The sequence below is a fragment of the Brevundimonas sp. LPMIX5 genome (assembly GCF_003576505.1).
In the GTDB taxonomy this organism is placed as follows: Bacteria; Pseudomonadota; Alphaproteobacteria; order Caulobacterales; family Caulobacteraceae; genus Brevundimonas; species Brevundimonas naejangsanensis.
The window spans coordinates 561802-616929 of record NZ_QWTZ01000002.1; the positions used below are offsets into that span (position 1 = coordinate 561802).

57 protein-coding genes, 3 tRNA genes and 1 other RNA gene (2 of these 61 cut by a window edge) are annotated in these 55128 nt (G+C 66.5%); 40 read left to right on the forward strand and 21 right to left on the reverse strand.

From position 1 onward, the window contains the following. The 9 genes from D1604_RS03760 to D1604_RS03800 all read left to right on the forward strand — a co-directional run. Positions 1–369, forward strand: partial view of a TIGR02466 family protein gene (locus D1604_RS03760; protein ID WP_119412229.1) — the 3' portion only. It extends 243 nt beyond the left edge of the window; 369 of the gene's 612 nt are visible here — the last part of the coding sequence; its start codon lies beyond the left edge, outside the window; its stop codon occupies positions 367–369. An 84-nt stretch (positions 370–453) separates the two neighbouring features. Then, positions 454–1383, forward strand: a complete 930-nt coding sequence (locus D1604_RS03765) for an alpha/beta hydrolase (protein ID WP_119412230.1) — start codon at positions 454–456, stop codon at positions 1381–1383. A gap of 113 nt (positions 1384–1496) precedes the next feature. Next, the gene (gene ettA / locus D1604_RS03770) at positions 1497–3164 is read left to right on the forward strand and encodes an energy-dependent translational throttle protein EttA (RefSeq protein ID WP_119412231.1); all 1668 of its coding nucleotides are present in this window, start codon (positions 1497–1499) and stop codon (positions 3162–3164) included. 94 nt (positions 3165–3258) lie between these two features. Then, complete coding sequence (locus D1604_RS03775; RefSeq protein ID WP_119412232.1) at positions 3259–4188, forward strand: 2-hydroxyacid dehydrogenase; 930 nt, start codon at positions 3259–3261, stop codon at positions 4186–4188. A 136-nt stretch (positions 4189–4324) separates the two neighbouring features. Further along, positions 4325–5287 carry an ArsR/SmtB family transcription factor gene (locus D1604_RS03780; protein ID WP_024354139.1) on the forward strand — a complete coding sequence of 321 codons (963 nt, stop codon included), beginning with the start codon at positions 4325–4327 and terminating at the stop codon, positions 5285–5287. Next, the gene (gene metF / locus D1604_RS03785; protein WP_119412233.1) at positions 5287–6249 is read left to right on the forward strand and encodes a methylenetetrahydrofolate reductase [NAD(P)H]; all 963 of its coding nucleotides are present in this window, start codon (positions 5287–5289) and stop codon (positions 6247–6249) included. The genes D1604_RS03780 and metF overlap by 1 nt, the downstream gene beginning before the upstream one ends. Then, positions 6250–7326, forward strand: a complete 1077-nt coding sequence (locus tag D1604_RS03790) for a homocysteine S-methyltransferase family protein (protein ID WP_119412234.1) — start codon at positions 6250–6252, stop codon at positions 7324–7326. Positions 7327–7453: 127 nt separating this feature from the next. Continuing rightward, positions 7454–10120 (forward strand): methionine synthase, encoded by a 2667-nt coding sequence (gene metH / locus D1604_RS03795; RefSeq protein WP_199683661.1) that lies wholly within the window; start codon positions 7454–7456, stop codon positions 10118–10120. An 87-nt stretch (positions 10121–10207) separates the two neighbouring features. Continuing rightward, positions 10208–11359 carry an amidohydrolase gene (locus D1604_RS03800; RefSeq protein ID WP_119412236.1) on the forward strand — a complete coding sequence of 384 codons (1152 nt, stop codon included), beginning with the start codon at positions 10208–10210 and terminating at the stop codon, positions 11357–11359. Between the two features lie 22 nt (positions 11360–11381). Here D1604_RS03800 and D1604_RS03805 read toward each other — a convergent pair whose 3' ends face one another. Both D1604_RS03805 and D1604_RS03810 read right to left on the reverse strand, forming a co-directional pair. Next, positions 11382–11795 carry an ArsR/SmtB family transcription factor gene (locus D1604_RS03805; protein ID WP_119412237.1) on the reverse strand — a complete coding sequence of 138 codons (414 nt, stop codon included), beginning with the start codon at positions 11793–11795 and terminating at the stop codon, positions 11382–11384. Continuing rightward, positions 11792–12418 carry a peroxiredoxin gene (locus D1604_RS03810; RefSeq protein WP_373561204.1) on the reverse strand — a complete coding sequence of 209 codons (627 nt, stop codon included), beginning with the start codon at positions 12416–12418 and terminating at the stop codon, positions 11792–11794. Before D1604_RS03810 ends, D1604_RS03805 begins: the two co-directional genes overlap by 4 nt. A gap of 107 nt (positions 12419–12525) precedes the next feature. Here D1604_RS03810 and D1604_RS03815 point away from each other — a divergent pair, with 107 nt between their 5' ends. From D1604_RS03815 to D1604_RS03830, 4 genes are read left to right on the forward strand one after another with little or no spacing between them, the layout of a single operon-like run. After that, positions 12526–13482: an MBL fold metallo-hydrolase gene (locus tag D1604_RS03815; RefSeq protein WP_119412239.1), complete on the forward strand. Its 957-nt coding sequence runs from the start codon at positions 12526–12528 to the stop codon at positions 13480–13482. Between the two features lie 40 nt (positions 13483–13522). Next, a complete protein-coding gene (locus D1604_RS03820; protein ID WP_119412240.1) occupies positions 13523–13936 on the forward strand; it encodes a TIGR01244 family sulfur transferase in 414 nt (137 codons plus the stop codon). A 3-nt stretch (positions 13937–13939) separates the two neighbouring features. Continuing rightward, positions 13940–15223 carry an NAD(P)/FAD-dependent oxidoreductase gene (locus D1604_RS03825; protein WP_119412241.1) on the forward strand — a complete coding sequence of 428 codons (1284 nt, stop codon included), beginning with the start codon at positions 13940–13942 and terminating at the stop codon, positions 15221–15223. After that, positions 15223–16017, forward strand: coding sequence for a sulfite exporter TauE/SafE family protein (locus tag D1604_RS03830; RefSeq protein WP_119412242.1), 795 nt, complete (start codon positions 15223–15225; stop codon positions 16015–16017). Before D1604_RS03825 ends, D1604_RS03830 begins: the two co-directional genes overlap by 1 nt. A gap of 20 nt (positions 16018–16037) precedes the next feature. Here the strand turns inward: D1604_RS03830 and hemA are convergent, their stop codons facing one another. Further along, on the reverse strand, positions 16038–17285 hold the full coding sequence (hemA, locus tag D1604_RS03835; protein WP_119412243.1) for a 5-aminolevulinate synthase: 1248 nt from the start codon (positions 17283–17285) through the stop codon (positions 16038–16040). Positions 17286–17414: 129 nt separating this feature from the next. Here hemA and pdxR (D1604_RS03840) point away from each other — a divergent pair, with 129 nt between their 5' ends. The 3 genes from pdxR (D1604_RS03840) (at position 17415) to D1604_RS03850 (ending at position 20998) form a co-directional block, all read left to right on the forward strand. Further along, positions 17415–18902, forward strand: coding sequence for a MocR-like pyridoxine biosynthesis transcription factor PdxR (gene pdxR, locus D1604_RS03840; RefSeq protein WP_119412244.1), 1488 nt, complete (start codon positions 17415–17417; stop codon positions 18900–18902). A 124-nt stretch (positions 18903–19026) separates the two neighbouring features. Then, complete coding sequence (locus D1604_RS03845; protein WP_119412245.1) at positions 19027–19821, forward strand: YggS family pyridoxal phosphate-dependent enzyme; 795 nt, start codon at positions 19027–19029, stop codon at positions 19819–19821. Between the two features lie 19 nt (positions 19822–19840). Continuing rightward, positions 19841–20998, forward strand: a complete 1158-nt coding sequence (locus D1604_RS03850; RefSeq protein WP_119412246.1) for a DegT/DnrJ/EryC1/StrS family aminotransferase — start codon at positions 19841–19843, stop codon at positions 20996–20998. Positions 20999–21077: 79 nt separating this feature from the next. Here D1604_RS03850 and pdxY read toward each other — a convergent pair whose 3' ends face one another. From pdxY to D1604_RS03865, 3 genes are all read right to left on the reverse strand, one after another. Next, positions 21078–21878, reverse strand: a complete 801-nt coding sequence (gene pdxY, locus D1604_RS03855; RefSeq protein WP_119412247.1) for a pyridoxal kinase — start codon at positions 21876–21878, stop codon at positions 21078–21080. A 13-nt stretch (positions 21879–21891) separates the two neighbouring features. Next, entirely contained in the window at positions 21892–23160 is a 1269-nt protein-coding gene (gene glyA, locus D1604_RS03860; protein WP_119412248.1) for a serine hydroxymethyltransferase, read from the reverse strand. A 109-nt stretch (positions 23161–23269) separates the two neighbouring features. Beyond that, positions 23270–23506, reverse strand: a complete 237-nt coding sequence (locus tag D1604_RS03865; protein WP_119412249.1) for a thioredoxin — start codon at positions 23504–23506, stop codon at positions 23270–23272. Between the two features lie 117 nt (positions 23507–23623). On the opposite strand from D1604_RS03865, the gene pdxR (D1604_RS03870) reads away from it, so the two are divergent. After that, positions 23624–25060, forward strand: coding sequence for a MocR-like pyridoxine biosynthesis transcription factor PdxR (pdxR, locus tag D1604_RS03870; protein WP_119412250.1), 1437 nt, complete (start codon positions 23624–23626; stop codon positions 25058–25060). 12 nt (positions 25061–25072) lie between these two features. Here the strand turns inward: pdxR (D1604_RS03870) and D1604_RS03875 are convergent, their stop codons facing one another. The 3 genes from D1604_RS03875 to D1604_RS03885 all read right to left on the reverse strand — a co-directional run bounded on the left by D1604_RS03875 (position 25073) and on the right by D1604_RS03885 (position 25971). Beyond that, the gene (locus D1604_RS03875; RefSeq protein WP_119412251.1) at positions 25073–25552 is read right to left on the reverse strand and encodes a peroxiredoxin family protein; all 480 of its coding nucleotides are present in this window, start codon (positions 25550–25552) and stop codon (positions 25073–25075) included. A gap of 82 nt (positions 25553–25634) precedes the next feature. Continuing rightward, positions 25635–25708, reverse strand: a tRNA-Cys gene (locus tag D1604_RS03880). Between the two features lie 189 nt (positions 25709–25897). After that, positions 25898–25971: transfer RNA gene (locus D1604_RS03885), tRNA-Gln, on the reverse strand. A gap of 218 nt (positions 25972–26189) precedes the next feature. On the opposite strand from D1604_RS03885, the gene D1604_RS03890 reads away from it, so the two are divergent. From D1604_RS03890 to D1604_RS03930, 9 genes are all read left to right on the forward strand, one after another. Next, a tRNA-Pro gene (locus tag D1604_RS03890) sits at positions 26190–26266 on the forward strand. A 76-nt stretch (positions 26267–26342) separates the two neighbouring features. Next, complete coding sequence (locus D1604_RS03895; RefSeq protein WP_119412252.1) at positions 26343–26891, forward strand: DUF924 family protein; 549 nt, start codon at positions 26343–26345, stop codon at positions 26889–26891. Between the two features lie 67 nt (positions 26892–26958). Continuing rightward, the gene (locus D1604_RS03900; protein WP_233551846.1) at positions 26959–28275 is read left to right on the forward strand and encodes a hypothetical protein; all 1317 of its coding nucleotides are present in this window, start codon (positions 26959–26961) and stop codon (positions 28273–28275) included. Between the two features lie 102 nt (positions 28276–28377). After that, positions 28378–29322 (forward strand): CsgG/HfaB family protein, encoded by a 945-nt coding sequence (locus D1604_RS03905; protein ID WP_119412253.1) that lies wholly within the window; start codon positions 28378–28380, stop codon positions 29320–29322. Between the two features lie 114 nt (positions 29323–29436). Then, positions 29437–30294, forward strand: coding sequence for a thymidylate synthase (locus D1604_RS03910; RefSeq protein ID WP_119412254.1), 858 nt, complete (start codon positions 29437–29439; stop codon positions 30292–30294). 7 nt (positions 30295–30301) lie between these two features. After that, on the forward strand, positions 30302–30601 hold the full coding sequence (locus tag D1604_RS03915; protein ID WP_003167209.1) for a hypothetical protein: 300 nt from the start codon (positions 30302–30304) through the stop codon (positions 30599–30601). An 88-nt stretch (positions 30602–30689) separates the two neighbouring features. Then, positions 30690–31361, forward strand: coding sequence for an aquaporin (locus D1604_RS03920; RefSeq protein ID WP_029673444.1), 672 nt, complete (start codon positions 30690–30692; stop codon positions 31359–31361). Positions 31362–31416: 55 nt separating this feature from the next. Next, positions 31417–31944, forward strand: a complete 528-nt coding sequence (locus D1604_RS03925) for a dihydrofolate reductase (RefSeq protein ID WP_119412255.1) — start codon at positions 31417–31419, stop codon at positions 31942–31944. A 17-nt stretch (positions 31945–31961) separates the two neighbouring features. Then, positions 31962–32282: a YbjQ family protein gene (locus D1604_RS03930; RefSeq protein WP_119412256.1), complete on the forward strand. Its 321-nt coding sequence runs from the start codon at positions 31962–31964 to the stop codon at positions 32280–32282. A gap of 2 nt (positions 32283–32284) precedes the next feature. Here the strand turns inward: D1604_RS03930 and D1604_RS03935 are convergent, their stop codons facing one another. Together D1604_RS03935 and D1604_RS03940 are read right to left on the reverse strand one after the other, a co-directional pair. Beyond that, positions 32285–32707, reverse strand: coding sequence for a universal stress protein (locus D1604_RS03935; RefSeq protein ID WP_119412444.1), 423 nt, complete (start codon positions 32705–32707; stop codon positions 32285–32287). Positions 32708–32734: 27 nt separating this feature from the next. After that, on the reverse strand, positions 32735–33805 hold the full coding sequence (locus D1604_RS03940) for an Mrp/NBP35 family ATP-binding protein (RefSeq protein ID WP_119412257.1): 1071 nt from the start codon (positions 33803–33805) through the stop codon (positions 32735–32737). Between the two features lie 86 nt (positions 33806–33891). On the opposite strand from D1604_RS03940, the gene miaA reads away from it, so the two are divergent. The 4 genes from miaA to D1604_RS03960 all read left to right on the forward strand — a co-directional run bounded on the left by miaA (position 33892) and on the right by D1604_RS03960 (position 36332). Beyond that, positions 33892–34773 (forward strand): tRNA (adenosine(37)-N6)-dimethylallyltransferase MiaA, encoded by an 882-nt coding sequence (gene miaA / locus D1604_RS03945; protein WP_119412258.1) that lies wholly within the window; start codon positions 33892–33894, stop codon positions 34771–34773. A 13-nt stretch (positions 34774–34786) separates the two neighbouring features. Further along, positions 34787–35154: a transfer-messenger RNA gene (ssrA, locus tag D1604_RS03950) on the forward strand. 99 nt (positions 35155–35253) lie between these two features. Beyond that, the gene (locus D1604_RS03955; protein WP_119412259.1) at positions 35254–35751 is read left to right on the forward strand and encodes an SspB family protein; all 498 of its coding nucleotides are present in this window, start codon (positions 35254–35256) and stop codon (positions 35749–35751) included. A gap of 80 nt (positions 35752–35831) precedes the next feature. Beyond that, the gene (locus D1604_RS03960) at positions 35832–36332 is read left to right on the forward strand and encodes a hypothetical protein (protein ID WP_233551849.1); all 501 of its coding nucleotides are present in this window, start codon (positions 35832–35834) and stop codon (positions 36330–36332) included. A 524-nt stretch (positions 36333–36856) separates the two neighbouring features. Here the strand turns inward: D1604_RS03960 and D1604_RS03965 are convergent. Further along, a complete protein-coding gene (locus D1604_RS03965; protein ID WP_119412261.1) occupies positions 36857–37207 on the reverse strand; it encodes a RusA family crossover junction endodeoxyribonuclease in 351 nt (116 codons plus the stop codon). A 105-nt stretch (positions 37208–37312) separates the two neighbouring features. On the opposite strand from D1604_RS03965, the gene fumC reads away from it, so the two are divergent. Continuing rightward, positions 37313–38704: a class II fumarate hydratase gene (gene fumC, locus D1604_RS03970; RefSeq protein WP_024354095.1), complete on the forward strand. Its 1392-nt coding sequence runs from the start codon at positions 37313–37315 to the stop codon at positions 38702–38704. A 64-nt stretch (positions 38705–38768) separates the two neighbouring features. Here fumC and D1604_RS03975 read toward each other — a convergent pair whose 3' ends face one another. After that, a complete protein-coding gene (locus D1604_RS03975; RefSeq protein WP_024354094.1) occupies positions 38769–39164 on the reverse strand; it encodes a YccF domain-containing protein in 396 nt (131 codons plus the stop codon). A 109-nt stretch (positions 39165–39273) separates the two neighbouring features. After that, positions 39274–39507, reverse strand: coding sequence for a DUF2171 domain-containing protein (locus D1604_RS03980; protein WP_003167222.1), 234 nt, complete (start codon positions 39505–39507; stop codon positions 39274–39276). A gap of 123 nt (positions 39508–39630) precedes the next feature. On the opposite strand from D1604_RS03980, the gene D1604_RS03985 reads away from it, so the two are divergent. Next, positions 39631–39816 carry a DUF4169 family protein gene (locus D1604_RS03985; protein ID WP_119412262.1) on the forward strand — a complete coding sequence of 62 codons (186 nt, stop codon included), beginning with the start codon at positions 39631–39633 and terminating at the stop codon, positions 39814–39816. Here D1604_RS03985 and D1604_RS03990 read toward each other — a convergent pair. Further along, positions 39813–40757 carry a DMT family transporter gene (locus D1604_RS03990; RefSeq protein ID WP_233551850.1) on the reverse strand — a complete coding sequence of 315 codons (945 nt, stop codon included), beginning with the start codon at positions 40755–40757 and terminating at the stop codon, positions 39813–39815. The genes D1604_RS03985 and D1604_RS03990 overlap by 4 nt on opposite strands. Positions 40758–40886: 129 nt before the next feature. On the opposite strand from D1604_RS03990, the gene D1604_RS03995 reads away from it, so the two are divergent. From D1604_RS03995 to D1604_RS04005, 3 genes are read left to right on the forward strand one after another with little or no spacing between them, the layout of a single operon-like run. Then, positions 40887–41303: a YbaY family lipoprotein gene (locus D1604_RS03995; RefSeq protein WP_119412445.1), complete on the forward strand. Its 417-nt coding sequence runs from the start codon at positions 40887–40889 to the stop codon at positions 41301–41303. A gap of 3 nt (positions 41304–41306) precedes the next feature. Then, complete coding sequence (locus tag D1604_RS04000) at positions 41307–41546, forward strand: ribbon-helix-helix domain-containing protein (RefSeq protein WP_024354090.1); 240 nt, start codon at positions 41307–41309, stop codon at positions 41544–41546. Continuing rightward, a complete protein-coding gene (locus D1604_RS04005; protein ID WP_024354089.1) occupies positions 41543–42274 on the forward strand; it encodes an SIMPL domain-containing protein in 732 nt (243 codons plus the stop codon). Before D1604_RS04000 ends, D1604_RS04005 begins: the two co-directional genes overlap by 4 nt. A gap of 16 nt (positions 42275–42290) precedes the next feature. Here the strand turns inward: D1604_RS04005 and D1604_RS04010 are convergent, their stop codons facing one another. From D1604_RS04010 to D1604_RS04020, 3 genes are read right to left on the reverse strand one after another with little or no spacing between them, the layout of a single operon-like run. Then, positions 42291–42638: a DUF488 domain-containing protein gene (locus tag D1604_RS04010; protein WP_119412264.1), complete on the reverse strand. Its 348-nt coding sequence runs from the start codon at positions 42636–42638 to the stop codon at positions 42291–42293. A 4-nt stretch (positions 42639–42642) separates the two neighbouring features. After that, positions 42643–42951 (reverse strand): hypothetical protein, encoded by a 309-nt coding sequence (locus D1604_RS04015; RefSeq protein ID WP_119412265.1) that lies wholly within the window; start codon positions 42949–42951, stop codon positions 42643–42645. A 3-nt stretch (positions 42952–42954) separates the two neighbouring features. After that, positions 42955–43140 (reverse strand): hypothetical protein, encoded by a 186-nt coding sequence (locus tag D1604_RS04020; RefSeq protein ID WP_119412266.1) that lies wholly within the window; start codon positions 43138–43140, stop codon positions 42955–42957. 173 nt (positions 43141–43313) lie between these two features. Here D1604_RS04020 and D1604_RS04025 point away from each other — a divergent pair, with 173 nt between their 5' ends. The 5 genes from D1604_RS04025 (at position 43314) to D1604_RS04050 (ending at position 52170) form a co-directional block, all read left to right on the forward strand. Then, positions 43314–45650: an ATP-dependent helicase gene (locus D1604_RS04025; RefSeq protein WP_119412267.1), complete on the forward strand. Its 2337-nt coding sequence runs from the start codon at positions 43314–43316 to the stop codon at positions 45648–45650. Next, positions 45647–46894: an O-antigen ligase family protein gene (locus D1604_RS04030; protein WP_119412268.1), complete on the forward strand. Its 1248-nt coding sequence runs from the start codon at positions 45647–45649 to the stop codon at positions 46892–46894. The genes D1604_RS04025 and D1604_RS04030 overlap by 4 nt, the downstream gene beginning before the upstream one ends. Positions 46895–46962: 68 nt before the next feature. Beyond that, positions 46963–49077, forward strand: a complete 2115-nt coding sequence (parE, locus tag D1604_RS04035) for a DNA topoisomerase IV subunit B (protein WP_233551851.1) — start codon at positions 46963–46965, stop codon at positions 49075–49077. A gap of 91 nt (positions 49078–49168) precedes the next feature. Further along, positions 49169–50989, forward strand: a complete 1821-nt coding sequence (locus D1604_RS04040) for a copper resistance system multicopper oxidase (protein WP_119412269.1) — start codon at positions 49169–49171, stop codon at positions 50987–50989. Next, entirely contained in the window at positions 50986–52170 is a 1185-nt protein-coding gene (locus D1604_RS04050) for a copper resistance protein B (RefSeq protein ID WP_233551852.1), read from the forward strand. The genes D1604_RS04040 and D1604_RS04050 overlap by 4 nt, the downstream gene beginning before the upstream one ends. Positions 52171–52188: 18 nt before the next feature. Here the strand turns inward: D1604_RS04050 and D1604_RS04055 are convergent, their stop codons facing one another. The 3 genes from D1604_RS04055 to D1604_RS04065 form a co-directional block, all read right to left on the reverse strand. Further along, complete coding sequence (locus tag D1604_RS04055; RefSeq protein ID WP_024354079.1) at positions 52189–52767, reverse strand: helix-turn-helix transcriptional regulator; 579 nt, start codon at positions 52765–52767, stop codon at positions 52189–52191. A gap of 395 nt (positions 52768–53162) precedes the next feature. Beyond that, positions 53163–54044, reverse strand: a complete 882-nt coding sequence (locus tag D1604_RS04060) for a hypothetical protein (protein WP_119412272.1) — start codon at positions 54042–54044, stop codon at positions 53163–53165. A gap of 16 nt (positions 54045–54060) precedes the next feature. Beyond that, positions 54061–55128 carry the end of a fimbria/pilus outer membrane usher protein gene (locus D1604_RS04065; protein ID WP_119412273.1) on the reverse strand. It continues 1548 nt past the right edge of the window, so only the last 1068 of its 2616 coding nucleotides appear in the window; its start codon lies beyond the right edge, outside the window; the stop codon is at positions 54061–54063.

Here is a 55128-nt window from a genome sequence, read left to right on the forward strand (position 1 = left end):
GCGGCGCTCTTCGCCCAGAGCCTGCATTTCGATCTGGCGAAAAAGCTGCGGCTCGACAATCTGTGGGTCAATGTCCTGATGCCCGGCGGCGGGCATACAGGCCATATCCACCCACACGCCGTGCTGTCCGGCACGATTTATATCCACATCCCCGACGGCGCCTCATCGCTGAAGATCGAAGACCCGCGCCTGGCCATGATGATGGCCCGTCCCGGCCTGACCGCCGAAGCGAGCGAAGCGGAACAGCCCTTCGTCTATCTGAAGCCGGCGCCGGGCACGGTGCTGATGTGGGAAAGCTGGCTGCGTCACGAAGTGCCCGCCAACCGCGCCGAAGAACAGCGCATCTCCATCAGCTTCAACTACGCCTGAGGCCGACGAGGACCGATATACGCCCTTCCGCCGCCGCATTTCTCGCGAAACCTGCGTCAACGGCCAAGCTTTGGAGGGGAATGGATGCGGGTTTTCAACACCGCGGCGACGATCGCCATGTTTGCAACAGGCGCACTTCTGTTGGGTGCGTGCGGCGAGAAGGCGGACGCCGTGACGGCGACCTCGACCGCCTCTGCGAGCGCTGATGGCGCGCCCTATGTGTTGCAGGGCACTCAGGTCTGGAGCGTGCCGGACCCCGTATCCGGTCGGAACTATCAGGTCTTCGTCAGCTTGCCTGCCAGCTATGAGGCCGAACCGAACCGCCGCTATCCGGTCCTCTATGTCACAGACGCCGATTACGCCTTTCCCATCATTCGCCAGATCGCCCGTCGGGTTAATCTGGAGGGGCCAGTAGTGCAGGACTTCATCCTGGTCGGCCTATCCTACGCCGAGGGCGACAAGGGCGCCGAAAGCCGCCGCCGCGACTACACGCCTACGCCCAATGGGCCGAACAATTCCGCCGGATATATTCACGGCGGCGGCGCGGCCTATCAGACCTATCTGAAGTCACAGGCCCTGCCGTTTATCGAGCAGAAATTCCGCGCCGATCCCGCACAACGCGTGCTGTTGGGGCATTCCTATGGCGGCCTGTTGGGCGCCCAGATCCTGTTCAGCGATCCGGCGATGTTCAGCGGCTACGTCCTGGGGAGTCCGTCGCTGTGGTACGATAAACGTCATATGCTCGGGGTCGAAGCCGACTATGCCCGCACCCACGATGATCTGAAGGCGCAGGTCTTCATGTATGTCGGCGGCTATGAAGTTCCCGGCCCTGACCGCCGCAACACCAGCGGCGCCAATCTGGTGGCTGATATGAAGACGCTGCAGGGCAATCTGCTGTCTCGCAACTATCCGGGTCTGAAGGTCAGTTCGATCGTGCTGGAAGACGAGGATCACCTGACGGTCGCTCCGATCGGCTTCACACGCGCACTGGAAGCGGTCTTGCCAGCGCGCTGAAGACCGCCATTGAAAAGCCGCGCCCCTGTCCGAAGATTTGCCCAAAGCCTTCGGGGTCGCTACATCCTCCGGCAACTTCCCATCCGCACTGAATCAAAGGCGCGACGCGACGCATGGCGCAGCAATATATCTTCCAGATGCAGGGCCTGACCAAGGCCTATCCCGGTGGCAAGAAGGTCTTCGAGAACATCTGGCTCAGCTTCTACAACGACGCCAAGATCGGCGTCGTCGGGGTCAACGGTTCGGGTAAGTCGACCCTGCTGAAGATCATGGCCGGTCTGGACCACGAGTTCCAGGGCGAGGCCCGCGCCGCCGACGGCGTCAAGCGCGGCTATCTGGAACAGGAACCGCAGCTCGATCCTGCCCTGAACGTTCGCCAGAACGTCGAGGCCTGGTGCGAAGAGAAGCAGTGGGTCAACCGCTTCAACGAAGTCGCCAATGAGCTGGGTGAAAACTACACCGACGAACTGATGGAGGAGATGACCGCCCTCCAGGAGAAGATCGACGCTGGCGACGTCTGGGACATCGACAGCCGCATTGATCAGGCCATGGGCGCCCTGCGCTGCCCGCCGGACGACTGGGAAGTCACCAACCTGTCGGGCGGTGAAAAGCGCCGTGTGGCGCTGGCCCGCCTGCTGCTGTCCAAGCCCGACATGCTGCTGCTCGACGAACCGACCAACCACCTGGACGCCGAGTCGGTGGCCTGGCTGCAGCACCACCTGGAGAACTTCCCCGGCTGCGTCATCCTGGTGACCCACGACCGCTACTTCCTGGATCTGGTGACCAAGTGGACGCTGGAGCTGGACCGCGGCAAGGGCCACCCCCACGAGGGCAACTATTCCTCGTGGCTGGAAGCCAAGACCAAGCGCGTCGTGCAGGAGCAGTCGGAATCCGAAGCCCGCCAGCGCGCCCTCACCCGCGAGCTGGAATGGGTCCGCTCGGGCGCGAAGGCCCGTCAGGCCAAGTCCAAGGCCCGTCTGGCCGCTTATGAGAAGATGGTCGCCGAGCAGGAGAGCTCCGCCAAGGCTCAGTCCTTCGCCGCCATCCAGATCCCGCCTGGCCCGCGTCTGGGCAACGTCGTTCTGGAAGTGACCGGCCTGAAGAAGTCCTATGGCGACAAGGTTCTGTTCGACGACCTGAACTTCAAGCTGCCGCCCAACGGCATCGTCGGCGTCATCGGCCCCAACGGCGCCGGCAAGTCGACCATGTTCAAGCTGATCACCGGCCAGGAACAGCCCGACGGCGGCACGATCAAGGTCGGCGAGACAGTCAAACTGGCCTATGTCGACCAGTCGCGCGACGACCTGAAGCCGGACGACACCATCTGGCAGGCCATTTCGGGCGGCACCGACGTGATGATGGTCGGCAAGCGCGAGATCAACACCCGCGCCTATGTCGGCAGCTTCAACTTCAAGGGCGGCGACCAGCAGAAGAAGGTCGGCCAACTGTCGGGCGGTGAGCGTAACCGCGTCCACCTGGCCAAGACCCTGGCCACCGGCGGCAACCTGATCCTGCTCGACGAACCGACCAACGACCTGGACATCGAAACCCTGCAGAACCTCGAAGAGGCGCTGGAAGAATTCGCCGGCTGCGCCGTGGTCATCAGCCACGACCGCTGGTTCCTGGACCGTCTGGCCACCCACATCCTGGCCTTTGAAGGCGACGGCCACGTCGAATGGTTCGAGGGCAACTTCGAAGCCTATGAACAGGACAAGATGCGCCGCCTGGGCGCGGACAGCATCATTCCCAAGCGCATCCAGCACCAGAAGTTCGGTCGCTGATCCAGCGCACAGACTGACAAGCGGCCCTCCGAGCAATCGGGGGGCCGTTCTGCTTTGGGGTGGCGCTCCGGCGAAAGCGGGATAGTCTGCCCCCATGACCCAGCGTCCCGCCGTCCTGATCATGCAGCGGCATCTGGCCCCGCTGAGCGCCTTCCTGGAAGGCGCCTACGATATCTATCGCTTCTGGGAAGGCCCGCCGATCGAGGCGGCAGACGACATTCGCGCCCTGATCGTCGCGGGCGAGTTCGAGTTGGACAAGGCGCTGATCGAACGCCTGCCCAATCTGTCGCTGATCGCCTGCTTCACGGCTGGATATGACGGCATCGATGTCGAGTGGTGCCGCGCGCGCGGCCTGCCCGTCACCCATGCGCCCGGCGTGAACCACGAGGACGTGGCCGACCACGCCATCGGCCTGATCCTGGCCGCGCGTCGACAGATCGCCGAGGGCGACCGCACCATCCGCGCGGGCGAATGGAAGTTGTCCACGCGCAGCATCACCACTTCGCTGGGCGGTCAGCGATTGGGGATCGTCGGCCTGGGCCACATCGGCGAAGCCGTAGCGCGTCGCGCCGAGGTCATGCGCATGGACATCCGCTGGTGGGCGCCGCGCGCCAAGGAAGCCGCGTGGCCGCGCGCCGACAGCCTGATCGAACTGGCGCGCGGCTCCGACATCCTCGTCGTCGCCTGCCGGGCGGACGAGAACAACCGGGGCCTGATCTCGGCCGAGGCGATCGAGGCGCTTGGACCGACGGGCCTGCTGGTCAACGTCGCGCGCGGACAGTTGGTCGATGAAGACTCCGTCATCGCCGCGCTGAAAGACGGCCGTCTGGGCGGCGCGGCCCTCGACGTCTTCGCCGAGGAACCGACCGAGGCCGCGCGGTGGGCGGGCGTGCCCAACACCGTCCTGACGCCTCACACCGGCGGCGCCACGACCGAAGCGGTGCAGGGGATGCTGATGCTGCTTCTACAGAATCTCTCGGCCCACTTTGCGGACGAGCCGCTGAAAACGCCTGTCGCAGACTGAAATTCGGCCCTCTCGGGGCTGTCTGCCCTCCATTCCAGACGCGCAAAGAACGATCCGTGCCTGCAATGCGCGGATAGAAGACGCACGCGACCAGATTTTGCTTGCATAAGCGTATAAGGATATCTTTATACGACCTATGACACTGACTGCTGACCAGACCGTTGAAGCCCTGCGCGCCGCCGGCGAACCGACTCGCCTGCGCGTCCTGTCCCTGCTGGCTGCCGAAGAGCTCTCGGTGATGGAGTTGTCGCGCGTTCTGGACCAGAGCCAGCCGCGTGTCTCGCGCCATCTAAAGCTGATGGCCGACGCCGGTCTGATCGAGCGGTTCCCCGATGGCGCGCGCGTCTTCTACCGCCTGTCGCACGACGCCCTGTCGCGGCGCCTGGTCGACACCGTGCTGGATCTGCTGGACGACGGCGAGGGCGAGGCCGACCATCGCCGTCTGGACGAGGTGCGCAAGGAGCGCGCCATCGACGCCGCCCGCTACTTCGAGCAGATCGCGCCCCAGTGGGACCAGATGCGCAGCCTCTATGTCTGCGAAAGCGCGGTCGAGGCCGCGGTCGAGCGCGCGGCCGGGTCAGGCCCGTTCGAGCGCGTGGTCGATCTGGGCACCGGCTCGGGCCGGATGCTGACCCTGTTCGGCAAGAAGGCGAAGATGTCGGTCGGCCTCGACCTGTCGCAGAATATGCTGAACATCGCCCGCGCCAATGTCTCCAAGGCCGGGCTGGACAAGGTCGAGCTGCGCCACGGCGACATCTTCTCGACCCGCCTGCCGCACGAAAGCGCCGATCTGGTGATCGTCCATCAGGTGCTGCACTACCTCGCCGATCCGGCCGCCGCGGTGGCCGAGGCCGCGCGTCTGGTCATGCCGGGCGGCAAGCTGCTGATCGTCGACTTCGCCCCCCATAAATTCGAGCACCTGCGCGAGGCGCATCAGCACCGCCGTCTGGGCTTCCCCGACGCCGAAATCCGGGAATGGCTGACCGAGGCGGGCCTCACGCCCTCGGCGCCCATCGCCCTGCCGCCCGACACGGAAGGCCTGACCGTTCACATCTGGACCGGCGAACGCGCCGCGAGCCCCGTCCGAAAGACCGCCTGATGGCCCCCTCCTCCGCATCCTCGCTGAATCTGGCCGAAGCCCGCGCCCTGCTGTTGTCGCCGCTGGGCCCGGTCGCGCGCGCCGGTTCCAACCGCAACGCCGTCAACGTCTCCTTCGAGTTCTTCCCGCCCAAGTCCGACGCGGCCGAGGCCAATCTGTGGTCGGCCATCCGGCGGCTGGAGCCTCTGAACCCGGCCTTCGTCTCCGTCACCTACGGCGCGGGCGGCTCGACGCGCGAGCGGACCCACCGCACCGTCCAGCGCATCATCAGCGAAACGACCCTGCGGCCGGCCGCCCACCTGACCTGCGTCGAGGCCAGCCGCGCCGAGGTCGACGAGGTCATCGAAGGCTATAAGGCTATCGGCGTCGATCACATCGTCGCCCTGCGCGGCGACCCGCCCGGCGCCTCTGGCATCGGCGGCGCCTATACGCCTCGCGCCGACGGCTACGCCAACGCCACCGAACTGACCGCCGCCCTCAACCGCATCGGCGGGTTCGAGGTCACGGTCGGCGCCTATCCGGAAAAGCACCCGGAAAGCCCCTCCATCGACCACGACATCGACGTGTTGAAGGCCAAGGTGGATGCAGGCGCCACGCGCGCCGTGACCCAGTTCTTCTTCGACATCGAGGCCTTCCTGCGTTTCCGCGACCGGGTGCGGGCGGCGGGCGTGACCATTCCCCTGATCCCCGGCGTCATGCCGGTGTCCAACTTCGCGGGGCTGAAGCGGATGACGGCGGCGTGCGGCGCCGCCCTGCCCGACTGGCTCGCGGGGCACTTCGACGGGCTGGACGATGACCCGGAGACTCGCAAGCTTCTGGCCGCCTCCATCGCCGCCGAGACCTGCGCCCGCCTTCAGGAAGAGGGCTTTTCGGACTTCCACTTCTACACCCTGAATCGGGCCGAGCTGGTCTATGCGATCTGTCGCGTTCTGGGCGTGCGCGAAACCAAGGCTGTTGCGTAGATGACTTCTCCCCTGAGCCGCGCTGAACGGATCGCCGCCCTGCACGCGGCGGCGAAGGAGCGCATTCTGGTGCTGGACGGCAGCTGGGGCGTGATGATCCAGCGCCGCGACCTGACGGAAGAGGATTTCCGCGGCGAGCGCTTTCGCGACCACAGCCATCCGCAGAAGGGCAACAACGACCTGTTGATCCTGACGCGGCCCGACATCATCGCCGACCTGCACGATGTCTATTACGCCGCCGGGGCCGATATTTCGGAGACGAACACCTTCTCCTCGACCACCATCGCCCAGGCCGACTACGGTCTCGAGGATGCCGTTTATGACCTGAACTATGAAGGCGCCCGCATCGCGCGCGAGATCGCCGACCGCTGGACGCAGAAAGAGCCGCACAAGCCCCGCTTCGTCGCCGGCGCCATCGGCCCGACCAACCGCACCCTGTCGCTGAGCCCCGACGTCAACGACCCCGGCTATCGCGCCGTCACCTATGACGAGGTTTATGAGGCCTATAAGCAGCAGGCCCGCGCCCTGCACCACGGCGGCGTCGACATCTTCCTGATCGAGACGGTGTTCGACACCCTGAACTGCAAGGCCGCGATCAAGGCGATCAAGGATCTGGAGGACGAGGGACTGGAGCCCCTGCCCCTGTGGATCTCGGGCACCATCACCGACCGTTCGGGCCGCACGCTGAGCGGCCAGACGGCCGAGGCCTTCTGGAACTCGATCCGCCACGCCAGACCGTTCGCCGTCGGCTTCAACTGCGCCTTGGGCGCCGAACTGATGCGGCCGCATATCGCCGAACTGAGCCGCGTCGCCGACACCCTGGTCAGCGCCTATCCCAACGCAGGTCTGCCCAACGCCATGGGCCAGTATGACGAACAGCCCCACGAGACGGCCCACTTCCTGGAAGAATGGGCGCAATCGGGACTGGTCAACATCGTCGGCGGCTGCTGCGGCACCACCCCCGACCACATCCGCCACGTCGCCGAAGAGGTCGCAGGCGTGACCCCGCGCGCCGTGCCGGAGCGCCCCACAGCCCTGCGCCTGTCGGGCCTGGAACCGTTTGAGTTGGTGTCGTGATGCGTCCCCACCCGCTCATCCCCGCGGAGGCGGGGACCCAGTACTTTGGCTGCATCCAGATCATTGACCGCTCGCGCGCGGCTCAAGCCTGGGTCCCCGCCTCCGCGGGGATGAGCGGAGAATTGCGTTGAGACCCGTCTTCATCAACGTCGGCGAGCGGACCAACGTCACCGGCTCGGCCAAGTTCAAGAAACTGATCATAGCGGGCGACTATCCCGCGGCCCTGTCGGTCGCGCGCCAGCAGGTCGAGGCGGGCGCCCAGGTCATCGACGTCAACATGGACGAAGGCCTGCTGGACGGCCCCGCCGCCATGCGCACCTTCCTGAACCTGATCGCGGCCGAGCCCGACATCGCCCGCGTGCCGATCATGATCGACAGTTCCAAATGGGAGGTGATCGAGGCGGGCCTGAAGTGCGTTCAGGGCAAGCCGATCGTCAACTCGATCAGCATGAAGGAGGGCGAGGACGCCTTCCGCCACCACGCCGTCCAGTGCCTGCGTTACGGCGCCGCCGTGGTAGTCATGGCCTTTGACGAGGTGGGTCAGGCCGACACCGCCGCGCGCAAGATCGAGATCTGCACCCGCGCCTATAACATCCTGGTCAACGAGGTCGGCTTCCCGCCCGAGGACATCATCTTCGACCCCAACATCTTCGCCGTGGCGACGGGGATCGAGGAGCACGACAACTACGCCGTCGACTTCATCGAGGCGACGCGGGTCATCAAGCAGACCCTGCCCCACGCCCGCGTCTCGGGCGGGGTGTCGAACGTCTCGTTCAGCTTCCGCGGCAATGAGCCGGTGCGGCGGGCGATCCACAGCGTCTTCCTGTATCACGCCATCAACGCCGGGCTGGACATGGGCATCGTCAATGCGGGCGACCTGCCCGTCTATGACGACATCGACGCCGAACTGCGTGAAGCCGTCGAGGACGTGATCCTCAACCGGCCGCAGCGGACAAACGTGTCCAATACCGAGCGGCTGGTGGACATGGCGCCCCGCTACAAGGGCGAGAAGGGCGCGGCCAAGGTCGTGGACCTGAAATGGCGCCAAGCGACGGTCGCCAAGCGCATCGAACACGCCCTCGTCCACGGCATCACCGACTATATCGTCGAGGATACGGAGGAAGCCCGTCAGGCGTCCGAACGCCCCCTGCACGTCATCGAAGGCCCGCTGATGGACGGGATGAACGTGGTCGGCGACCTGTTCGGCTCGGGCCGGATGTTCCTGCCGCAGGTGGTGAAGTCGGCGCGGGTGATGAAGCAGGCCGTGGCCCACCTCGAGCCCTTCATGGAGGCCGAAAAGGCCGGTCAGGAGCGGCAGGCGGCGGGCAAGATCCTGATGGCCACGGTCAAGGGCGACGTCCATGACATCGGCAAGAACATCGTCGGCGTCGTGCTGCAGTGTAACAACTATGAGGTGGTCGATCTGGGCGTCATGGTCCCGGCGGACCGCATTCTGGACGCCGCCATCGAGCACAAGGTCGACATCGTCGGCCTGTCGGGCCTGATCACCCCGTCGCTGGACGAAATGGTCTTTGTCGCCGCCGAGATGGAGCGGCGCGGCTTCGATATCCCCCTGCTGATCGGGGGTGCCACGACCAGCCGCACCCACACGGCGGTGAAGATCGAGCCGAAGTATCGCAAGGGCTCGACCACCTATGTCATCGACGCCAGCCGCGCGGTCGGCGTGGTGTCCGGCCTGCTGTCTCCGACCGACCGGGCCAAGAACGAGGCGGCCACCCGCGAGGAATATGTCCGCATCCGCGAGCAATACGCCCGTGGGCAGGAGGTGAAGGCCCGCGCCGCCATCGAACAGGCGCGCGACAACCGCTGGCGGCCGGATGAGGGCCAGACGCCCGCCCCCGCGCCGTCCTTCCTCGGCGTGCGCGCCTATGAGGCGTGGGACCTGCAGGATCTGGCCGACCACATCGACTGGACGCCCTTCTTCGCCAGCTGGGAGCTGATCGGCCGCTATCCGCTGATCCTGGAGGACGAGATCGTCGGCGAGGCGGCGCAGGATCTGTTCCGCGACGCCCAGGCCATGCTGAAGCGCATCGTCGCGGAGAAGTGGTTCACGGCCAAGGGCGTCGTCGGCTTCTGGCCCGCCAATGCGCATGGCGACGACGTAGTGGTCTGGACCGACGAGACTCGCACGACCGAAGCCGCCCGCTTCCACGGCCTGCGTCAGCAGATCAAGAAGTCCAACGGCAAGCCGAACCTGTGCCTGTCCGACTTCGTCGCCGAGGACGGAGCCGACTACCTGGGCGCCTTCGCCGTCACCGCCGGTCACGGCGAGCTGGAAAAGGCGGCCGAGTTCAAGGCGGCGGGCGACGACTACTCCGCCATCATGGCCACCGCCCTCGCCGACCGCCTGGCTGAAGCCTTCGCCGAGCGGCTGCACAAGGAGGTGCGCACCCAGTTGTGGGGCTACGTCCCTGACGAACAGACCTCGGTTCAGGATCTGATCGAGGAGAAGTATCAGGGCATCCGCCCCGCCCCCGGCTATCCGGCCCAACCCGACCACACGGAAAAGGCGACCTTGTTCCGCCTGCTGGACGCCGGGACCAACGCCGGGATGGAGCTGACGGAATCCTTCGCCATGTCGCCCCCCGCCTCGGTCAGCGGCCTGTATTTCGGCCATCCGGGCAGCCACTATTTCGGCGTCGGCAAGATCGACCGCGATCAGGTCGAGGACTACGCGACCCGCAAGGGCTGGGACGTGCAGACGGCCGAGCGTTGGCTGGCGCCGATCCTGAACTACGATCCGGCCGCCATCGGGCGAGACGCCGCCGCCTGATCCCGAGACCTGGGGCCGCCATGTCCCCGGCCGCGCGGGGGTGCTAAGGGTCAGGACATCGTCGTTTTCGCCGGATGTCTGAGACCTATGAAGCCCCTGCCCGCCCTCGCTGCCCTCGCCTCGGACATGACCGCCTGGCGTCGGGATTTCCACGCCCACCCCGAGCTTTCGGGCGAGGAAAGCCGCACGGCGAAGATCGTCTTCGACGCCCTTAAGGACATGGGTCTGTCGCCTGAAGGCGGCATCGGCGGCGCGGGCGTCGTGGCGGTGGTTCAGGGACGCGAGCCCGGCCCGTCCATTGGCCTGCGCGCCGACATGGACGCCCTGCCCATGAACGACGACAGCGGCGCCGAGCACGCCTCGACCAAGCCCGGCGTCTCGCACGCCTGCGGCCACGACGGCCACACGGCGACCCTGCTGGGCGTCGCCCGTTACCTGAGCGCCAATCCGCCTGCGCGCGGCCGCGTGGTGCTGATCTTCCAGCCCGCCGAGGAGAACGGCCTAGGCGCCAAGGCCATGATCGACGACGGCCTGTTCGACCGCTATCCGTGCGATGAAATCTACGCCTATCACAACATGCCCCTGCTGCCGTTCGGCGAGGCGGCGGTGCGTCCGGGCGCGACCCTGAACGGCTACAAGATCTGGGAGATCGACATTCAGGGCGTCGGCGGCCACGGCGCCGCCCCGCACAAGACCAAAGACCCCCTGCAGGCCGCTGTCCGCGTCGCCTCGGAAATCTCGTCCATCATCGGCCGTCACGTCGATCCGATGGAACCGGCCCTGTTCACCGTCACCAAGCTGCAGGCGGGCGCCTCGCACAACGTCGTGCCGCACGAAGCCAGCCTGGCGGGCACCCTGCGCGCCACCTCGCCCGAGGTGATCGAAACCATGTGGAGCCAGCTTCAGGCCATCTGCGACGGCGTCGGCCGCATGACTGGCTGCACCCTCACGGTGACTGAAATCGCCGGGGTGCCGCCCTGCATCAACGCCCCGGCCCAGGCCGCCATCGCCGCCGACGCCTGCGCCTCGGTGCTGGGCGCCGACAAAGTGCTGCGCGATCTGAAGCCTTACCCCTTCACCGACGACTTCGCCTATATGCTGCAGCACGCACCGGGGGCCTACATGTTCTTCGGCCAGGGCGGACCGATGGTCCACCAGACGGTCTATGACTTCAACGACGCCGTCCTGCCCGTCGCCTCGTCGATCTTCGCCCGCATCGTCGAGGACCGCCTGAGCTGAAGCTGGAACAGCAAGAAGCGCATCAGGCGCGCGGAGGAAGAATCCGGGCGAACCGGGCCGCGTCGCCTGCAGGCCGCGTCGGCTCCGGCGCGGGCGCCTGATGCAGCCTATCGGCCAGGGCCGCCGGGTCCTTGCAGAAGATCTCGAACAGCATGGCCATCACCCCCTCGGTCCGCTCGTCGGCGAGGGAGTAGTAGATGGAGCGGGATTCCCGCCGGGTCTTCACCAGACCCGACTGGCGCAGTTCGGCCAGTTGCTGCGACAGGCCTGGCTGACGCAGGCCCAGCTCCTGTTCCAGCTGGCCGACGGAACGCTCTTCCTGAGCGATATGGCACAGGATCAGCAGGCGGTTGGCGTTGGCCAGTTGCCGCAAAAGTTCGGCCGCCTCGGGCGCGACGGCCTTCAACCGCTCCAGATCGACGTCGCCGCGCGTCATTTCGGCCCCGGTCGATAATACCAGGCGTCATCGCCCGCCGCCACGTCGCCGAAGTCGGTCGGCGCCGCCTGAAGCAGGGGCGCGCCCGGCATCCAGCCCTCGGGCGCCGAAGCCCCTTCCCGATCCGCCGTCTGCAGGGCCGTGATCAGCCGCAGCAACTCCTCGACCGAGCGGCCGACGTTCATCGGATACCAGCTGATGGCGCGCACCACCCCGGTCGGGTCGATGACGAAGGTGGCGCGCACCGAGGCGCTGTCGGGCGCCGCCGGGTCGATCATCCCATAGGCCTGGGCGATGACCATTGAGGGGTCCTCGATGATCGGGAACTCCACCGTCACGTCGAAGCGGTCGCGGATATCCTTCAGCCAGGCCAGGTGGGAATAGAGACTGTCGACCGACAGTCCCAGCAGTTCGCAGCCGATCGCCGTGAAGTCCGCCTGCCGCCGAGCCAGGGCGATGAACTCGCTGGTGCAGACCGGAGTGAAGTCCGCCGGATGCGAAAAGAAAGCCAGCCAGCGCCCGCGATAGTCGCTCAGCCGACGCTGGCCGCGCGTCGTGCGCGCGGTGAAATCCGGCGCCGCCTCATTGATCCGCAGAGGCCGCAGGGAGGGCGTGTCCGTCATCGAGTCGGTTTCCATGTCATAGGGCTACGCGTCGCCGAGGCGCAGCGCACCTTGAAAACAATTACTTGCATATAATATGTAAATATATAATTGCTTGATTCAGATCAATGCGGAGAGACGCCGTGACCGACGCCCCCACCGACCCCGCCCGCGACCATGCGAGGGATTTGATCGAGGCCGCCCTGACGAACGAGGCCCAGCGGCCCGTCGTCAAATCCTTCTTCGACCCCGCCACCTTCACCGTCAGCCATGTGGTGCGCGACCCCGGCTCGAACGCCTGCGCCATCATCGACAGCGTGCTGGATTACGATCAGGCGGCGGGCCGCACCTCAACCGCCTCGGCCGACGCCCTGATCGCCTATGTCGAGGCCGAGGACCTTGAGGTCCAGTGGCTGCTGGAGACCCACGCCCACGCCGACCACCTGTCGGCCGCGCCCTATCTGCAAGAGCGCCTCGGCGGCCGTCTGGCCATCGGCCGCGACATCATCAAGGTGCAGGACGTCTTCGGCAAAGTCTTCAACGAGGGGACCGAATTCCGCCGCGACGGCAGCCAGTTCGACCAGTTGTTCGACGACGGCGATCGTTTCGCCATCGGCGGGCTTCAGGCTACGGTCCTGCACGTGCCCGGCCACACCCCGGCCTGTCTGGCCTATGTGGTCGGCGACGCCGTCTTCCCCGGCGACACCCTGTTCATGCCCGATTACGGCACGGCGCGCTGCGACTTCCCAGGCGGCGATGCGCGGACGCTGTATCGCTCGATCCAGCGGCTGCTGTCCCTGCCCCCGGCGTCGCGCGTCTTCCTGTGCCACGACTACAAGGCTCCGCCCGCCCGCACCGAATTCGCGTGGGAAACGACCATCGGCGCCCAGCGCGAGGGCAATATCCATGTCCGCGACGGCGTCAGCGAGGATGAGTTCGTCGCCATGCGCACCGCCCGCGACGCCACCCTGTCCATGCCGCGCCTGATCCTGCCCTCGGTTCAGGTCAATATGAACGGCGGACGCATGCCCGAGCCGGAAGACAACGGCGTCCGCTACCTGAAAGTGCCCATCAACGCGCTCTAATTCCGCGCACCCCTTTTTCCTCAAGCCAGAGAACCGCCTCATGGACATCCGCACCCTGGAAGACCGCCTGCATGTCTCGCCGCAGATCCTGCCTGAGGAGGTCCCGACGGCGGCCGCCCAGGGCTATCGCGCCATCATCTCCAACCGCCCCGACGCCGAAGAGCCCGGCCAGCCGATGACCGAAGACATCCGCTCCGCCGCCGAGGCCGCGGGCCTGCCCTTCATCCACATCCCCATTCGCGGCGGAGCCATGACGCCCGACGACATCGCCCGCTTCAAGGCCGCGCTGGCCGAACTGCCCCAGCCCATCCTCGGCTACTGCCGCTCGGGCACACGCACCACCTTCCTGTGGGCGCTGTCGCAGGCAGGCGAGCGCCCGGCCGAAGAGATTGTCGCCCTGGCCGCCGCCGCCGGTTACGATGTCTCGCCGCTCGGCCCGCGTCTGGAGGGCTGAGGCATGGCCCATGCCCAAGCTTCCGAGACCTGCGATGTCCTGATCGTCGGCGGGGGCGCCGCCGGGATCGCCACGGCGGCCAGCCTGCTGCGCCGCCGCCCCGGCCTGGATGTCGTGATCGTCGAACCGTCCGAGCGCCACTATTACCAGCCCGGCTGGACGCTGGTCGGCGCGGGCGTCTTCACGCCTGAGCGCACCATGCGCGAGACCTGCCGCCTGATCCCCAAGGGCGCCCGCTGGATCAAGGACAGCGTCGTCGACTTCGCGCCCGAGGCCGACCAGGTGCGCCTGTCGGACGGCCGCCGCATCGGCTATCGCGCCCTGGTCGCCGCACCGGGCATCAAGCTGGACTGGGACGCCATCCCCGGCCTGAATGAGACGCTGGGCCGCAACGGCGTAACCTCCAACTACCGCTTCGATCTGGCGCCCTATACATGGAAGCTGGTGCAGGAGATGAAGGGCGGCCGCGCCCTGTTCACCCAGCCGCCCATGCCGATCAAATGTGCGGGCGCCCCGCAGAAGGCTCTCTATCTGTCAGCTGACCACTGGCAGTGCACCGGCGCCCTTCAGAACGTGGACATCGAATTCCACAACGCCGGGGCCGTGCTGTTCGGGGTCAAGGACTACGTCCCCGCCCTGATGAAATACATCGAGCGTTACGGCGTCGACCTGCGCTTCAACTCGCGCCTGACCGCTATCGACGGCGAGGCGCGCAAGGCGACCTTCGCCGTCACCAACGCCGACGGCGCCGTCAGCGAAGTCATCCGCGACTTCGACATGATCCACGTCTGCCCGCCGCAGACCGCGCCCGACTTCATCCGCCACAGCCCGCTGGCGGCCGACAGCGGCTGGATCGACGTCGATCAGTCGACGCTGCACCACAACCGCCTCGACAACGTCTTCGGTCTGGGCGACGCCTGCTCGGCGCCCAACGCCAAGACCGCCGCCGCCGCCCGTAAACAGGCGCCGGTCGTGGCCGAGAACGTCATCTCCATGCTGGACGGCAAGGCGCTGAAGGCCGTTTACGACGGCTATGGCTCCTGCCCCCTGACGGTCGAGCGCGGCAAGATCGTGCTGGCCGAGTTCGGCTATGGCGGCAAGCTGCTGCCCAGCTTCCCGGCCTGGATGCTGGACGGGCGCCAGCCGACGCGGCGCGCCTGGCACCTGAAGGCGCAGGCCCTGCCGGAAATCTACTGGGTCGGGATGCTGAAGGGCCGCGAGTGGCTGTGCGCGCCCGACTGCGTCGAGCCGGGCGTCGCCCCCCGCGCACAAAAGAGCGCCGCCTGATGGGCGAGCCGCTCAGCCTGCTGCAATACGGACTGGGCGCCGGGGCGGGGTCGCTGGTCGGCTTCACCCTGGGCCTGGTGGGCGGGGGCGGCTCGATCCTGGCCGTGCCGCTGATCGTCTATCTGGTGGGGGTGAAAGACCCCCATTTGGCCATCGGCACCAGTGCTTTCGCGGTAGCCGCCAACGCCTTCGCCAATCTGCTTAATCACGCCCGCCACGGGTCGGTGAAATGGAAGATCGCCCTGCTGTTCGCGGCGGCGGGCGTGGTCGGGGCGGCGCTGGGCTCCAGCCTGGGTAAGGCGGTGGACGGGCAGAAGCTGCTGGCCCTGTTCGCGGTGCTGATGCTGATCGTCGGCGCCCTGATGCTGCGCGGCCGCTCGGCGGCGGGCGACCCGTATGTGACCCTGACCGCGCGCAATGCGCCCAAGCTGATCGGCACGGGAACGGCGACGGGGATGCTGTCGGGCTTCTTCGGCATCGGCGGCGGCTTCCTGATCGTGCCCAGCCTGATGGGTTCGACCGGCATGCCCATCTATTACGCCGTCGGCTCGTCGCTGGTCGGCGTCACCGCCTTCGGCCTGACCACCGCCTTCAACTATGCGCTGGCGGGATGGGTGAACTGGGCGCTGGCGGCGGTCTTCATCGGCGGGGGCGTTCTGGGCGGGTTGGCAGGCGCGCGGCTGGCCAAGACCATGTCCAGCCGCAAAGGCCTGCTGAACACCGTCTTCGCAGGCCTGATCTTCGTCGTGGCCCTCTACATGCTGTATCAGAGCGCGCAGGTCTTGATGGCGTAGACCACGGCGAGAGCCCTTCGTCAGGCAGACTCCAACTGACGCATCCCCATCGCGGAGCAGCGTCGCCACTCGGCGTTGTCGCGCCAGATTTCGGCCAGCGCCTCCAGCAGCTGTTCTTCGTCCTCGTCGGCATGAAGAGGCGTGGGCGTGACCCTGAGGCGCTCGGTCCCGCGTGCAACCGTCGGATAGTTGATCGGCTGGACATAGACGCCGAAATCCTCCATCAGCCGGTCGGTCACGCGCCTGGCCGTCGCCGCATCGCCGATCATCACCGGCAGGATATGGCTGGGGCTGGGCAGGACCGGCAGGCCGATCCTGACCATGCCTTCGCGGATGGACCTGGCCCGCGCAGCCAGAGCGCGCCGGGGTCCGCCGTCGGCCTTCAGGTGTTTCAGCGCAGTGCGCACCCCGGCCACGACCGACGGCGGCAGGGCGGTGCTGAAGATGAAGCCCGGCGCATGGCTGCGGACAAAATCGACCGCATCCGCATCGCCCGCCAAATAGCCGCCCATCGCGCCGAATCCCTTGCTGAGCGTGCCTTGGATCATGCTGATCCGGTGCGACTGGCCGTCGCGCTCGGCCACGCCCGCGCCCCGCTCGCCGTAAAGGCCCACGGCGTGGACCTCGTCCAGATAGGTGAAGGCGCCGTGGCGTTCGGCGACATCGCAGATCGCCGCGATCGGCGCGAAGTCGCCGTCCATCGAATAGCAGCTCTCGAAACAGACCAGCTTGGGCCGATAGCGGCAGACGCTGTCTATCTGGCGCTCCAGATCGCGCCAGTCGTTGTGCGCGAACACCCGCCGCTCCGCGCCGGAACGGCGCATTCCCTCGATCATGGAGGCGTGGTTGAGGGCGTCGGAGAAGATCACGGCGCCGGGTAGGCGCTTGCCCAGCGTCGACAGGGCCGCATCGTTGGCCGCATATCCGGAGGTGAACAGCAGGGCCGCATCCTTGCCGTGCAGGTCGGCTAGCTCGCGCTCCAGCTGGACATGCTCATGGCTGGTGCCGGAAATGTTTCGTGTTCCGCCCGCCCCCGCACCGTATTTGTCGATCGCCTGCCGCGCGGCCGCCAGCACTTCGGGGTGGACGCCCATCGACAGATAGTCGTTGGAGCACCAGACGACGATCACGCGGTCCCTGCGATGGTCCCAGGCATAGGGGCCGCCGGTCGACAGCCGCTCCAGATCAGCGAACACCCGATACCGCCCTTCGTCGCGCAGGGCGTCCAGGTCGCTGCGAAAAAAGGTCGCGAAGTCAAAAGCACTCATGATCGTCCGTCCGTCAGCCTTCCATGAAGGGTCGGACAGGAGGCGACATTGCCATCGCGCCGACGGCGTGAGACCTAGCCCCCCATTGGCCCGATCAATCCGGCCACTTTTGATAGATGAAGCAGACCAATGTTCAGGCGCGCCCAGCTGGATTCGGTGCAGACCTTCATGGATCACCCGGCCCAGGCTGGTCTGCCCCTGCACGCCCGGATCCAGCGCGCGGTGCGCCAGTTGATCATCGACCGTTCGCTGACGGCGGGGCGCCCCCTGCCCTCCTCACGCACCCTGGCGCGGTCGCTGGGCGTCTCGCGCGACACGGTCGAGACCGCCTATGCCCAGTTGCACGCCGAAGGCTTCATCGAGCGGCGGGTAGGCAGCGGCAGCTTCGTCTGTAAACTGACGGAACTGGGCCTGAAACGCGGCGTCCTGCGACCCTCGGCCCGCCGCACCCCCGCGGGCGCGTCTCAGGCGCGCCTCAGCCGACGCGGCGCGGCGATGGCTCAGGCGGGCAGCGCGCGCGATCCCTTCACACCCCTGGCCTTCTCGCCCGGCGTGCCCGAGACCCGCCTCTTCCCCTTCGCCCAGTGGGAGCGGCTGCACCGGCAGGTGCTGCGCGAAGAAGGCGCCAAGGCCCTGGCCCACGGCGACCCGCAGGGCGACCCGCGCCTTCGTCAGGCCATCGCCGACTATGTGAACCTTGAGCGCGGCGCGCGCGCGACGCCTGACCGGGTTCTGGTGCTGACCAGCACCCAGCAGGCCCTGACCCTGTGCGCCCAGGTGCTGATGGACCCCGGCGACGGCGTCTTCATCGAGGACCCCGCCTATTCAGGCGCCAGCAGGGCCTTTGAAGCGGCGGGCCTGAAACGCCTGCCCATCCCCGTCGATCATCAGGGCCTGCGCACCGACGACATTCTGGCGGCGCCGACTTCGGCGCGCGCCGCCTTCGTCACGCCCTCGCACCAGTTCCCGACCGGCCGCACCCTGTCGCTGGAGCGCCGCCTGGCCCTGATCCAATGGGCGGCGCAGGCCGACGCCTGGATCATCGAGGACGATTACGACAGCGAGTTTCACTATACCGGCCGCCCCACGGCCTGCGTGCAGGGGCTCGATCCGCACGACCGCACCCTCTACCTCGGCACCTTCACCAAATCCCTCTTCCCCGGCCTGAGGCTGGCCTATCTGGTGCTTCCCCAGACGCTGGTGGAGCCGATGGTCACGGCGCGCAGCCTGATGGACGGCCACACCGCCTCCATCGCCCAACTCACCCTCGCCCGCTTCATCGAGGACGGGCGGTTCGGCGCCTATGTCCGCACCATGCGCGGCGTCTATGCGGAACGGCTGGAGGCTCTCGACGCCGCCATCAAGGCCAGCCTTGGACATGTAGTGATGCTGGACCGGCCCGCAGGCGGGCTTCAGGCGCCGTGCTTCCTGATCAACGGCCATGCCGAGGCCGAGACCCTGGTTCAGGCCCGGCGCGCAGGCGTTCACCTGACCGGCCTGTCCAGCCTTCACGCCGATGGCCAGGGCCGCCCCGGTTGGCTGATGGGTTTCGCCGCCTCCACGCCCAAAGAGATTCAAGCCGCCGTCGGTCGGCTGGTCAGCCTCTTTCCCGCGTGATCGGCGCTTACAAAGCGGTCTGCTTCACGGATCGAATGTGGAGGGCCTGACCCGCCAATCGGGCCTATAGTTTGCAGATGCGGCTCACCTCTCCGGCGCGCCGCCGTTCCCTTGTATCGGGAGGATGCATCCCTTGCCCCAGGCCTCAGTCGCCTCCGCCTTATCGCCCGCCGACCTACAACGTTTCGGACCCAATCCGCGTGAGAGCTTCGCCGCCAATCTGGCGCTGGTTCATCGCCGCATCGCAGTCGCCTGCGAACAGGCGGGCCGACCGTTCGACAGCGTCCGCCTGCTGCCTGTCACCAAGACGGTGCCGGCCGATATTCTGCGTCTGGCGTGGAGCGCCGGCGTCACCGATTTCGCCGAGAACAAGCTGCAGGAAGCCCGCGACAAGGCGGAAGATCTCGCTGACCTGGCGATACGCTGGCACATCGTCGGCCACCTGCAGTCGAACAAGGTGAAATACCTCACCCGATTGGCCGACGAGTTCCACGCCCTCGACAGTCTGAAACTGGCCGACATCCTGAACCGCCGTCTTGAGGCCGACGACCGGGACATGAACGTCTATGTCCAGGTCAACACCTCGGGCGAGCAGAGCAAGTTCGGCCTCCACCCCGGCGACGCGCTGGACTTCATCGAACAGCTGGAGGCCTTTCCACGCCTGAAGCCGCAGGGCCTGATGACGCTGGCCGTGTTCAGCGACGACCCTGATCGGGTACGGCCCTGTTTCACCCTGCTGCGCCGTCTGCGCGATCAGGCGCAGCGCCTTCATCCCCAGATGACCGGCCTGTCGATGGGCATGTCCGGCGACTACGAACTGGCGGTCCGCGAAGGCGCCACCGTGGTCCGCGTCGGCCAGGCCATTTTCGGCCCCCGCCCTACCCCCAACGCCCATTACTGGCCCGGCTTGGCCGAGTGACACGATCGGATTTACCGCGTTGACCATTCCCTTCATCGACCTCCAGTCCCAACGCCTGCGCATCGGCGCCGACATCGACGCCGCCCTGCTGGAGGTGGCGCGCAGCGGCCAGTACATCATGGGTCCGGCAGTCGCCGCCCTGGAGCGCGCCCTGTGCGAGTTCGGCCAGGCCCCGCACGCCCTGTCCTGCTCCAACGGCACCGACGCCCTGGTTCTCTTGATGATGGCCTGGGACATCGGGCCGGGCGACGCTGTCTTCTGCCCGGCGTTCACCTTCGCCGCCACGGCCGAGGTCGTGGCGCTGGCCGGGGCTGTTCCTGTCTTCGTCGACATCCGCCCCGACACCTGGACACTCGACCCGCAGGCCCTGCGCGCCGCCGTAAATCAGGTCGAACGCGAAGGCCGGCTACGCCCGCGCGCAGTGATCGCCGTGGACCTGTTCGGCCAGCCCGCCGACTATCCGGCCCTTGCCGCCGTCGCCGCCGAACACGGCCTGAAGCTGATCGCGGATTCAGCGCAAGGTTTCGGCTGCACCCTGGATGGACGCCACCCGATCCATTGGGCCGACGTCTCCACCCTCAGCTTTTTTCCGGCCAAGCCTCTGGGCGCCTATGGCGACGGCGGGGCCATCCTGCTGAAGGACGAGACCCTGCTGGATCATCTGATCTCCCTGCGGGTGCATGGACAGGCCACCGCCGCCGACGCCGCCGCGTGCGGGTTCGAGCATGACCCCAAATATCTGAACCTGAGACTGGGCATGAACGGGCGTCTGGACACCCTTCAGGCCGCCGTCCTCGTTGAAAAGCTCAAGATTTTCGAGGACGAGATCGAGCGGCGCAACCGTATCGCCGACCGCTACACCCAGGCCTTGCAGCCCCATGTCGCCGCCGTCCCCCGCGTGATCCCCGGCGGCCGTTCGGTCTGGGCGCAATACACCATCGAACATGACGACCGCGCCGGTCTGGCCGCCGCCCTGAAGGCCAAGGGCATTCCCACGGCGGTCTATTATCCCATCCCGCTTCACCGCCAGCCCGCCTACAGCAGCCATCCGGTCGGCGCAGGCGGACTGGCGGTGACCGAGGCCAAGGCCGAGCGCGTGATCAGCCTGCCGATGAGCGCCTATCTGGATGAAGCCGTTCAGGACCGCGTCATCGAAGCTGTCATCGCTTACAACTAAGCCCGGCCCAATCACGGAAAGCCCGACCGTTAATGCAACGGCCGGGCTTCCCTGTCTCACGTAGACATCTGACAGGCGGTCAATCGCCGATGATGCGCATCTCGAACGCGCCCGCATCCAGCGTCCGCCTGAGAACGCGCTGAACGTCTCTGGTGGCGCGCTCGGCGGCGCCCGCCAACGACGCGCTCTTCAGCAACCACGTCGTCATGAAGGCGGTGAACAAATCGCCCGTGCCGCTGGGCCGAATGGGCAGGCGTGGAATGGAGGTCCGGTGCGCCTTGCCGCCCTCCAGCGCCACGGTTTCGACCTCGCCGTCGCGGGTGTCGACCAGAACGCAGCCCGTGACCACGACGCGGCCCGTTCCACGACGGCTCAACTGATCCGCAGCGGCGCGCAGACCTTCGACCGTATCGGGCCTTTCGCCGACCAGCCGTCCCAGTTCGAACTGGTTCGGCGTCACGATGTCGGCTATCGGCGTTAGCTCATCTCGGAACCGTTCGATCAGCCCGTCTTCGACAAAGACCCCAAGATCGTCGTCCCCGATGACCGGATCGCAGATCAGGACGAAATCAGGATTCAGCCGCCGCGCGCGACGCAGGAAGTCCACGACCACCGACGCATTGCCCACCGAACCCATATAGCCGGTGAGGATCGCCGCCGCCTGCTGCGGCAACTGCCTTTCCTCGACGCCCAGCAGCAGGTCGGCCACCAGGTCCGCCTCCAGCACCCGCCCTCTCATGGTCGGATAGTGGGGATGGTTCGACAGCAGGGTCGTGGGGACGGCCGCCACCTCGAAACCGGCGGCCTGAAGAGGATAGACCGCCGCGCTGTTGCCGACGTGGCCGTGAACCACTTGGCTCTGGATCGAGATGACCTGCATCACGCCTCCTGCATCAGGCGACCGCCGCGCCTGGAGCGGTCAGGGGATAGGCGCGCGTCAGGTCTGCGACCTGCGCCCTGATCTCGCTGCTGTCGGACCGTCCGTCGCGCACGCCGCGAAGGATGGAGAGGATCAACCCGCCAACGGTCCGGAACGCCGCCGCATCGAACCCCCTGGAGGTCGACGACGGCGAGCCCAGCCGCAGGCCTGACGTAATCATGGGCGACGCCGTATCAAAGGGGACGGAGTTCTTGTTGGCGATCAGATGATGCGCTTCCAGAGCTTCCACCGCCTGCTTTCCGGTCACGCCAAAGGGACGCAGATCGACCAGCACCAGGTGGCAGTCCGTGCCGCCCGACACCAGCCGCAGCCCGCCCTCCGCCAAAGTCTCGCCCAGAACCCGAGCGTTCTCGATCACTGCGCGCGAATAGTCCACAAACGAGGGCTGCTGCGCCTCATGGAAGGCGGCGGCCTTGCCGGCGATGACGTGCATCAGCGGCCCGCCCTGAGTGCCAGGAAACACGGCCTTGTCGATCCGGCGCGCCAGTTCGGGATCGTTGCACAGGACCAGCCCGCCGCGCGGCCCGCGCAGGGTCTTGTGCGTGGTCGAGGTCGTCACATGCGCATGGGGCGTCGGATTGGGATACAGCCCCGCCGCGATCAGACCGGCGTAATGCGCCACATCCGCCACCAGCCAGGCCCCGACCTTGTCGGCGATCTGGCGCATGCGGGCGAAGTCAATCCGCCGCGGATAGGCCGATCCGCCCGCATAGATCAGTTTCGGCCGATCCTGCAGAACGCGCCGCTCCATGTCGTCATAGTCGATCAGATCATTGTCTTCGCGCACCCGATAGGCGCTGACCTCGAACCACTGGCCCGACAGGCTGACCGGCGAGCCGTGGGTCAGGTGCCCGCCGCAGGCCAGATCCAGCCCCATGATCCGATCGCCCGGTTTGATCAGGGCGAACAGCACCGCCAGATTGGCGTTCACGCCAGAGTGCGGCTGGACGTTGGCGTAATCGACATCGAACAGGGCGCAGGCCCGGTCAATGGCCAGCTTCTCCGCGATATCGACCGTTTCACAACCGCCATAGTAGCGCCGCCCCGGATAACCCTCGGCGTACTTATTGGTCAGCACCGACCCCTGCGCCTGACGCACAGCCGCGCTGACGATGTTCTCCGAGGCGATCAGTTCGATGCTGTCCTGCTGGCGCTGCTGCTCCAGCGTCAGGACGTGCGCCAGGTCAGGGTCCAGAACCCGTGTTGCAAGGTCGGAGTGCATGTCTTCACCTCGGATCATGTAAAAAAGAGGCGGGCTGGAACTATGGGAGGGTTCCGGCCCGCCATGCGGCCTTCCAAGAGGGGGGGGTGTCGGGAAGGCCGACTGGAGTTCAACTGAGCGCCGAAAGATCAGCGCCGTGATTGATGTGATAGACGGCGCCCTCCATGACGATGGCCGGCACGGACTTGACGCCGATCGCCTCCGCCTCGGGAAGGCGCTCGGGCGTTTCGCCCAGATGGACGACTTCTACCGCATAGACCGCCGGGTCCAACGCGCCCACAAAGCGGCGCTGGGCGTCGACGCAGACAGAACAACCGGCATGATAGAAAACGGCATTCTTGGCCACGAGCCTGTCCTTTTCAAAAGGTCCGACAGCAGAGTTGCTGTGCTGGAGTGGTCGTGGGATACCCACATCTCGGCCTAGCGATAAGGGCCGCTTTGACAAGGTGAGATAGGCCGGATCATGGGACGCAGCGCCGTGGTCATCGAGTTGATCGAGGACAGCTCCAAGGCTCTGTTCATCAATCTGGCGGGCTCGATCATCCGCGAAATCGAACGCGGGCGGCTCAAGCCTGGCGATCGCCTGCCGGGCACACGGGCGCTCGCCCAGTCGCTCGGGGTTCATCGCAACACCATCGACGCCGCCTATCAGGAGCTCATCCTTCAGGGCTGGCTGGTCGCCGAAGCGTCGCGCGGCACCTTTGTGGCCCGTGACCTGCCGGATCTCGGCGTCCGGACCTGGGGGCCGCCCAGAAAGTCCCAGACCTCGCCTCTTGCTTCTCGCGCTGCCCTGACGCCCCTCAGGTTCTCCGACGGCGCGCCCGACGCGCGGCTGATGCCGGGGGTGGAGCTGGCGCGCGCCTTTCGCCGGGCGGTGTCGGCGGCCGGGCTGAAGAGGCTGACAGGATACGGCGACCCACGCGGCGCCCCGCCTCTCCGCTACGCCCTGGCGCGCTATCTGGAGGCAGAACGCGGCCTGACGATCGACGCAGACGACCTGCTGGTGACGCGAGGCAGCCAGATGGCGCTGTTTCTGGTGGCCGGCGCCGCCCTGAAACCCGGCGAAGCGATCGCGGTCGAGGACCCCGGCTACCCCCTGGCCTGGAAGGCGTTCCGCGCGGCCGGAGCCCGCGTTGTCAGCGCCCCGGTGGACGCGCAGGGTCTGGATATCGACCGTTTCGAACAGTTGCTGGATCAGGAACCAGGCGTTCGCGCCGTCTATGTGACGCCGCATCATCAGTATCCGACGACAGTGACCCTCGGCGCCGGGCGTCGGCTTCGGCTGCTCGAAATAGCGCGTCGTCGCGGTCTGATCTTGATCGAGGACGACTATGACCACGAATACCGCTTCGAGGGACGTCCGGTCCTGCCTCTGGCCGCGCGGGCCCTGGCTGACGATCGGGTGGTCCACATCGGGTCGGTGTCCAAACTGCTCGCCCCGGCTTTAAGGATCGGCTACGCGACTGGCCATCCCGACCTGCTCGCCAGGATGACAGACCTGCGCGAAGCCATTGATCGACAAGGCGATATTCCGCTCGAACACGCCCTGGCCAAGCTGATCGACGAAGGCGACCTGGGCCGCCACGCCCGCAAGGCCAGGAAGATCTACGAACATCGCCGCGACCTTCTGGCCGCAGAGATCACCGCCCAACTCGGCGACGCCGTCGCCTTCGACAGCCCCGCCGGGGGCTTGGCCCTCTGGCTGAAGGTCGTCCCCTCCATAGACGCTGCCGCCTGGGCCGAGGCGGCCGAGCGCGTGGGTCTTCTGCTGTCTCATGGCGGACAGCTTCGCCTTGATCAAAGCCGTCCGGCGAACGCCTTCCGCCTGGGCTTCGCCAGCCTGGACGACGCCGAATTGACGCGCGCCGTCAAACTTCTGCGGGCGGCGCGACCCGCCTGAGACGACTAAGGTTCAGCCGGTTTTCAGAAGCAGGGCCATGATCTCGGCGCCCAGACGCATATCCGATACCGGGCCGAAATGGCGCGCCCTCAGGCGCCCCTGGCGATCGACCAGCACCAGGCTGGGCGTGCCCTGCAAATTATAGGCGGTCATGGTCTTCGGCGTCATCACGCGGCCGTCGGACTGGGCATCAACAGCCACAGGAAACCTGCACCCCTGCTCCGTCAGCCAGCGAGACAGAGCCGCTTCGTCTGTCTGCTGCTCATGGTGTTCGAACACGCTGTGCACGCCCATGACCGCCACTTCGCCAGAGGTGAACGTCTCCACGACGCGCCGGGCCTGCGGCATCGCATAGTGGGAACAGCCAGGGCACAGTCGCTGGAAAAACACCAAGCACGCCACCTTTCCGCGCAGGTCCTCCAGCGCGACAGGCGATGAGGTGTTGAGCCAGGCGGACGCCTCCACCGGGGGCGCGGGCCGCAAACGCGACATGATCTTCTCCTCAGCGGCCTCAGACTAGATGAGATGCAACAGGGATCAACGCGCCTCACGCTTCAGCTCTGCGGGGCGCGCGTGGAGGCCGGACCTGGAATCGAACCAGGCTGGACGGATTTGCACTCCGCCGCGTAACCGCTCCGCCATCCGGCCCTGAAGCGCATTGGATTGACTAACAGCGCCCCAAACCGAGCGCCTCATCCGGTTTCAAAGTCCCGACTGGGCCGGTCGCACAGCAACCCGGGCAGCAGACCGCCCACGACTATCGCGCGCAACGAAGCATTTGATATGAAAGCTGAACCTCAAAGGGGGCGCTTGATGCGCTCTACCCCTCTCGGACGATGGCTGGGGAACTAGGACTCGAACCTAGAATGACGGTACCAAAAACCGTAGTGTTACCATTACACCATTCCCCAGCGGTCCGGTGTTCCCCGCCGCCGCAGTGCGTCGCGGCGAGGAGCGGTCAGATACGCCAAGGTTTCGGGGGATGCAACACCTGAAAAGGAAAGAATTTTCATCGACCCAAGAGTTTTTTCCGGAGGCTCATTTACCCGCTTGCGAGGGCCCGTCGGCATGGCTATAAGCCCCCTCCTCGACGCAAGCGGCGGCCCACGGATCGCCTGATTGCGAAAGTCGGAGTGTGGCTCAGTCTGGTAGAGCACCGCGTTCGGGACGCGGGGGTCGCAGGTTCGAATCCTGCCACTCCGACCATTTCTTCCTTTAACATTGCGAACGCCGGGCCACCGCAAGGTCGTGCCTTTTGGCGCGCTGCTGCTAGGCTGGCCGCATGACCCAGCTTCAGACCCCCGCCGAAGTCATCGCCTTCTGGACCGACGCCGGACCCGAAAAATGGTTCGCCAAGGACGCCGCCTTCGATCGCGCCTTCACTGAGCGGTGCAGCGATACCCACTTCGCCGCCGCCGCCCGCCGGCTGGATCATTGGCTTGAGACGCCTGACGCCGCCCTGGCTCTGATCATCCTGCTGGACCAGTTGCCGCGAAACGCCTTTCGCGACACCGCCCATATGTTCGCAACCGACCCCCTGGCCGTCTCCTTCGCTAAGGAAGCGATTCAGCGCGGGCATGATCGCGAGGTCGCGCCTGAGCTGCGCCCCTTCGTGCTGATGCCGCTGATGCACTCTGAATCGTTGGAGAACCAGGAACAGCTGCTGACGCTGCTGGATGAGGCGACCGAAGCGCAGACCTACAAGTTCGCCGTGATTCATCGCGACATCATCGAGCGCTTCGGACGCTTCCCGCACAGAAACGACTGCCTGGGACGCGCGACCTCCCCAGAGGAAGCGGCCTTCCTCAATGCAGGCGGCTTTTCGGGCTAACACTGATTGCTTTGCTGCAACGGCAAAGCTAAAGGCGGGCCGGTTCTCCACAATCGACCGGTTCATAATGTCTCGTTTCGCGCTCGTCCTGATGGCTACCTCGGCCCTGTTCGTCGTCTCGGTCTCCCCGGCTGACGCTCAGATTTTCGGCCGGCGGAACAATGCAGAAACGGCCCAGGTCATCAATGAAGCCCCGCGCTGCAGCCAGAACCTCGGAACCGTGGCGATCGCCGAAACCCAAGGCGTTCTGTTCGACCAGATGGGTCTGGGAGCCCCGACAGAACTGCTGCGCACCGTGATCCGCGATTCCGGCTGCTTCACCCTGATCGAGCGCGGGCCGGGCATGGATCTAGTCGAGCGCGAGCGCAACCTGGGCGGCGCCGCGCGCATCCGCACGGCCGACTTCGTCCTGGTCGCCGAACTCGCGAACCCCATTGAATCGACCGACAGCGATCGTAGGTCAGGACTGCTTGGCTCGCTGGCGGCGGTCGGCGGGCGCGCCCTGCTCACGGCCGGCCTGGCCGCAGCCACGGGCGGCGATCTGGGCGGAGGTTTGGGCGGAGGTGTCGGCGGTCTGGGCGGCTTGGGCGCCGAGGCCGGGCTTAATCCCTTGCAACTGCAGGCCATGAACGCCGCCATGAACATGGCTGGCAGCGCTCTGAGCGGTCAGCAAGGCGGCCAGGCCGCCCCGGCCCAGGCGCTGAACGCCAATACGGTCGAGCGAATTCGCGACCTGAAAAAGGACATCGGTCGCGGCAAGGAGGACGCCCAGATCGTCTTTTCGCTGGCCAGCGTGCCTCTGGCTGAAACCGTCGGCAGCACGCGCGCCGTGGCCAATAAAGATGATTTGCGCGGCCTTCGCATCCGCGACAACCACTTCGGCGGCCGCGTCGGCGCTGGCTATGAGAGGCAGGATGAGGGCAAGGTGATCGCCTTGGCCCTGGTGCGCGGATACGCTGATCTGGTGACCAGCCTTGGCGGTACGGGCGACCAGACGCCGAAAGTCACGCTAGCCAACCGCGAGGCTGTCCGCGCCGCCGCCGCCGAGCGTGAAGCCGAAGCCGCCCGCAAAGCCGATGCGGAACGTCGCGAACAGGAGCGCCTTGACCGCGCACGCGAAGAGGAACGCCGCCGGCTGCGCGAAGAAATCCGGCAAGAAGAAGAAGCCCGTCGCCGCGCCGACGCAGCCCCGAACATGGCCAACCGTCGACTAGCCCTGCCGACTGTGCTGCGCACAACCCCCAACGGCGACGCCATCCGGCCCCTTGCCGCTGACGCCACAGTGTTCCCGACCGGAAAGTCCGACGGCCAATGGGTAGAGGTACTGGACTCTGACGACAACATTGGCTGGCTACAGCAGGAACGCCTGACCGCCGGTCAATAAACAAGGTTCCTTTAGCTCGACCGTATTGCTACGGCGTTTCCGCCCGCCGCGTGTCGGCGCCCAAGGGCCGTGAAGCTTGATAGCAAACCAGGAGATCACGTTTTGAAGACCTGTCTTATCGCCCCGGCCCTCGCCGTTCTGATTACCGCCTCGGTCCTGCCGACCGTATCGCAGGCCCAGGCCCGCAGCGGCGCGCAGCGCGCGCAGGATGCCCAGATGGCCCAGATCCCGCGCTGCCGCGCCAGCCTCGGCTCGATCACCATCGCCGACGGACAATCCGACTACTGGCGTGAGCTGCAGCTTTCGCCGCCGCAAAGCCTGCTGCGCGTCGTGATCCAGCGTTCGGGCTGCTTCACCCTGGTTGATCGCGGCGCCGGCATGAGCGTCGCCCAGCGCGAACGCGAGATGGCCTCGGGCGGCGACCTGCAGCGCGGCTCCAACGTCGGCGGCGGCCAGGTGCGCGCGGCCGACTATGTGCTGGTCGGCGAAATCGCCAGCCAGAACGCCAACAGCGGCGGCAACGCCCTGGCCGGTCTGGCCGGCGCGGCGCTGGGCGGCCGTGCAGGCGCCCTCGTCGGCGGTCTGCGCACGCGCAACATGGAAGCCAATACGGTCCTGTCGCTGACCAACGTCCGCACCTCGGAAACCGAGCTGGTGACCGAAGGTTACGCCTCAAAACGCGACATGAGCTGGGGCGCGGGCGCCGCAGGCTTCGGCGCGGGCGCCCTGGGCGGCGGCAGCTATGAAAACACCGAGATCGGCCGCATCGTGGCCCAGTCCTTCATCCAGGCCTACACCGACATGGTGACCCAGATGGGCGGCCTGGAAGGCGGTTCGGCGGCCCAGGCCGCTCCGATCCAGAGCTATACGGTCCAGGAAGCCTCGACCCTGCGTTCGGCGCCCAGCGGCGGCTCGGTCGTCCGCGCCCTGCCGGTCGGCCTGCGCCTCTACCCCACCGGCAACCGCGACGGCGCCTGGTGGGAAGTCATGGACGACAACGACAATGTCGGCTGGGTCCAGAACGAACGCCTCGCGCCCGGCAAGTAAGAGCGCGTTGAAACAAGGAGCGCCCGCCGAGCAGTCGGCGGGCGTTTTCTTTTTTCTGTGAGCAAGAGAATCAGGCCCCTGCCCTCCAAAGAGAATCAGCGGCATCTTCATGGCATGAACGCCGCCGTCCAGATCGCAGACCTGCAAGCCCGCACGGCGGCCGCGCCCGCCGACCATCCCGAATGGCAGTATCTGAATCTGCTGCGGGACATCCTCGACAACGGCGTGCGGCGCGACGACCGCACCGGTACGGGGACGCTGGGCGTCTTCGGGCGTCAGATGCGCTTCGACCTTTCCAGGGGCTTCCCCCTGCTGACGACGAAGAAGCTGCATACGCGGTCGATCTTCATCGAACTGCTGTGGTTCCTGCGCGGCGAGACCAACATCGCCTGGCTCAAGGACAACGGGGTCAGCATCTGGGACGAGTGGGCCGACGCCGAGGGCGACCTCGGCCCCGTCTATGGCAAACAGTGGCGCTCCTGGGCCGCCCCGAACGGTTCGAGCATCGACCAGATCGCCAGACTGGTTCACGGACTGAAGACCAATCCCAACAGCCGCCGCCACATCGTCAGCGCCTGGAACCCGGCCGACGTGGACGACATGGCCCTGCCGCCCTGTCACTGCCTGTTCCAGTTCTTCGTCGCGGATGGAAGGCTGAGCTGCCAGTTGTATCAGCGCTCGGCCGACGTCTTCCTGGGCGTGCCCTTCAACATCGCCTCCTACGCCCTGCTGACCCATATGCTGGCCAAGGTCGTGGGGCTTGAGCCAGGCGACTTCGTCCACACCTTCGGCGACGCCCACCTGTATCTGAACCACCTGGAGCAGGCCGAGCTGCAGCTAACCCGCGCCCCCCTCCCCCTGCCGATCCTGACGGTGGCGGACAAGGACGACCTGTTCGGCTTTGAGCTGTCGGACTTCGTGCTGAACGACTACCAATCCTGGCCGCACATCAAGGCCGCCGTCGCCGTCTGATCCCCGCATGAAGCTGACCGACCTCCAAGCGGATGTGCTGCGCATCTCCGACATCTACGCGCGCGAACACGCCATCGACCGTGATCGCGACTGGGCCCTGCTGAAGTTGCAGGAAGAGCTGGGCGAGTTGACCGCCGAGCATCTGCGTCTAACCCAAAGGGCGCGCGGCGCCGCCGATGCTCAGGCCCTCGCCGATGAGGCGGCGGACGTATTGGGCATGCTGCTGATCTACTGCGACCGCGCCGGCGTCGACCTGAACGCCGCGATGCAGCGCAAATGGCTGAGCTGGCTCAAGACCGAAACGTAAACTCGCGTAACAGCGACTGGTGAAATTTCGGGTTTAGGCGCAACCTCCCCCCGATCCGCTCTCAGGCGGTGGGAAACGGGAGGGTTCCATGATCAAGAAGTTCGCCGCCGAACTGATCGGCACGCTGGTTCTGGTGCTGTTCGGGTGCGGCGCAGCCGTGCTGGGCGGGTTCGATCACGTCGGGCAGTTGGGCATCGCCCTGGCCTTCGGCTTCGCCATCATCGCCATGGCTTACGGCATCGGGCCGATCTCGGGGTGCCACGTCAATCCGGCCGTCAGCCTGGGCGCCTTCGTCGCCGGGCGCATGGGCGCCAAGGACATGGTCCTCTACTGGATCGCCCAGTTCATCGGCGCGATCATCGGCGCCGCCATCATCGGCATGATCGCCAAGACCGGCTTCGCCAGCCTGGGCCAGAACGGTTTCGACGCCGGATCGCCGGGCGGATACGGCCTGCAGGCGGCGCTGACGTTCGAGATCGTCGCCACCGCCATCTTCCTGATCGCCATTCTGGGCGTGACCGGCGCCAAGGGCCACGGCGCCTTCGCAGGCGTGGCCATCGGCATCACCCTGGCGGTCATCCACATCGTCGGCATTCAGGTGACAGGCGTTTCGGTCAACCCGGCGCGCAGCTTCGGCCCAGCGCTGCTGGCTGGGGGTCAGGCCCTGAGCCAGGTCTGGGTCTTCTTCGTCGCTCCGGCCATCGGCGCGGTGATCGGTGGTCTGTTCTTCCGCTTGAAACTGCTCGAGCCGGACGCCTAACTTCTACGAACGGGAGCGGCGTCGCGTCGCTCCCGATTCGCTCCGGAGAACCGCCTTGGCCCTGCCCCATATCGCCCTCGTCGTCGCCCGCGCCAGGAACGGCGTCATCGGCCGGGACGGCGACCTGCCCTGGAGGCTGCGCTCGGACCTGCAGCGCTTCAAGGCGGTGACGATGGGCAAGCCCTGCATCATGGGCCGCAAGACCTGGGAGAGCCTTCCCTTACGCCCCCTGCCCGGACGGCTGAACATCGTCCTGACCAAGGATGAATCCTACGCCGAGGCGGGCCTGGCCAAGGGCGCCGTCGTCTGTTCGACGCTGGACGAAGCCCTGTCCATCGCCCGCGAACAGGCGGCCGACGACGGCGTGGACGAGGTCTGCGTCATCGGCGGCACGGCCATATTCGCCGCCGCCCTGCCGCGCGCCAGACGCCTGTACATCACCGAGGTCGAGGCCCACCCGGAAGGCGACGCCGTCTTCCCGGCGTTTGACGAAACCGCCTTCGTCCGCACAGCGTTTGAACCGCATGAGGCGGGCGAGAAGGACGACCACGCCTTCGCCTTCACCGTTCTGGACCGCCGCTGAACCCCAAGGAGCTTCTCATGATCGTCGCCACCACCAATGACCTGGCCGGTCATCGCATCGTGCGCCAGCTGGGCGTGGTGCGCGGCATCACCGTGCGCTCGCGCAACGTCATTTCCGACGCCATCGGCGGGGTCCAGTCGATGATCGGCGGCAAGGTCGGCGCCTATGTCAAACTGGCCGAGGCCGCGCGCCAGGAAGCCTATGACGACCTGATCGCCCATGCGCGGGAACTAGGCGCCAACGCCATCCTGGCCATGCGCTACGACGCCAATGAGATCATGCCCGGCGTGACCGAAGTCCTGGCCTACGGCACCGCCGTGGTGGTCGAGCCCGCTTAAGCCTACCGCGCGATGGTCACGCTGACCGGTGCACGGGCGGCGACGGCCTTGGCGGTGGAGCCTATCAGCCAGTTCACCAGCCCTTTGCGGTCGCCCGTGCCCACCACGATGTGATCCGCGCCTAGGGCGACGGCCGCCGCGATCAGGGCGTCGGCCACGTCATGCCCCTCGGTCGTGACCGCTTCAACCGACGGACAATGACGCCGCGCCTCGGTCATCGACCGCATCAGAATGGCGTCCTGCTCCTCAGCCTTCCAGGCGCGAATATCCGGGTGGCCGCTGGCCGAGCTGAGCGGATTGACCGCCACCAGAGCCAGTCTGGCGTGTTTCGCCCTGGCGAACTGCGCCGCGATGCGCACGGCGCTTTCAGCGTGCGCGCTGCCGTCGATGCCGCAGACGACCACGGATTGTTCCTGCTCAGCCATCATGGCCTCCCTTTAAGAGCCAGCGACCTAAAAACCCAAGGACTGGGCGACCTTCGCGGCGATCTGCCTGAAACGCTCGGACGCCGGGTGCTGCGGGTCAACGGCGACCAATGGCCGCCCCGCGTCGCCCGCCCGCCTCAGCGCCCCGTCCAGCGGCAGATCGCCCAGATAGGGCGCGCCCAGACGCGCAGCCTCGGCCTCGGCGCCGCCGGTTCCGAACACCTCGCCGCTCATGTTCTCGACCAAGCCCAGCGTGGGGACGCCGACCTTGTCGAACAGGGTATGCGCCCGGCGCGCGTCGGCCAGGGCCACTTCCTGCGGCGTCGTGACGATGACCGCCCCGTCCAGCGGCGTCTTCTGGATCAGGGTCAGTTGCACGTCGCCGGTGCCGGGCGGCAGGTCGATGACCAGAACATCCAGCGGCTGCTCTTCCGTTCCCCAGCGCGTCTGGGTCAGCATCTGATTGATGGCCTGCGACGCCATCGGCCCGCGCCAGATCATGGCGTCCTCGGCCTTGGTCAGCAGGCCGACCGACATGGCCTTCAGCCCATGCGCCACATGCGGAACCATCGCCCCGTCCTCATAGGCGGGCTGGCCCGAGATCCCCAACATGGTCGGCAGCGACGGGCCATAGACATCCGCATCCAGCACCCCGACCGACAAACCACGAGCCGCCAAGGCCGCCGCCAGATTGACCGAGACCGTCGACTTGCCGACCCCGCCCTTGCCGCTCGCCACGGCCAGAACGCGCTTCACATGGGCCGGGCGCTCGGTCGGAACCGGCGCCTTGGGGCGCCCCTGATCCGTCGCCGCCTTCGACAGTCCCGCCGTACGGCGCGCCGGTGCGGCGGTCACGGCCTCGGCAGTCAGGACGACCGACACCCGCTCCATGCCCGGCATGGCCTTCAGCGCCGCCTCGGCCGCATCGCGCACCGGGGCGTAAAGCGCCGTCTCCTTAGCGGGAACTTCCATGACGAAGCCCGCACGCCCGTCGGTCACCACCAGTCCCTGCACCAGCCCGGCGGTCGCCAGCCCCTGCCCCGACCTGGGGTCGGTCACGGCGTCAAGGACAGCGAGGACGGCGGCGCGGTCAGTCACGATGAAGACTCCTTGAAGACCCGACGACTTGCCGGGCCGGTGACAGGCGTTCTATCGCCCTAAGCGTCCGTTCGCGAGTTGATCCTTTGTCCCAACCCCTCATCACCCTGATCGCCGGCCCCACCGCCTCGGGCAAGTCGCGGCTGGCGATGCAGCGCGCGCGCGAAACGGGCGCCGTCATCATCAACGCCGACAGCCAGCAGCTTTACGCCGACCTGCGCGTGCTCAGCGCCCGGCCGTCGGTCGAGGACGAGGCCGAGATTCCGCACCGCCTCTACGGCGTCGCCGACGCCGCCGACGCCTGGTCCGTTGGGCGCTGGAGTCGGGCGGTGATGGCCCTGCTGGCCGAACTGGCCGCCGAGGGCCGCCCGGCCCTGCTGGTCGGAGGGACGGGCCTCTACTTCAACGCCCTGACCAAGGGGCTGGCCGAAATCCCGCCTGTCCAGGCCGACATCCGCGACGCTGTTCAGGCCGAGTTCGACGCCGAGGGCGAGGCCGCCTTCCGCCGCCGCCTGGCCGAGGTCGACCTCGCCGCCGAGGCCGCCATCTTCCCCGCAGACCGCCAGCGGCTGATCCGCGCCTTCAGCGTGCACCGCGCCAGCGGCCGCGCGCTCAGCGACTGGAAGGCCGGCACCCGCCCCCTGCTTGCGCCGGGCAGCTATGACGCCCTTGTCGTGGAGCCAGAACGCGATCGTCTCTACGTCTCATGCGACGTGCGTGTGGATGCGATGATGGCTCAGGGCGCGCTAGATGAGGTGCGCGCCCTTGTCGCCCGCGACCTGGCCCCTGACCTGCCCGCCATGAAGGCAGTCGGCGTGCGCGAACTGGCGGCCCATCTGGCGGGCGAACTGTCGCTGGACGACGCCGTCGCGGCCGTGAAGCAAGCCACCCGCAACTACGCCAAGCGTCAGTTGACCTGGTTCCGCAACCAGCAGCGAGACTGGCCCCGCTTCGCCGGTTTCGCCTGATCTTCTGCGCCAGCCTCTTGGAAGCCGAGGCCGCCCATACTATATTGATCCTGCTCGGGTTCGCCCGGGCTATGGCGATAAACGCGCCTGTAATAAGCGGACCGGACCCGGGTGCGAATCCCGGCGGCTCCACCAACTTCTTCCCCGCGTTATCGGCGGAGGCAGCATGGGGCCGACTAGCATCGACGGACGTGTAAAGAGGATTGCTTTCGCTCGTCCTGGCCCACCGTATCGGGCCTTTATCTAACTGCGAACGATAACTTCGCTGGAGAAGTCCGCCTCGCCGCGTAATGCGGTTCGGTTGATTTCGAACTTAAACTCCTAGGGGTTCAGATCCTTAGGCGGGGCCCGGGGGGCGCCTGGCAACAGAAGCCCCCTACTCCTGCGAAATCGAAATTCCTTCCGAAGCAGCGACTCTGCGTCTTCCGTCGCCTGCGCTGGACAGGTAACAGTCACGCGTTCCCCTGTTTTGAGGCGCTGATGACGGATCAAACTCCCCCTGTCGACGAGATGCACTATGAGCAACTCGCCCAGGACGCTCTGCGCGGCGTGATCCGCCTGGCGCTGGAGCGGGCGGCCATGCCCGAGGGCATCCCCGGCGCCCACCACTTCTACATCACCTTCAAGACCCGCGCGGCAGGCGTCAGCGTCCCGCCCGACGTCCTGGCCAAATATCCGGACGAGATGACGGTGGTGCTGCAGCACCAGTACTGGGATCTGGCGGTCGAGCCTGACCTGTTCTCGGTGATGCTGAAGTTCGGCGGCGCGCCCAAGGTGCTGACCGTGCCCTACAGCGCCGTGGTCCGTTTCTACGATCCCAGCGTGCAGTTCCTGCTGCAGTTCGACGAACCCGAAATCATCGAGGCCGAGATCGCGCCCCTCTCGCCGCCCGCGCGCGACCCGGACGCCGTGGCCCCGCCGCCGTCCGGCGACGACGGCCCCAAGGTCGTTTCCCTGGACCAATTCCGCAAAAAATAACGTCGCCGCGTTCGAGGGCGCGCAACCTTTGTCGGCAGGCAAGCATTGCCGTGACCTCCCCCATGCAAGCGAGGTCATTGATGCGCCTGTCCCTCATCTCCGTCGCCGCCGCGGCCCTGACGCTGGCAGCCTGCAACCAGCCGGAAACGACGCCGCCCGCCGAGACGCCCGCCGCGCCGGTTGAAATCGCTCCCGCCCCGACCGACGCCGCCGCCACGGCGACAGCGGACTGGAGCGCTCTGAACGCTCAGGTCGGCCAATATCCGAACGAAACCAAACTGCTCGAAGACAGCCCGATCACGGCTGACCTGAAGGCGCTGCTGGGCGCCAAGTTCGACGTTCTGGCGACCAATATGCAGACCCAGGCCCCGCTTCAGAAGAACGGCGCCGTCCTGTTCACCTCGGGCAACAAGCAGCATGAGGGCGGCGTCAACGCGGCCTATCTGCTGATCGACCCGGCGAACAAGGGGCTGGAAGTCGGCCTTTGGGAAGGCGGCAAGCTGACCACCTATAAGACCCCCGGCTCGAACCTCGCCAAGCCCAAGGACGTGCAGACGATGATCTCCAACGCAGCGGGCTGATGCGCTGCTGCTGATCGAAACAGGGGCCCTACCGATCAAAAGCGAATGAGGGGGAGGCACTGCTCTCCCCCTCATTCCACCTCACCAATCCCAGGGAAGGTAAGGCCCCATGCCCGTACAGACGTACATTCTTGTCTTCACGGCGTAGCCGCTAGGCAGACTAGGCGTAGTGACGTGGGGCCCGCCGTTACAGGTATCGAAACCACTCCCAATCATTGTTGTCATGGTCTCGTCTGAATAGACATAATGATGGTAGGCGATAGGCCAACACTCATCAAAGCCCATGCAGTAATATCCATCCGGATCAGCAATCTGTGCCGCCGCGCTCGATGCCATCGGCATTGGAGCCGCAGCCCCTGCCAGGATGAACATCGTCAGGCTAGCAGCCACGCTCCCTAGAATTCTAAAATTCACCACACCCTCCTTCAGAAATCATTGATAGAGGATATTGGCGGGACGTTATCGACAATCACAAGTAACATTGTTGTTCAAAGGGACGCCGCAGCAGAGTTTCGTACGGCGGCTTATCCTCTGGGAAACACCCTTATGCTGATCCGCTCGCGCTCGCCTTCGCGACGCTCGACCAGCAGGCGGGCGACCTGGCTATCGTCGTGGAACAGATAGCCCTTGATGGCGTCCAGCAGGGCCTTGGCCAGGTTATCCAGATCCATCCACGGCGGGTCGCCGACGTGCTCCATCACGATCTCGACGACGTAGTCGCCCCAGGAGGGGCGTGACGCCCACTCCTTGCGCATGAACTCATAGACCAGAGGCTTATAGTATTTGGCCTGGGTGGTCAGGCCGTCGATGGTGATTTCGACCGCCTCGCCCTGCTCGCGCGCCCTGACCTTTCCGGTTCCGATCCAGCCGTCCACGCGCCGTCCGCCTTTCGTGATCAGCGGCTCGCCTTGCTCCGCCGCGCCTGCGTGCTACACCGCCCGGCATCTTCCCGCCACGCCTGAGAGACGAGTCCCGCGCACATGAGCAAAGTTCGTATCGAAACCGACACCTTCGGCCCCATCGAAGTCGCCGCCGACCGCTATTGGGGCGCGCAAGCCCAGCGTTCGCTCGGCAATTTCAAGATCGGCTGGGAAAAGATGCCTCTGCCGATCGTGCGTGCGCTCGGCGTCGTCAAGCGCGCCGCCGCCGAGACCAACCGCGACCTGGGCAAGCTGGACGCTAAGCTGGCCGACGCCATCATCGCCGCCGCTGATGAAGTGATCGAGGGCAAGTTGAACGATCACTTCCCGCTGGTCGTCTGGCAGACGGGTTCGGGCACCCAGTCGAACATGAACGCCAATGAGGTGATCTCGAACCGCGCCATCGAGATGCTGGGCGGCGAGATGGGCTCCAAGAAGCCGGTCCACCCCAACGACCACGTCAACATGAGCCAGTCGTCGAACGACACCTATCCGACGGCCATGCACGTCGCCTGCGCCGAGCAGGTGGTCAACGACCTGATCCCCGCCCTGAAGCACCTGCACGCCGCGCTGGACGCCAAGGCCAAGGCCTGGGCCCACATCATCAAGATCGGCCGCACCCATACCCAGGACGCCACGCCTCTGACGCTGGGTCAGGAGTTCGGCGGCTATGCTCACCAGGTCGCCATGGGCATCGAGCGCATCGAGCTGACCCTGCCGCGCCTGATGGAGCTGGCCCAGGGCGGCACCGCCGTCGGCACCGGCCTGAACGCGCCTGTGGGCTTTGCTGAAAAGGTCGCCGAGAACATCGGCAAGATCACCGGCCTGCCCTTCACCACGGCACCGAACAAGTTCGAGGCCCTGGCCGCCCACGACGCCATGGTCTTCACCCACGGCGCGATCAACACGGTCGCCGCGTCGCTGTTCAAGATCGCCAACGACATCCGCTTCCTGGGCTCGGGCCCGCGCGCGGGTCTGGGCGAGCTGTCGCTGCCTGAGAATGAGCCGGGCTCGTCCATCATGCCGGGCAAGGTCAACCCGACCCAGAGCGAAGCCCTGACCCAGGTCTGCGCCCAGGTGTTCGGCAACAACGCCGCCCTGTCGTTCGCCGGCTCGCAAGGCCACTTCGAGCTGAACGTCTACAACCCGGTGATGGCCTACAACTTCCTGCAGTCGGTGCGTCTGGTCGCCGATGCAGCGATCAGCTTCACCGACAACTGCGTCGTCGGCATCGAGCCGCGCGAGGACAACATCAAGCACGGCCTGGAAAACAGCCTGATGCTGGTCACCGCCCTGAACGCCAAGCTGGGCTATGACACCTGCGCCAAGATCGCCAAGACGGCGCACAAGAACGGCACCACCCTGCGCCAGGAAGCCGTCGGCGGCGGCTATCTGACCGACGCCGAGTTCGACGAATACGTCCGCCCTGAAAAGATGATCGCGCCGCAGTAAGCCGCGCTCATCGCCAGATATGAAGACGCCGGCCGGGTTCGCCCCGGCCGGCGTTTTTTTATGTTCAGCCCTTGTCGCGGATGGTCCGCCCGACCGGCGCCAGCGACAGCCGCGCCAGTTCGACGTTCTTCAGCGCGAAGGGAATGCCGATCAGGCTGACGAACTGCGGCACGGCGATCAGGATATGCGCCAGGGCGATGTACCAGCCCGCCAGCACCAGCCAGATCACGTTCAGCCCCACGCCCAGACAGCCTGCGCCCAGATCGGCCGGGTTCGGATCGCGCCAGACGATCTCACGCCCGAACGGCCAGAAGGAATAGCTGGCGATCCGCCATGCCGAAAACGCCCACGGCAGGCCGACCACCGTCAGCGCCAGCAGCAGTCCGCCGAACAGCCAGGCCAGGCCCGAGGCGAAACCGCCCAGGAAGAACCACAGCAGGTTCAGGATCAGTCGGATCAAATCAATCGCCCCTTCGCGTTGCTCTCCCTTCATATGGCGAAAGGCCCCGCTGATTACAGCGGGGCCTCTGATGAAATCGCGGTAAGGCGACGCCAGAGCGAAATCCGGTCTAGTGCTTCTCGGTCCAACGCGCCTTGGCCTCGTCCTTGCTCAGGTTGAGATGGACATGCTCGTCGACACGGGACACCCAGCTGACCGGGATCATATGGTGTTTCAGACCCGAACCCAGATCCAGTTTGGCGAGCTCGATCTGATCGCCCTTTACGTGATCCACCCGACCGACGTGGCCGCCGTCGGAACCGACGACTTCCTGATGTTCCTTGATCATCGAGGCGTTTATCATGGTCTACTCCAATGGCTGTGAGGACCGTAAGACAACGGGTCCGCCCGCCATGGGTTCACCGCCAAGCCTGTTGTGGGAGTTCACAATGTCGATGGTCCATCCCCCGATGCCGGAGCGCGCCTGATGGGCGAGATCGTCAATCTGAACCGGGCGCGCAAGGCTCGCGCCAAGGTCGACGCCAGACGCACGGCCGAGGCCAACCGCCTGACCTTCGGCCGCACCAAGGCCGAGCGCCTGACCACGCGGGCGGAACGCGAACGCGACGCCGCTCAGTTGGACGGCCACAAGCGGGACAAGCCTGACGCTTAGGCCGCCGATCGTTTCGGCGCGCGGATCAGGAACAACTGCCCCGCCAGCACCAGGGCCAGACCGACCAGAGCCAGGACGCCGAACCGCGCCCCCTCGAACATGACCGACACCAGCATGGCGATCGGCGGCGTCAGGGCCGAGATGTAGCTGGCCACCGCATAGCCCCTCGCCCTGGCGATGGTGAAGTACAGGCCGAACGCGATCACCGACCCGAACACCGCCAGATACAGCAGGGATATGACATAGGCCGGGCTCCACGCCACCGACCAGGACACGTCGGTGACCAGGGCGTACAGCGCCAGCGTCCCCGTGCCATAGGCCATCGCCCATGCGGTCGACGGCAGCACCTGCGAGCCCGCCTGCTGGCCGCGCCAGGCGAACCAGTTGCCGAAGGCCGAGGCGACGACGGCGATCACGGCGAAGCTGACGCCCGCCACGGCGTGAACGCCCAGCCCCGCGCCCATGACCTCGCCCGCCGACAGGACGCCGACGCCGACCACGCCCAGGCCCGCCCCCAGCCAGGCGGCAGGCGCCGCCTTCTGGCCCGAGGCGACGCGGAACAGGATCAGGTTCAGGAAGGCCAGGGCGGCGAAGATCACCGCCACCACCGCCGAGGCGATCTTCTCCTCCGAGGCGTAGACGAAGGCGTAGCTGATGGCGAAGGAGAACAGCCCCTGCCCCAGCGCCGCCAGATGCTGAGCGCGCGTCAGGGCCAGCCGCCCGCCCGTCGCCTTGACGATCAGGGCCAGCAGAGCCGAGGCGATGCCGAAGCGCAGCACCACCGACACCACTGGATCGACCGCCCCAAGCTGGAAGGTGATGGCGTACCAGGTCGTCCCCCAGATCAGGGCGCAGACCCCCACCCCGCCGAAGGCCAGCATGGCGGGCGAACGGGCAATCGACGATCCGCCTTCCGGCGATGGAGCTTCAGACTGAGACACGCGGCGGACTCGACAGGACCAAACGAGAAATCGCGATAGCACCGCTTCAGCCTCACGTCTCTCGACCTTTGCAGCCATATGTGAGGCTCGTGCGTTCTGCTAAGCTGCCCCTTCACAATGGAGACGCTGATGCGCTCTTTCCTCGCCCCGCTCGTCATGATTCCGGCCCTGATGACGGCCGCCTGCGCCACCCTGCCGGAGGCCTCCCGGGACATGACCGACGTCAGCGTCAGCGCGACCTATCGTGAACGCATCATGCTGCCGCCGGGCCATACCCTCACGGTCAGGATCGAGGACGTCAGTCGTGCGGATGCTCCGTCGCTCGTGATCGCCGAGACGCGCCAGCAATTGGACGGCCGCGCCCCGCCCTACGCCGTCACCCTGTCGGTGCCGAACGACAGGATCGACAGCCGCATGGAATACGCCGCACGCGCGGAAATTCGTGACGCATCGGGCGCCCTGCGATTCACGACGGACACGCGCCATTCGGTGCTGACCCGCGGCGCGCCGAACAGCGCCGACATCGTCATGGTGGGCGTGCGCTAAGCCTTGAGCGGTCTGATCAAGCGATCCGTGCTGCTGTCTGGCCACGCCACCTCGGTGGCGCTGGAACCTGAATTCTGGGCCGTTCTGGACGCCATCGGGACGGAGCTTTCGCTTAGCCGCGCCGGCCTGATGATCCGCATCGACGCCTGGCGAGGTCGTCGTCCGCTGGCGTCTTCCTGTCGCCTTCTGGCCCTCCAGTGGGCCGGAGGGGACCGCAGCTTTGCAGAGGAAAAGACCTCATGAACGACAACCGCATCGACACCGCTCGCCTGATCCCAGCCGCTGTCTTCGGCGGACTGGTGGCTGTCGGCCTGATCGGCGGCGGCGCCTTGATCGGACAGGGCGTGATCAACGCCCGCGCGGGCGACCGCTCCGTCACCGTGCGCGGCCTTGCGGAAAAGGACGTGAAGGCCGACCTGGCCGTCCTGCCCATCCGCTTCACCACCTCGGGCGATGTCCTGTCCGAGGTTCAAAGCCGCATCGACGGCGACCTGGCCATCGTGCGCCAGTTCCTGAAGGCGCAGGGCTATCCCGACGACGCCGTGGATCTGGGCCAGTTGGGCGTCGCCGACACCCGATCGCGGGAATATATGAGCCAGACCGGCGGGCCGCGCTTCATCCTGACCCAGACCGTCATCGTGCGCACCACGGACGTGGACCGGGTCCAGACCACCACGCGCAATCTGAACGATCTGGTGCGTCAGGGCGTGGTGCTGCAGGACTTCAACGGCCCGTCCTACATCTTCACCAAGCTGAACGACGTGCGTCCCGCCATGATCGCCGAGGCCACCGCCGCCGCCCGCAGCGGCGCCGAACAGTTCGCCAAGGATTCCGGCGCGCCTCTCGGCCCCATCAAGACAGCGGGGCAAGGCTCGTTCGAAATCCTGTCGCGCGACGGCACGGGCGACGAGGCCGGCACGCCGAACAAGAAGGTGCGCGTCGTCACGACGATCAGCTATCGGCTGAAATAGCCGCGTCTCCGCCCGTTCAGACCTGGGCTAGATAATCCGCCAACACCACGGCGTCGTTGTGCGCTTCATCTTTCGCGCCATAGACGAGCGTCACCGGGCCATCGGCGAGCGCGGCTCTCAACTCGGACACTACGTCGCCATTGGCCTTGAGCTCCGCGCGATAGCGCCGCTGAAACTCCGCCCATTTCTCCGGGTCATGGCCGAACCATTTCCGCAGCTCGGTGCTGGGCGCGATTTCCTTCAGCCACAAATCGACGCTGGCCTTGTCCTTGCTCAGCCCGCGCGGCCACAGTCGGTCGACCAGGATGCGCGTCCCATCCGTCTTCGCGGGAGCCTCATAGACGCGTTTCAGGGCGACCTTCACAGCGTCAGGCCTTGGGTTCAGGCGCGGCCACCTGGGGCGGCTCGCTCGGCCGGGGCAGTTCCGGCGGCGCCGGGCGGTCCGGAACCTCGGGAAGGCGCGGTGTCGGCACGGTGATGTCGACGTTCAGGTCCGGCGTTTCCGGCACAGGCGCCCGTCCTCCGGCGAAGACCAACCAGGCGATGACAGCCACAGCGACCAGAAGCCCGCCGACAAGGAAAGCCAGGCCCGTCCCGCCGCCTTTTCGCGGCGCCGGAGCGTTATTGATCGTCGTCTGATGCACGACCCGTTCGGGCGGAATATCGGGATCAGTCATGGCTCACTCACCGCCCGGCGCAGCCGGGGCCGAGACCTCAGGCAGCTTGACCTCGACATCAACCTTTTTGGCGTCAGGCGCGCCGCCTCGTCCCAACAGGAACCAGGCCAGGATGGCCACCACCACGACCAGACCGCCCACGATGAACGCCAGACCGGCGTTGCCGCCGCCGCTTGAGTTTTCCGCCATCAGGCATCCTTTCCCTCTATAGTCCCCGTCAGTTGGGAAAACGACGCTCTGGCTGCACGGTTCCTTTCACTGAGGCGGCGAAGGGGACTGACTTTGGCCGCTGTGCTGCTTATGTTCTCCCCTTCAGATTCCGACGGGGCGACCGCCCCAGACGCTGCCGAGTACCCGCCCCTGTGACCGACCTGCCCGTTCCCCGCATTTCCGACCTCGCCCGCGCCCAGGCTCCGCAAGGCGCGGCGTCCGACTATCTGGCGGGCCTGAATCCCGAACAGCGCGAGGCGGTGGAGACGACCGAGGGGCCGGTGCTGGTGCTGGCGGGCGCCGGCACGGGCAAGACGCGCGTCCTGACCACGCGACTGGCGCACATTCTGGCGACCGGCCGGGCCAAGCCGTGGGAGTTGCTGGTCGTCACCTTCACCAACAAGGCCGCGCGCGAGATGCGCGAGCGGATCGGCCACCTGATCGGCCCGTCGTCAGAGGGACTGCGCTGGCTGGGCACCTTCCACTCGGTCGCGGCGCAGATCCTGCGTCGCCATGCGGAACTGGTCGGGCTGAAGTCCAGCTTCACCATCCTGGACACCGACGATCAGGAACGGCTGCTGAAGCAGCTTCTGGAAGCGGCCAACATCGACACCAAGCGGTTCACGCCCAAGTCGCTGGCCCATATGATCGACCACTGGAAGAACCGCGGCTGGACGCCCGACAAACTGCCGCCCGGCGAGGATTTCGCCAACGGCAAGGGTCCGGCCCTCTACGCCGCCTATCAGGCGCGGCTGGCGACGCTGAACGCCTGCGACTTCGGCGATCTGCTGCTGCACAACATCACCATCCTGTCAAAACATGCTGATCTGGCAGAAGAATATCGCCGCCGGTTTCGCTACATCCTGGTGGACGAATATCAGGACACCAACGTCGCCCAGTATCTATGGCTGCGGCTGCTGACGTCCTCGACCGGCAATGTCTGCTGCGTCGGCGACGACGATCAGTCGATCTATGGCTGGCGCGGGGCTGAGGTGGACAACATCCTGCGCTTCGAGCGCGACTTCCCCGGCGCCAAGGTCATCCGGCTGGAGCGCAACTATCGCTCGACCAAGCACATCCTCGGCGCGGCCTCGGCCCTGATCGCGGCCAATCAGGACCGGCTGGGCAAGACCCTGTGGACCGAGGACGACAGCGGCGACAAGGTGCGCGTGCGCGGCGTCTGGGACGGCGAGGCCGAGGCCCGCCTGATCGCTGACGAGATCGAAACCGCGCGCAAGCAGGGCATGAATTACAAGGACATGGCTGTCCTTGTTCGCGCGTCATTCCAGATGCGGGCGTTTGAAGAACGCTTCCTGATGCTGGCCATTCCCTATGTCGTCATCGGCGGGCCGCGCTTCTTCGAGCGGGCGGAAATCCGTGACGCTCACGCCTATCTGCGGCTGATCCAGTCCGAGGATGACGACCTGGCCTTCGAACGCATCGTCAACACGCCCAAGCGCGGCATCGGCGACACCAGCGTCCAGAAAATCCTGCACATCGCGCGCGAGAACGGCGTCTCGGCCATGCGGGCGGTGCGTCACCTGATCACGACCCACGAGTTGCAAGCGCGTACCCGCACGCCGCTGGCCAACTTCGTGCGCGACCTGGACCGCTGGCGCGACCTGATGGCGATGGGCACGCCGCACTGGCAGGTGACGGAGACCCTGCTGGACGAGAGCGGCTATACCGCCATGCAGAAGGCCGACCGCACCAGCGGCCAGACGCGGTTGGACAACCTGAAGGAACTGACCCAGTCGATGCAGCAATTCGAGACGCTGCAGGCCTATCTGGAGCACGTCTCGCTGGTCATGGACCTTGAGCGCCGCGACGAGAACGCCGACGGCTCAGGCTCGGTGCAGATCATGACCCTGCACGGCGCCAAGGGGCTGGAGTTCCCGCTGGTCTTCCTGCCGGGCTGGGAGGAAGGCGTCTTCCCCAGCCAGCGCAGCATCGACGAGAAGGGCGTGAAGGGCTTGGAGGAGGAACGCCGCCTGGCCTACGTCGGCGTCACCCGCGCCAAGCAGGATGCGCGCATCAGCTTCGCCGCCAACCGCATGGTCTATGGCCGCTGGACCTCGCAGCTGCCCAGCCGCTTCGTCGATGAACTACCGATCGCCCACGTCGAGCCGCAGTCGGACACCGGCTATTACGGCGCCTCGACCGGCATGAAGGAGGCCAAGAGCCGCTGGGACGACGCCCCTTCCTTCGGCGGCAGCTATTCCAGCCCCGGCTGGAAACGCGCCCAGACCTATACCGCGAACCAGACGCCCAAGCCCGCCTACGCCCGCCGCGCCGTGATCGAGGGCGAAGGCCGCCTAATTGCCACGGCCGATCCCAAGGCGGCGTCCGGCTGGTCCCGCGGCGATCGCGTTTTCCACCAGAAGTTCGGCTATGGTCAGGTCCGCGCGGTGGAGGGCAACAAGCTGGTCGTGAGCTTCGATAAGGCGGGCGAGAAGAAGGTCATCGACACCTTCGTGGAGAAGGCGTGACAGGGGCCCTCGCCCATTCACGTCACGACCCCGACGCCCCCACCCTGTGGGAACAGGCGGCGGCCGGGCTGATCCTGGCCCTGTTGTCCGGCGCCCTGCTGGGCCCGATCTTCTCGCCCCACCAGGAAGAGACGCCGGTGCTGCGGCTGATCTGGCCGCCGATCTATCTGGTGATCCTGGGGCTGGCCGCATTTCGCGCGCGGCGCATGGCGGCGGCCTGGCCCGCCTTCATTCCCCTGCTGCTGATGGCGGTTCTGGCGTTGGCGTCCAGCCTGTGGTCCCAGGCGCCTGAGGTGACCGAGCGACGCGTGCTGGCCCTGGTCCTGACCGGTGTGTTCGCCGTCTATCTCGGCGCGGTCTTTCGCGGGATCGCCCTGCCCCGGATGCTGACCGCCGCCTTCCTGGTCCTGGGCGTCGGTAGTCTGATCTCCGTCTTCGCCTTTCCCGGCTTCGGCGTGCACGCCGACGTCAACGCTGGGATGTGGCGCGGCCTGTGGTATGAAAAGAACCAGTTGGGCATGGTCATGGCCGTGGGCCTGATCTCCGCCGCCGCCCTGATGGCCGCTCAGGAGCAGAAGGCCGACCGAAACCTGGCGCTGATCGCGCTGGGCGTCTGCGCCCTGGCTCTGTTGGGATCGCAATCCAAGACCGCCCTCATCATGGCCATGCTGGGAGCCGGGCTGGTGGTCCTGTGTCTGGCGATCCGGCGGATGGGCCCGGTGTTCGGCGTCATCGCCGTCTGGTGTCTGGGCGTCGCCCTGTTCGGCGGCCTGTGGATCTGGAGCGAGTTCTCCGTCGAGATTCTGGCCCTGTTCGGCAAGGATCCCAGCCTGACCGGCCGGACCGAAATCTGGGACGCCATCGGCCGGATGACCGAGCGCAAACCCTGGCTCGGCTATGGCTACAGCGCCTTCTGGCTGCCGCACGCCGAGCCGATGGAATGGATCCGCCATGAGACGGGCTGGCGCGTGCCGTCCGCTCACCAGGGCTGGCTGGACCTGCGCGCCGAACTGGGCTGGACGGGCGTCGGCCTGGTCGGCGCCGTCGTCGCCGTGACCTCGGCCGCCGTCCTGATCCGCCTGCCCGGCCTGGGGCGGCAGGAGGGCTACTGGAGCCTGGCTTATCTGGCCGCCTTCCTTCTGCTCAGCCTGTCGGAAAGCGTGCTGATGCGGCACCAGGACCTGCCCTGGACCCTGTTCGTGGCCCTGATGACCCGCAACCTGATCGTCAACAGGGATGAATGAGGCGACGCTTGCCCCCGCTCTCTGCGAAGCCTACCAGACCCTGCCCCGAATCGCCGCAAAATGCCCTGATGGACGATCTGTTTTCCAAGCTCGACGACGCCGAACCGACCAAGCCCGCCGCTCCCACTGCGGCGCCCGCTCCTGCGGCGAAGCCCCCGGCGGCCCCTCTAGCGGCCATGCAGGCGGCGCCTGCGCCGGTGCATGAGTCCAAGGTCGAGCTGACGTCCCACGCCAGCACGGCGACGGCGGCCGCCACCGGCTATTCCGCCTCCTCGATCGAGGTGCTGGAGGGCCTGGAGCCCGTCCGCAAACGCCCCGGCATGTATATCGGCGGCACCGACGAGCGCGCCCTGCACCACCTGTTCGCCGAAGTGCTCGACAACGCGATGGACGAAGCCGTCGCCAAGCACGCCAAACTGATCACCGTCGATCTGGACGCCGACGGCTATCTGTCGGTGCGCGATGACGGGCGCGGCATCCCGGTCGATCCGCACCCGCGCCATCCGGGCAAGTCGGCGCTGGAAGTCGTCATGACGGTGCTGCACTCGGGCGGCAAATTCTCGGGCAAGGCCTATGAGACCTCGGGCGGCCTGCACGGCGTCGGCGTCTCGGTCGTCAACGCCCTGTCGGAAAGCCTGGACGTCACCGTCTGGCGCGACGGCTTCGAATGGCGCCAGTCCTTCAGCCGGGGCCTGTCGCAAGGCCCGATCCAGCAGCTCGGCCCGTCGAAGAAGAAGGGCACCCTGATCCGGTTCAAGCCGGATGAGCAGATTTTCGGCGTCGGCGCGACCTTCAAGCCCGCCCGCCTGTTCCGCATGACGCGGGCCAAGGCCTATCTGTTCCGTGGCGTCGAAATCCGCTGGACCTGCGCCCCGGAGCGCATCACCGACCAGACGCCTGCTCAGGCGACCCTGCACTTCCCCGGCGGTCTGGCCGACGCCCTGGCCGAGCGCGTGGGCGAGCTGGAAACCGTAACCCCCGTTTTCGCCGGCCGCGTCGAGCGCAAGGGCGAGGCCGGCGCGCTGGAATGGGCCGTCACCTGGTCGCCCATCGGCTTCGGCGACGCCGACAGCTTCGTCGCCTCCTACTGCAACACCGTCTCGACGCCCGACGGCGGCACGCACGAGGCCGGCTTCCGCGCCGCCCTGGTCAAGGGGCTGAAGGCCTATGGCGAGCTGATCAACGAAAAGCGCGCCGCCCAGATCACGGCCGAGGACGTCATCGCCAACGCCGGCGCCCTGATCTCCATCTTCATCCGCAACCCCGAGTTCCAGGGCCAGACCAAGGACCGCCTGTCCTCGCCCGAGGGCGCGCGTCTGGCCGAACAACTGCTGCGCGACCCCTTCGACCACTGGCTGACCGAAAGCCCGAAACAGGCCAACGCCCTGCTCGGCTTCGTCGTCGACCGCGCCGAGGATCGCCTGCGCCGCCGCAAGGACAAGGAAGTCCAGCGCGCCGCCGCCACGCGGAAGCTGCGCCTGCCGGGCAAGCTGTCGGACTGCAGCCGTCAAGCCGCCGAGGGCACCGAACTGTTCATCGTCGAGGGCGACTCGGCTGGCGGCTCGGCCAAACAGGCGCGCGACCGCACGACCCAGGCCATCCTGCCCCTGCGCGGCAAGATTCTGAACGTCGCGTCGGCCACGGCGGACAAGCTGCGCGCCAATGTCGAACTGACCGACCTGATGCTGGCCCTCGGCGTTCAGGCGGGCAGCCGCTTCAGCGTCGACGACCTTCGCTATGAGCGCGTGGTCATCATGACCGACGCCGACGTCGACGGCGCCCACATCGCGGCCCTGCTGATCACCTTCTTCTACCGCTCCATGCCGGACCTGATCCGTCAGGGGCGGCTGTACATGGCCCTGCCCCCGCTCTACCGGATTTCGGCCGGGGCGCTGTCGGAATACGCCCGCGACGACGACCACCGCGACGAGCTTCTGGCCACCGTATTCAAGGGCAAGAAGACCGAGATCGGCCGGTTCAAGGGTCTGGGCGAGATGATGGCCTCTCAGTTGAAAGAGACCACCATGGATCCGAAGAAGCGGACCCTGGCCCGCGTCTCCCTGCCCGACAGCGAAGAAGAGATCGAGGATCTGGTCGAGCGCCTGATGGGCCGCAAGGCCGAGGCCCGCTATCACTTCATCCAGGAGAACGCCCGCTTCGCCGTCGCCGACCTGGACGTCTGACCCCGCCCTTCCCGCGACAACTGCGCACGCTTGACCTTCCCCTTGTGGGAAGGCTCACAAACCGCGTCTGATTTCACGGGAAAGACGACGCATGGCCATCATCGGAACCGACCGGCGCAGCCTTCTGCGCGGCGCGGCTGGGGGTCTGGGCCTGCTGGCGGCGCAGGGGCTGGTTCCGGTCTGGGCGCGCAGCGGCACGGCGGGACTGCGCGCCGACCTGCCGACCCTGCATGGCCCCGACGTGGCCTTGAGCGTCGGCCATTCGTCCTTCACCGTCGGCGGGCGCACGGGCCATGCCGTGACCGTCAACGGCACGCTTCCCGCCCCGCTGATCCGCCTGCGCGAAGGACAGAACGTCCGCCTCTCGGTGACTAATCATCTGGACGAGGACACCTCGATCCACTGGCACGGCCTGCTGCTGCCGTTCCAGATGGACGGCGTGCCGGGCATCAGCTTCCCCGGCATCAAGCCGCACGAAACCTTCGTCTATGAGTTCCCGGTCAGGCAGTCGGGCACCTACTGGTATCACAGCCATTCCGGCCTGCAGGAAGCCATCGGCCATTTCGGCCCCATGATCATTGATCCGGCAGGCGCCGACCCGGTCGCCTATGACCGCGAGCACGTCCTGGTCCTGTCGGACTGGAGCTTCCTGCATCCGCACGACATCCTCGACAAGCTGAAGAAGAGCCCCGGCTACTTCAACCAGCAGAAGACCACCCTGGCCGGCCTGCTGGATGGATCGGATCGCATGAGCCTGTCCGAGCGCCGCATGTGGGGCCAGATGCGGATGGATCCGCGCGATATTCTGGACGTCAACGGCACGACCTACACCTATCTGGTCAACGGCCACGGCCCGGACGAGAACTGGACCGGCCTGTTCCGGCCGGGCGAGCAGGTGCGGCTGCGCATCATCAACGCCTCGGCCATGTCGATCTTCAACGTCCGCATCCCCGGCCTGCCGATGACCGTGGTCAACGCCGACGGCGAGAACGTCCAGCCGATCGAGGTGGACGAGTTCCAGATCTCGGTCGCCGAGACCTATGATGTCATCGTCCACCCTCGCGAGGACCGCGCCTACACCATCGTCTCCGAAGCCATCGACCGCTCGGGCATGGGCCGCGCCACCCTGGCGCCCCGCCTGGGCATGACCGCCGAGGTCCCGCCGCTGCGCCAGGTTCCGAACCTGACCATGAAGGACATGGGCATGGGTGGGAGCATGGGCGGCATGGATCACGGCGGAATGGATCACGCCGCTCACGGAGCCGCAGAGATGGACCACGCGGCCATGGGCCATGGAGCAGCGGCGGGCGCTACAGCATCTGCCGCGCCGATGGACCACGGCAGCATGAGCCACAGCATGCGCGATCCGAACAACGCCCCGGCAGACATGGCGGTCGGCGTCGGCGTGGATATGATCTCGCCCGCCCCGTCCAACCGTCTGGCCGACCGGCCGCAGGGGTTGGAAGACGTCGACCACCGCGTGCTCGTCTACGCCGACCTGCGCGCCCTGACGCCCAACAGGGACGCTCGCGCGCCCTCGCGCACGATGGAAATCCACCTGACCGGCAATATGGAGCGGTTCATGTGGGGCTTCGACGGTCGCAAATTCTCGGAGGTGGTCGAACCGATCCGCTTCGAGCTGAACGAGCGGGTGCGGGTGACGCTGGTCAACGACACCATGATGGCCCACCCCATCCACCTGCACGGCCACTTCTTCGAACTGGTCAACGGCCACGACGGCCACCAGCCGCTGAAGCACACGGTCAACGTCGCCCCCGGCGGCAAGGTCACTTTCGACCTGACGGCCGACGCGCCCGGTGACTGGGCCTTCCACTGCCACCTGCTGATGCACATGCACGCGGGCATGTTCAACGTCGTCACCGTGCGCCCGCTGGATGGAGCCGCCTCGTGAAGCCGCTAACGCTCTCTCTGGCCCTCGCGCCCCTGATGCTGGCCGCAGGCGGCCCCGCCCTGGCCCAGAACCACGACGGCCATGCCGGTCACGCTGGTCATTCAGGCCAAGTCTCGGCGGCGTCCGCCCCGGCCGCCGCCCCAGCAGGCCACGACATGGCTCCGGCTCAAAAACCGCAAGCCGATCCGCACGCCGGTCACGACATGAGCGGTCACGCTGGACACGGCGCCGCTCCGGCTGATCCCCATGCGGGTCATGACATGGCGCCTGCTCAAAATGCGCAGGCCGACCCGCACGCCGGTCACGACATGAGCAGTCACGTCGGGCATGACGCTGTCCAACCCCCCGATCCTCATGCCGGCCATGACATGAGCGCCATGCGCGGCGGACCGAACATTCCGACCAGCGTGGACGCCGTCGGCGGCCGCCTCGTCGAGACGCCGCCTCCGACCGCCGCTCGCACGGCCCCGGCCCATGCCGCCGATCTGCTGTACGACCCCGCCGTCATGGCGGCGGCGCGCAAGCAGCTTCTGGCCGAGAACGGCGACATCCGCTCGACGGCCGTCTTCATCGACGCCCTCGAGGCCGGGTTCGGCGACAGCGCCGACAGCTACAGTTGGAGCGCCCAGGGCTGGACCGGCGGCGACATCAACCGCTTCTGGTGGAAGACCGAAGGCGAAGGCGAGATCGACGGCAAGCTGCACGAGGTCGAGTTCCAGGCTCTCTACAGCCGCGCCATCGCCCCCTTCTGGGACGTGCAGGCGGGCGTGCGTCAGGACTTCCGCCCGGATAGCGAGGATACGACCCACCTGACCGTCGGCCTTATCGGCGTGGCTCCCTACTGGTTCGAAATAGGCGCCGCCGCCTTCCTGTCGACCGAAGGGGACCTGACCGCGCGGATCGAGGCCGAATACGACCAGCGCCTCACCCAGAAATGGATCCTGCAGCCTGCGCTGGAACTGGCGCTGTCGGCCAGCGACATCCCGGAACTGGAAATCGGCTCGGGCGTCACTTCAGTTACGGCGGGCCTGCGCCTGCGCTACGAGATCCGCAAGGAGTTCGCTCCCTACGTCGGCCTCGAATGGAGCCGTTCGCTGGGAGACACCGCCGACTACGCCAAAGCCAGAGGCGGTGATCCCGAGGACACGCGTTTCGTGGTCGGCGTCAAAGCCTGGTTCTGAGCCGTCCCAGCAGTCGGGTCAGCTCATCTGAAAGCTGAGCCGCAGGGCGCCGTTGATGCCCCTGACGCCCATCCGCATGCAGATCGAGCGCAGGTGCGCCCGCACGGTATGGATCGACATGTCCAGCTTGCGGCCGATGTCCTTGGGCGTGGCGCCCGCGGTCAAGTGCAGCAGCACCGCCGTCTCGGCGCGGGTCAGGCCGAAGACCGCCCCCAGAGCCGTGATCTTGGCCAGATCCAGCGGCTTGACCGGCTGCGCCGTGGCGAACACCCGACACGGCGCCTCGGGCGTCGTCATAAGATCCAGGATGCACCATTCGTCGTCGCCGGTACGAAACAGGATGCGTCCGCTCGTCCGATTTCCATGGGCCAGATCCCGCAATAGCGCGTCCAGTTCCGCCCGGCTGCGATGCGCCGCACAGATGAACAGGCCGCGCGACCCCACCATGCCGCAATCGGCCAGCGCTCGCGCCTTGGCGTTCGTGCGCAGAACCCGGCCTTCCGTGTCGAGAATAAAACGGGCTGTATCGTCAGCCTCAAACCAGGCGTCGGCTTCCGGAAGATCACGAGGCGCTGAAGGAGAGTAGAACGTCCGCATATCGGCAAAAGTCGTCGCGGGTCGGCTTATCAACAACCCGTCCACAGGGCTCGCCGTGTCCGATCCAAGCGTTGTCGTGGTCTGCTCTCCCATCATCGCCCTAACCTCCCGCACGCCCGGCCCTACTGACCCATCAGCTCCGCGAAGCTGAACAGCGCATCCTCAGCAATCTCATTCTTGGACGCATAACAGCGAGTTTCAAGCTTCAAAATGAGAAACCGAGATTTTAATAAGCTCTGCCTTAAAGATTCTACCTAGAGAACATCATCAACTTAGCTCAAGTCAAAATTTACGATGACTTTGATGCCACAACGAACACAGAACCTGATACCAAGAACACAACCTTTCTGGCACGAAATTTATTACGACCATTTAAAGTCCCAAAATGGGTCAGTCTACTTCGGGGAGATGTCTATGGTCAGAACATCCGCATAGCGGCCCTCCATAGCCCCGGCGACCGGACCCAGAACAAAGGTCATCGGAATGGAAATACCGGCCAGGGTCCGCGGCGGATCAATCTGTTTTGTCCACAGGGCCGACAGATCAACATCATCGCCATCCAGTTCGACCGTATAGGGCAAGGTCGGGGCGTTGGGCGCCTCTTCCACCCGATGCATGACGCCGCCATGCTGGGAGGCGATCGACACCGTCGCCAGGGTGTTGGCCCGGACCTGAAGGAATATCCGCCGCGTGACCCCGGCGATCGCCTCGCCGAAATCCACGACCTCGACGCTGGAGCCCGTGCCGAAAGCGCCCGCCGCCCCGGCCAGATTCAGTTGCGCTCTCGGCGTCGCCTGAAGGATCAGCCGCACCGGGATCGGCGCTCCGATCGGTTCTCCGTCCGCCGTCTTCATCACCAGACGCAGGTTCACACCGTATTCGCCGGCGTCCGCGACCGCTCCCTGCACCACAGCAGCGTCGAACTGCGCCTGCCCCTTGGCGCCTGCGGGAAGCTGATACTGAAACACGGCTGTCTGCACGTCGGCCATCTGCACGCCCGACGCCTCACGCGGTCGGAACTGCACGCCCACATTGCCCAGGACCACGCTGGTGACTTCAAGGCCGATGTCGTCGGTGAACGACATCCGCACATCGCAGGCGGCCTCGCCCCGGTTCTCCAGGCCGACGTCCAGCGCGCCGGCTGACGGTCCGATGGCGAAGGGATTGTACTCGATCCGCACCGTCTGCGGTCCGTCCCGCACCGCCAGATCGCACGCCTGAGCCGATACGCTCGACGCCAGGGCTGCGGCCGCCAACAGGCCCGCTGTCCCGATCATCAGCCGCAGCCGCGCCTTATGACACAGGGCCGGGGGTTTTAATTTCTCCCACATCGCTTACTCCTTCCGCGTTGTCCGGGATGACGAATTCCCCCACTGTCCGGCCCTTGATCACCAGTCGATAGCGTCCGGGGGCCAGGCCGTCGGCGATGAACCGCCCATTGCGATTGGTGAAGAAGGGTTTGCCCTGCGCTTCGTCCTGAGCCTCGGCCGCCACGATCAGCCCCCCCATCAAGGCGACCGGTCCCTCAGGCGACATCAGATAGCCGCGCGCCGTGTGCGAAGCGTCGCTGCCGACGACGAAACGATAGCCGTTGCCGAAACCAGGGAATGCCGAGATCACGCCGGAGCCCAGGTCATAGCCTTCCGGCAGGGGGTCGACCTCCAGCTCATAGCGCCGCACGCCATAGCCGCGATCGACGCCCGCCAGCGCCGGGCCGAACCAGCCGCTGTTGGCGACCGGATAGCCGCTGGAGTCCGTCAGGCTGACGCGCGCGCCTTTCAACGTCGGGTGGCCGGTGGCGATGACGAAACCTTCGCGCGCCGAGCGTCCGATGCCGAAGGCGCCGTCCGCATAGCCGATCATGGTCGAGACCCGCCACAACGACTCCTGCCGCGTCTGTCCGTCGGTCAGGTTGGAGACGAGCCGATTGGAGACGATCTCCGCATCGAAGCGGTTGTTGATGTAGCGCAGGTCGCCCGCGATGGTCTGCTGCGTCCCGTCCTCAGAGAAGCGCAGATCGCCGCTCAGATCGTTCAACCGACCTGTAGCGGCCCGCGAAATGCCCACCTCGCGCAGGTCGTTCTGGGTGTCGTACCGGGCCACGCCGCTCCACCGCCCCCCGAAACGAGTGGTCAGGTTGATGCCGAACCGCGTGTCGTCGCGGCCGTCCAGGGCGGTCGTGCGTTGCACCGTCATATTGACGCCGAAACGACGGAAGGTGCGGCCGAAGTTCAGGTTCAGATCGGTTCGATCCCGCTCGCCCCGCCCCTTCACATAGGCCGCACCGAACCCCAGCGTATAGGCGCGGAACCGCAACAACGCCTGACCGGCCGCACGCCACTGCTCACGGTTAAAGGCTGT

What these genes read in the sequence shown, in the direction of transcription:
- D1604_RS03935 (WP_119412444.1), bottom strand. Translation starts at nt 32,707, where the DNA reads ATGGCTGAGCAGGAACAATCCGTGGTCGTCTGCGGCATCGACGGCAGC.
- fumC (WP_024354095.1), top strand. Translation starts at nt 37,313, where the DNA reads ATGAGCAAAGTTCGTATCGAAACCGACACCTTCGGCCCCATCGAAGTC.
- glyA (WP_119412248.1), bottom strand. Translation starts at nt 23,160, where the DNA reads ATGCACTCCGACCTTGCAACACGGGTTCTGGACCCTGACCTGGCGCAC.
- D1604_RS03820 (WP_119412240.1), top strand. Translation starts at nt 13,523, where the DNA reads ATGGACATCCGCACCCTGGAAGACCGCCTGCATGTCTCGCCGCAGATC.
- D1604_RS03995 (WP_119412445.1), top strand. Translation starts at nt 40,887, where the DNA reads ATGCGCTCTTTCCTCGCCCCGCTCGTCATGATTCCGGCCCTGATGACG.
- metF (WP_119412233.1), top strand. Translation starts at nt 5,287, where the DNA reads ATGGCCCCCTCCTCCGCATCCTCGCTGAATCTGGCCGAAGCCCGCGCC.
- D1604_RS04060 (WP_119412272.1), bottom strand. Translation starts at nt 54,044, where the DNA reads ATGATCGGGACAGCGGGCCTGTTGGCGGCCGCAGCCCTGGCGTCGAGC.
- D1604_RS03960 (WP_233551849.1), top strand. Translation starts at nt 35,832, where the DNA reads ATGCGCCTGTCCCTCATCTCCGTCGCCGCCGCGGCCCTGACGCTGGCA.
- D1604_RS03930 (WP_119412256.1), top strand. Translation starts at nt 31,962, where the DNA reads ATGATCGTCGCCACCACCAATGACCTGGCCGGTCATCGCATCGTGCGC.
- pdxR (WP_119412244.1), top strand. Translation starts at nt 17,415, where the DNA reads ATGTTCAGGCGCGCCCAGCTGGATTCGGTGCAGACCTTCATGGATCAC.
- pdxY (WP_119412247.1), bottom strand. Translation starts at nt 21,878, where the DNA reads ATGCAGGTCATCTCGATCCAGAGCCAAGTGGTTCACGGCCACGTCGGC.
- D1604_RS04020 (WP_119412266.1), bottom strand. Translation starts at nt 43,140, where the DNA reads ATGGCGGAAAACTCAAGCGGCGGCGGCAACGCCGGTCTGGCGTTCATC.
- D1604_RS03830 (WP_119412242.1), top strand. Translation starts at nt 15,223, where the DNA reads ATGGGCGAGCCGCTCAGCCTGCTGCAATACGGACTGGGCGCCGGGGCG.
- D1604_RS04005 (WP_024354089.1), top strand. Translation starts at nt 41,543, where the DNA reads ATGAACGACAACCGCATCGACACCGCTCGCCTGATCCCAGCCGCTGTC.
- D1604_RS03895 (WP_119412252.1), top strand. Translation starts at nt 26,343, where the DNA reads ATGACCCAGCTTCAGACCCCCGCCGAAGTCATCGCCTTCTGGACCGAC.
- D1604_RS04040 (WP_119412269.1), top strand. Translation starts at nt 49,169, where the DNA reads ATGGCCATCATCGGAACCGACCGGCGCAGCCTTCTGCGCGGCGCGGCT.
- D1604_RS03825 (WP_119412241.1), top strand. Translation starts at nt 13,940, where the DNA reads ATGGCCCATGCCCAAGCTTCCGAGACCTGCGATGTCCTGATCGTCGGC.
- ettA (WP_119412231.1), top strand. Translation starts at nt 1,497, where the DNA reads ATGGCGCAGCAATATATCTTCCAGATGCAGGGCCTGACCAAGGCCTAT.
- D1604_RS03910 (WP_119412254.1), top strand. Translation starts at nt 29,437, where the DNA reads ATGAACGCCGCCGTCCAGATCGCAGACCTGCAAGCCCGCACGGCGGCC.
- D1604_RS03900 (WP_233551846.1), top strand. Translation starts at nt 26,959, where the DNA reads ATGTCTCGTTTCGCGCTCGTCCTGATGGCTACCTCGGCCCTGTTCGTC.
- D1604_RS03790 (WP_119412234.1), top strand. Translation starts at nt 6,250, where the DNA reads ATGACTTCTCCCCTGAGCCGCGCTGAACGGATCGCCGCCCTGCACGCG.
- D1604_RS04015 (WP_119412265.1), bottom strand. Translation starts at nt 42,951, where the DNA reads ATGACTGATCCCGATATTCCGCCCGAACGGGTCGTGCATCAGACGACG.
- D1604_RS03775 (WP_119412232.1), top strand. Translation starts at nt 3,259, where the DNA reads ATGACCCAGCGTCCCGCCGTCCTGATCATGCAGCGGCATCTGGCCCCG.
- D1604_RS03915 (WP_003167209.1), top strand. Translation starts at nt 30,302, where the DNA reads ATGAAGCTGACCGACCTCCAAGCGGATGTGCTGCGCATCTCCGACATC.
- D1604_RS03920 (WP_029673444.1), top strand. Translation starts at nt 30,690, where the DNA reads ATGATCAAGAAGTTCGCCGCCGAACTGATCGGCACGCTGGTTCTGGTG.
- D1604_RS03875 (WP_119412251.1), bottom strand. Translation starts at nt 25,552, where the DNA reads ATGTCGCGTTTGCGGCCCGCGCCCCCGGTGGAGGCGTCCGCCTGGCTC.
- D1604_RS03980 (WP_003167222.1), bottom strand. Translation starts at nt 39,507, where the DNA reads ATGATAAACGCCTCGATGATCAAGGAACATCAGGAAGTCGTCGGTTCC.
- pdxR (WP_119412250.1), top strand. Translation starts at nt 23,624, where the DNA reads ATGGGACGCAGCGCCGTGGTCATCGAGTTGATCGAGGACAGCTCCAAG.
- D1604_RS03955 (WP_119412259.1), top strand. Translation starts at nt 35,254, where the DNA reads ATGACGGATCAAACTCCCCCTGTCGACGAGATGCACTATGAGCAACTC.
- parE (WP_233551851.1), top strand. Translation starts at nt 46,963, where the DNA reads ATGGACGATCTGTTTTCCAAGCTCGACGACGCCGAACCGACCAAGCCC.
- hemA (WP_119412243.1), bottom strand. Translation starts at nt 17,285, where the DNA reads ATGAGTGCTTTTGACTTCGCGACCTTTTTTCGCAGCGACCTGGACGCC.
- D1604_RS03985 (WP_119412262.1), top strand. Translation starts at nt 39,631, where the DNA reads ATGGGCGAGATCGTCAATCTGAACCGGGCGCGCAAGGCTCGCGCCAAG.
- D1604_RS03780 (WP_024354139.1), top strand. Translation starts at nt 4,325, where the DNA reads ATGACACTGACTGCTGACCAGACCGTTGAAGCCCTGCGCGCCGCCGGC.
- D1604_RS03815 (WP_119412239.1), top strand. Translation starts at nt 12,526, where the DNA reads ATGCGGAGAGACGCCGTGACCGACGCCCCCACCGACCCCGCCCGCGAC.
- D1604_RS03800 (WP_119412236.1), top strand. Translation starts at nt 10,208, where the DNA reads ATGAAGCCCCTGCCCGCCCTCGCTGCCCTCGCCTCGGACATGACCGCC.
- D1604_RS03805 (WP_119412237.1), bottom strand. Translation starts at nt 11,795, where the DNA reads ATGACGCGCGGCGACGTCGATCTGGAGCGGTTGAAGGCCGTCGCGCCC.
- D1604_RS04055 (WP_024354079.1), bottom strand. Translation starts at nt 52,767, where the DNA reads ATGCGGACGTTCTACTCTCCTTCAGCGCCTCGTGATCTTCCGGAAGCC.
- D1604_RS03845 (WP_119412245.1), top strand. Translation starts at nt 19,027, where the DNA reads ATGCATCCCTTGCCCCAGGCCTCAGTCGCCTCCGCCTTATCGCCCGCC.
- D1604_RS03810 (WP_373561204.1), bottom strand. Translation starts at nt 12,418, where the DNA reads ATGACGGACACGCCCTCCCTGCGGCCTCTGCGGATCAATGAGGCGGCG.
- D1604_RS03765 (WP_119412230.1), top strand. Translation starts at nt 454, where the DNA reads ATGCGGGTTTTCAACACCGCGGCGACGATCGCCATGTTTGCAACAGGC.